The organism is Algoriella xinjiangensis, from assembly GCF_900115015.1.
Taxonomy (GTDB): Bacteria; Bacteroidota; Bacteroidia; order Flavobacteriales; family Weeksellaceae; genus Empedobacter; species Empedobacter xinjiangensis.
This window is the reverse complement of the sequence record NZ_FOUZ01000001.1, coordinates 1-57,671: the sequence shown is the minus strand read 5'-3', so window position 1 is coordinate 57,671 and position 57,671 is coordinate 1. Positions and strand designations below refer to the sequence as shown.

50 protein-coding genes are annotated in these 57,671 nt (G+C 30.6%); 36 read left to right on the top strand and 14 right to left on the bottom strand.

Annotation, left to right across the window (positions count from 1 at the left end):
* Nucleotides 1-49: 49 nt before the first annotated feature.
* From BM072_RS00240 to BM072_RS00230, 3 genes are read right to left on the bottom strand one after another with little or no spacing between them, the layout of a single operon-like run.
* Nucleotides 50-595: a DUF1697 domain-containing protein gene (locus tag BM072_RS00240; RefSeq protein WP_092905372.1), complete on the bottom strand. Its 546-nt coding sequence runs from the start codon at nucleotides 593-595 to the stop codon at nucleotides 50-52.
* 11 nt (nucleotides 596-606) lie between these two features.
* On the bottom strand, nucleotides 607-1,251 hold the full coding sequence (locus BM072_RS00235) for an NAD-dependent epimerase/dehydratase family protein (RefSeq protein ID WP_092905370.1): 645 nt from the start codon (nucleotides 1,249-1,251) through the stop codon (nucleotides 607-609).
* 26 nt (nucleotides 1,252-1,277) lie between these two features.
* Nucleotides 1,278-2,249 (bottom strand): ion channel, encoded by a 972-nt coding sequence (locus BM072_RS00230; RefSeq protein ID WP_092905368.1) that lies wholly within the window; start codon nucleotides 2,247-2,249, stop codon nucleotides 1,278-1,280.
* A 196-nt stretch (nucleotides 2,250-2,445) separates the two neighbouring features.
* On the opposite strand from BM072_RS00230, the gene BM072_RS00225 reads away from it, so the two are divergent.
* A complete protein-coding gene (locus BM072_RS00225) occupies nucleotides 2,446-3,018 on the top strand; it encodes a TMEM175 family protein (RefSeq protein ID WP_092905366.1) in 573 nt (190 codons plus the stop codon).
* A 58-nt stretch (nucleotides 3,019-3,076) separates the two neighbouring features.
* Here the strand turns inward: BM072_RS00225 and BM072_RS00220 are convergent, their stop codons facing one another.
* On the bottom strand, nucleotides 3,077-3,373 hold the full coding sequence (locus BM072_RS00220) for a DUF3861 domain-containing protein (RefSeq protein ID WP_092905364.1): 297 nt from the start codon (nucleotides 3,371-3,373) through the stop codon (nucleotides 3,077-3,079).
* A 222-nt stretch (nucleotides 3,374-3,595) separates the two neighbouring features.
* Here BM072_RS00220 and BM072_RS00215 point away from each other — a divergent pair, with 222 nt between their 5' ends.
* On the top strand, nucleotides 3,596-4,045 hold the full coding sequence (locus BM072_RS00215; protein WP_092905363.1) for an SPFH domain-containing protein: 450 nt from the start codon (nucleotides 3,596-3,598) through the stop codon (nucleotides 4,043-4,045).
* A gap of 3 nt (nucleotides 4,046-4,048) precedes the next feature.
* Here BM072_RS00215 and BM072_RS00210 read toward each other — a convergent pair whose 3' ends face one another.
* The 3 genes from BM072_RS00210 to BM072_RS00200 form a co-directional block, all read right to left on the bottom strand.
* Nucleotides 4,049-4,516: a hypothetical protein gene (locus tag BM072_RS00210; RefSeq protein WP_092905361.1), complete on the bottom strand. Its 468-nt coding sequence runs from the start codon at nucleotides 4,514-4,516 to the stop codon at nucleotides 4,049-4,051.
* On the bottom strand, nucleotides 4,517-5,077 hold the full coding sequence (locus tag BM072_RS00205) for a hypothetical protein (RefSeq protein ID WP_125113042.1): 561 nt from the start codon (nucleotides 5,075-5,077) through the stop codon (nucleotides 4,517-4,519). It lies immediately after the preceding gene.
* A gap of 99 nt (nucleotides 5,078-5,176) precedes the next feature.
* Nucleotides 5,177-5,737 (bottom strand): TlpA family protein disulfide reductase, encoded by a 561-nt coding sequence (locus BM072_RS00200; RefSeq protein ID WP_092905357.1) that lies wholly within the window; start codon nucleotides 5,735-5,737, stop codon nucleotides 5,177-5,179.
* Between the two features lie 144 nt (nucleotides 5,738-5,881).
* On the opposite strand from BM072_RS00200, the gene BM072_RS00195 reads away from it, so the two are divergent.
* From BM072_RS00195 to bioA, 16 genes are all read left to right on the top strand, one after another.
* The gene (locus BM072_RS00195; RefSeq protein ID WP_092905355.1) at nucleotides 5,882-6,313 is read left to right on the top strand and encodes a MarR family winged helix-turn-helix transcriptional regulator; all 432 of its coding nucleotides are present in this window, start codon (nucleotides 5,882-5,884) and stop codon (nucleotides 6,311-6,313) included.
* 6 nt (nucleotides 6,314-6,319) lie between these two features.
* Entirely contained in the window at nucleotides 6,320-6,739 is a 420-nt protein-coding gene (locus BM072_RS00190; RefSeq protein ID WP_092905353.1) for an organic hydroperoxide resistance protein, read from the top strand.
* A 22-nt stretch (nucleotides 6,740-6,761) separates the two neighbouring features.
* Entirely contained in the window at nucleotides 6,762-7,130 is a 369-nt protein-coding gene (locus BM072_RS00185) for a DUF1304 domain-containing protein (protein ID WP_092905858.1), read from the top strand.
* A 6-nt stretch (nucleotides 7,131-7,136) separates the two neighbouring features.
* Nucleotides 7,137-7,772 carry a nitroreductase family protein gene (locus BM072_RS00180; RefSeq protein WP_092905351.1) on the top strand — a complete coding sequence of 212 codons (636 nt, stop codon included), beginning with the start codon at nucleotides 7,137-7,139 and terminating at the stop codon, nucleotides 7,770-7,772.
* Nucleotides 7,773-7,924: 152 nt separating this feature from the next.
* Nucleotides 7,925-13,627, top strand: a complete 5,703-nt coding sequence (locus BM072_RS00175) for a DUF3320 domain-containing protein (protein WP_092905349.1) — start codon at nucleotides 7,925-7,927, stop codon at nucleotides 13,625-13,627.
* Between the two features lie 64 nt (nucleotides 13,628-13,691).
* The gene (locus tag BM072_RS15395) at nucleotides 13,692-13,850 is read left to right on the top strand and encodes a lmo0937 family membrane protein (RefSeq protein WP_125113041.1); all 159 of its coding nucleotides are present in this window, start codon (nucleotides 13,692-13,694) and stop codon (nucleotides 13,848-13,850) included.
* A 152-nt stretch (nucleotides 13,851-14,002) separates the two neighbouring features.
* Nucleotides 14,003-15,598: a histidine kinase gene (locus BM072_RS00170; protein WP_092905347.1), complete on the top strand. Its 1,596-nt coding sequence runs from the start codon at nucleotides 14,003-14,005 to the stop codon at nucleotides 15,596-15,598.
* Between the two features lie 119 nt (nucleotides 15,599-15,717).
* Nucleotides 15,718-18,288, top strand: a complete 2,571-nt coding sequence (locus BM072_RS00165; protein WP_476723707.1) for a zinc-dependent metalloprotease — start codon at nucleotides 15,718-15,720, stop codon at nucleotides 18,286-18,288.
* Nucleotides 18,289-18,297: 9 nt separating this feature from the next.
* A complete protein-coding gene (locus tag BM072_RS00160) occupies nucleotides 18,298-21,639 on the top strand; it encodes a SusC/RagA family TonB-linked outer membrane protein (protein WP_092905343.1) in 3,342 nt (1,113 codons plus the stop codon).
* 13 nt (nucleotides 21,640-21,652) lie between these two features.
* Nucleotides 21,653-22,882 (top strand): RagB/SusD family nutrient uptake outer membrane protein, encoded by a 1,230-nt coding sequence (locus BM072_RS00155; RefSeq protein WP_245752009.1) that lies wholly within the window; start codon nucleotides 21,653-21,655, stop codon nucleotides 22,880-22,882.
* Between the two features lie 151 nt (nucleotides 22,883-23,033).
* Nucleotides 23,034-23,801, top strand: coding sequence for a LytR/AlgR family response regulator transcription factor (locus tag BM072_RS00150; protein ID WP_092905341.1), 768 nt, complete (start codon nucleotides 23,034-23,036; stop codon nucleotides 23,799-23,801).
* Nucleotides 23,802-23,990: 189 nt separating this feature from the next.
* Complete coding sequence (locus tag BM072_RS00145; protein WP_092905339.1) at nucleotides 23,991-24,611, top strand: hypothetical protein; 621 nt, start codon at nucleotides 23,991-23,993, stop codon at nucleotides 24,609-24,611.
* Nucleotides 24,595-25,713 (top strand): aminotransferase class I/II-fold pyridoxal phosphate-dependent enzyme, encoded by a 1,119-nt coding sequence (locus tag BM072_RS00140; protein WP_092905337.1) that lies wholly within the window; start codon nucleotides 24,595-24,597, stop codon nucleotides 25,711-25,713. Before BM072_RS00145 ends, BM072_RS00140 begins: the two co-directional genes overlap by 17 nt.
* Nucleotides 25,703-26,317, top strand: a complete 615-nt coding sequence (gene bioD, locus BM072_RS00135) for a dethiobiotin synthase (RefSeq protein WP_092905335.1) — start codon at nucleotides 25,703-25,705, stop codon at nucleotides 26,315-26,317. The genes BM072_RS00140 and bioD overlap by 11 nt, the downstream gene beginning before the upstream one ends.
* 3 nt (nucleotides 26,318-26,320) lie before the next feature.
* Nucleotides 26,321-27,319 carry a biotin synthase BioB gene (bioB, locus tag BM072_RS00130; RefSeq protein ID WP_092905333.1) on the top strand — a complete coding sequence of 333 codons (999 nt, stop codon included), beginning with the start codon at nucleotides 26,321-26,323 and terminating at the stop codon, nucleotides 27,317-27,319.
* Complete coding sequence (bioA, locus tag BM072_RS00125; RefSeq protein WP_092905331.1) at nucleotides 27,304-28,578, top strand: adenosylmethionine--8-amino-7-oxononanoate transaminase; 1,275 nt, start codon at nucleotides 27,304-27,306, stop codon at nucleotides 28,576-28,578. Before bioB ends, bioA begins: the two co-directional genes overlap by 16 nt.
* Nucleotides 28,579-28,651: 73 nt before the next feature.
* Here bioA and BM072_RS00120 read toward each other — a convergent pair whose 3' ends face one another.
* Nucleotides 28,652-29,188, bottom strand: a complete 537-nt coding sequence (locus BM072_RS00120) for a hypothetical protein (protein WP_125113038.1) — start codon at nucleotides 29,186-29,188, stop codon at nucleotides 28,652-28,654.
* 191 nt (nucleotides 29,189-29,379) lie between these two features.
* On the opposite strand from BM072_RS00120, the gene BM072_RS00115 reads away from it, so the two are divergent.
* Nucleotides 29,380-30,105: an AAA family ATPase gene (locus BM072_RS00115; protein WP_092905327.1), complete on the top strand. Its 726-nt coding sequence runs from the start codon at nucleotides 29,380-29,382 to the stop codon at nucleotides 30,103-30,105.
* A gap of 41 nt (nucleotides 30,106-30,146) precedes the next feature.
* Here the strand turns inward: BM072_RS00115 and BM072_RS00110 are convergent, their stop codons facing one another.
* Nucleotides 30,147-30,737, bottom strand: coding sequence for a thioredoxin family protein (locus tag BM072_RS00110; protein WP_092905325.1), 591 nt, complete (start codon nucleotides 30,735-30,737; stop codon nucleotides 30,147-30,149).
* A 110-nt stretch (nucleotides 30,738-30,847) separates the two neighbouring features.
* Between BM072_RS00110 and recG the strand changes: the two genes are divergently transcribed.
* The 4 genes from recG to BM072_RS00095 all read left to right on the top strand — a co-directional run bounded on the left by recG (nucleotide 30,848) and on the right by BM072_RS00095 (nucleotide 35,631).
* On the top strand, nucleotides 30,848-32,953 hold the full coding sequence (recG, locus tag BM072_RS00105) for an ATP-dependent DNA helicase RecG (protein ID WP_092905323.1): 2,106 nt from the start codon (nucleotides 30,848-30,850) through the stop codon (nucleotides 32,951-32,953).
* Nucleotides 32,954-33,132: 179 nt separating this feature from the next.
* On the top strand, nucleotides 33,133-33,291 hold the full coding sequence (locus BM072_RS15430; protein ID WP_177190223.1) for a hypothetical protein: 159 nt from the start codon (nucleotides 33,133-33,135) through the stop codon (nucleotides 33,289-33,291).
* Between the two features lie 247 nt (nucleotides 33,292-33,538).
* Nucleotides 33,539-35,062: a catalase gene (locus BM072_RS00100; protein WP_092905321.1), complete on the top strand. Its 1,524-nt coding sequence runs from the start codon at nucleotides 33,539-33,541 to the stop codon at nucleotides 35,060-35,062.
* A 59-nt stretch (nucleotides 35,063-35,121) separates the two neighbouring features.
* On the top strand, nucleotides 35,122-35,631 hold the full coding sequence (locus tag BM072_RS00095) for an ankyrin repeat domain-containing protein (RefSeq protein ID WP_092905319.1): 510 nt from the start codon (nucleotides 35,122-35,124) through the stop codon (nucleotides 35,629-35,631).
* A gap of 72 nt (nucleotides 35,632-35,703) precedes the next feature.
* On the opposite strand, the gene BM072_RS00090 is transcribed toward BM072_RS00095, so the two are convergent.
* Nucleotides 35,704-37,581: an Nramp family divalent metal transporter gene (locus tag BM072_RS00090; protein ID WP_092905317.1), complete on the bottom strand. Its 1,878-nt coding sequence runs from the start codon at nucleotides 37,579-37,581 to the stop codon at nucleotides 35,704-35,706.
* Nucleotides 37,582-37,774: 193 nt separating this feature from the next.
* Here BM072_RS00090 and BM072_RS00085 point away from each other — a divergent pair, with 193 nt between their 5' ends.
* The 7 genes from BM072_RS00085 (at nucleotide 37,775) to BM072_RS00055 (ending at nucleotide 47,914) form a co-directional block, all read left to right on the top strand.
* On the top strand, nucleotides 37,775-40,009 hold the full coding sequence (locus BM072_RS00085) for a RelA/SpoT family protein (RefSeq protein ID WP_092905315.1): 2,235 nt from the start codon (nucleotides 37,775-37,777) through the stop codon (nucleotides 40,007-40,009).
* A gap of 83 nt (nucleotides 40,010-40,092) precedes the next feature.
* Nucleotides 40,093-40,794, top strand: a complete 702-nt coding sequence (locus BM072_RS00080; protein ID WP_092905313.1) for a hypothetical protein — start codon at nucleotides 40,093-40,095, stop codon at nucleotides 40,792-40,794.
* A gap of 175 nt (nucleotides 40,795-40,969) precedes the next feature.
* Nucleotides 40,970-41,947 carry an amidohydrolase family protein gene (locus BM072_RS00075; protein ID WP_092905311.1) on the top strand — a complete coding sequence of 326 codons (978 nt, stop codon included), beginning with the start codon at nucleotides 40,970-40,972 and terminating at the stop codon, nucleotides 41,945-41,947.
* Nucleotides 41,948-42,024: 77 nt separating this feature from the next.
* Entirely contained in the window at nucleotides 42,025-42,939 is a 915-nt protein-coding gene (locus tag BM072_RS00070; RefSeq protein ID WP_092905309.1) for a dimethylarginine dimethylaminohydrolase family protein, read from the top strand.
* Between the two features lies 1 nt (nucleotide 42,940).
* On the top strand, nucleotides 42,941-43,879 hold the full coding sequence (gene ctlX, locus BM072_RS00065) for a citrulline utilization hydrolase CtlX (RefSeq protein WP_092905307.1): 939 nt from the start codon (nucleotides 42,941-42,943) through the stop codon (nucleotides 43,877-43,879).
* 148 nt (nucleotides 43,880-44,027) lie between these two features.
* The gene (locus tag BM072_RS00060) at nucleotides 44,028-46,844 is read left to right on the top strand and encodes a TonB-dependent receptor (RefSeq protein WP_092905305.1); all 2,817 of its coding nucleotides are present in this window, start codon (nucleotides 44,028-44,030) and stop codon (nucleotides 46,842-46,844) included.
* Between the two features lie 23 nt (nucleotides 46,845-46,867).
* Nucleotides 46,868-47,914 carry a phytase gene (locus BM072_RS00055; protein ID WP_092905302.1) on the top strand — a complete coding sequence of 349 codons (1,047 nt, stop codon included), beginning with the start codon at nucleotides 46,868-46,870 and terminating at the stop codon, nucleotides 47,912-47,914.
* Between the two features lie 112 nt (nucleotides 47,915-48,026).
* Here the strand turns inward: BM072_RS00055 and BM072_RS00050 are convergent, their stop codons facing one another.
* Nucleotides 48,027-48,458, bottom strand: coding sequence for a hypothetical protein (locus tag BM072_RS00050; RefSeq protein ID WP_092905299.1), 432 nt, complete (start codon nucleotides 48,456-48,458; stop codon nucleotides 48,027-48,029).
* Between the two features lie 96 nt (nucleotides 48,459-48,554).
* Entirely contained in the window at nucleotides 48,555-49,367 is an 813-nt protein-coding gene (locus BM072_RS00045) for a hypothetical protein (RefSeq protein ID WP_092905297.1), read from the bottom strand.
* A gap of 123 nt (nucleotides 49,368-49,490) precedes the next feature.
* Between BM072_RS00045 and BM072_RS00040 the strand changes: the two genes are divergently transcribed.
* The 3 genes from BM072_RS00040 (at nucleotide 49,491) to BM072_RS00030 (ending at nucleotide 51,468) form a co-directional block, all read left to right on the top strand.
* A complete protein-coding gene (locus BM072_RS00040; protein WP_092905294.1) occupies nucleotides 49,491-49,904 on the top strand; it encodes a DoxX family protein in 414 nt (137 codons plus the stop codon).
* Nucleotides 49,901-50,602 (top strand): peptide deformylase, encoded by a 702-nt coding sequence (def, locus tag BM072_RS00035; RefSeq protein ID WP_177190222.1) that lies wholly within the window; start codon nucleotides 49,901-49,903, stop codon nucleotides 50,600-50,602. The genes BM072_RS00040 and def overlap by 4 nt, the downstream gene beginning before the upstream one ends.
* Nucleotides 50,603-50,679: 77 nt before the next feature.
* A complete protein-coding gene (locus tag BM072_RS00030) occupies nucleotides 50,680-51,468 on the top strand; it encodes an alpha/beta fold hydrolase (RefSeq protein ID WP_092905292.1) in 789 nt (262 codons plus the stop codon).
* 37 nt (nucleotides 51,469-51,505) lie between these two features.
* On the opposite strand, the gene trmD is transcribed toward BM072_RS00030, so the two are convergent.
* Entirely contained in the window at nucleotides 51,506-52,192 is a 687-nt protein-coding gene (gene trmD / locus BM072_RS00025) for a tRNA (guanosine(37)-N1)-methyltransferase TrmD (RefSeq protein WP_092905289.1), read from the bottom strand.
* A gap of 217 nt (nucleotides 52,193-52,409) precedes the next feature.
* Here trmD and hemB point away from each other — a divergent pair, with 217 nt between their 5' ends.
* Nucleotides 52,410-53,402, top strand: a complete 993-nt coding sequence (hemB, locus tag BM072_RS00020; protein WP_092905287.1) for a porphobilinogen synthase — start codon at nucleotides 52,410-52,412, stop codon at nucleotides 53,400-53,402.
* Between the two features lie 63 nt (nucleotides 53,403-53,465).
* On the opposite strand, the gene BM072_RS00015 is transcribed toward hemB, so the two are convergent.
* Entirely contained in the window at nucleotides 53,466-53,828 is a 363-nt protein-coding gene (locus tag BM072_RS00015; RefSeq protein WP_092905285.1) for a hypothetical protein, read from the bottom strand.
* Nucleotides 53,829-53,944: 116 nt separating this feature from the next.
* On the opposite strand from BM072_RS00015, the gene ffh reads away from it, so the two are divergent.
* Both ffh and BM072_RS00005 read left to right on the top strand, forming a co-directional pair.
* Nucleotides 53,945-55,306 carry a signal recognition particle protein gene (ffh, locus tag BM072_RS00010; RefSeq protein WP_092905283.1) on the top strand — a complete coding sequence of 454 codons (1,362 nt, stop codon included), beginning with the start codon at nucleotides 53,945-53,947 and terminating at the stop codon, nucleotides 55,304-55,306.
* A 646-nt stretch (nucleotides 55,307-55,952) separates the two neighbouring features.
* Complete coding sequence (locus BM072_RS00005) at nucleotides 55,953-57,629, top strand: carboxypeptidase-like regulatory domain-containing protein (RefSeq protein ID WP_092905281.1); 1,677 nt, start codon at nucleotides 55,953-55,955, stop codon at nucleotides 57,627-57,629.
* Nucleotides 57,630-57,671 lie beyond the last annotated feature (42 nt).

Here is a 57,671-nt window from a genome sequence, read left to right as displayed (position 1 = left end):
CAATATAATTTTTTATCAAACTGGTTGAATATTTTGAATTTCCTCAAAACTATTTGATTAATGCAAGTTTTAACAATGCAGTAGTAGTATTATAATTTCTAGTTGTAGCTTCAACTTTTAATTGAGATTCTAAAAAATTAGTACTCAGTTTTGTGTTTCCATAACCAAGCGGACAATAAAGGTAAATCACCTTATTAGAAAACGCAATATCTTCACCTTCTTGTTTTTTACTTGCAATATCCTCTACATTTATGTTTTCGGGTTGAGCTGCAAGAAATGTAAAATGCAAAAATTCCTTGTCTTTGGTAGCATCTTTAGAAAAAGGATTATTGGCAACAATTTCTGTTAGTTCATGTTTTGTTAAAACAATTATCGGAACCTCAAAATCAAAAACTTCTTTTATTTTGGTCTTTATTAGTTGCTCTAATTCTTTAGAATCCTCAATTTCAGATGAAAAAATAACATTGCCGCTTTGCACATAAGTTATCGCATTCTGAAAACCTAACTGCTCATACATTGCTTTTAAAGCATCCATTTTTATAAGTTTTTTACCACTTACATTAATTCCTCTTAATATTGAAATATACGTTGCCATAAAATCATTTTTTATACGCTTAATGCTTTAATCTCTTTTATTTCGAGATTTGCTTTCACACCATTTTTATCAACCGCATTTATCATTGCTTTACCAACTTCGCTCAGCGTAAGAACCGACCAAGGCGTAAAAATTTTAAATACATTCGCAATAAATGTATAAAATTTATTGACATATTGTTGATTTGGAAATGGGAGCATAGCCGCTGGACGAAAATTAAACTCATTTTTGAAAGGCATTTTCATCAATTCATTTTCTGTTTTTCCTTTTACACGCGCCCACATTGTTTTTCCTTGCTCAGTACTATCCGTTCCGCGACCGCTCACATAACAAAAAGTAAGATTAGGATTATTTGCTAAAACGGTTTTTGCAAACGCAATTGTTGTATCGTAAGTAATTTGTGTAAATTGATCTTCTTTCATTCCAACAGAACTTATTCCTGCACAAAAAAAGCAAGCATCATATCCGCTAATTTCAGTTTTATAATCGTCTAATTTTGTGAAATCTTGAACAATTAATTGTTTTAATTTTGGGTGATTAACCGTAATTTCTTTTCTCGATATACTCAATATTTCGCTTACTTTGCTGTTTTGTAAACATTCAAATAAAACGCCTTCGCCAACCATTCCGGTTGTTCCTGTTATAATGACTTTCATATCTTGTGGTTTAAATTTGTTAAAAATTAAGATGTTGGAGTAGAATATTTTGGTAAATCAACCTTTTCATATTCATTAATTAAACTGAGATTTACAATCGTATATTCTCTATTTTCATCAGGAAAATGCATTGGTTTAAACTTTGCTCCAATTATAAATTCGTCTCTAAAATACGATGTTTTCTGAACAACATCATCTGCAAAAACTTCATCAAAAGCTCTAATTTGAACAATCAATTCGATATTTGTTGTTTTAAAATCATGCGACTGAATGTTATAAAAAGGTGAATTTTCGTCAATTTCATGTAAAACAGTCCAATCTATCATCAAATTTGTCAACTTTGGCGTTTCTACTTTTAAGTGATAAAAATAGTTTTTATGTTCGCCATTTTCATTAAAAGTGATTGCCGCCGTCAGCGTTGCTTCTACATTAGACAACGTGTTATTTTTGTAAGGTGAAACGCGAAATGCAATAGCAGTTTTGTCTTTAAAAGGCGTAACCAAAGCATTGTTGCTAAATTGTAGAAAAGCGCGTGGACGAGAGAATCTACCGTAAAATAAACCTGTTGCAATCGCAAAAATCATCAGTCCAAAAAAAGCTTCTACAGTTGCAGTTAAACTTGCTAAAGAACCAATTGGCGTAATGCGACCATAACCTACTGTTGTAAAAGTTTGCGCACTAAAAAAGAAAAGTTGCACATAGTCGTGTAATTTACTTCCTCTACTAATTCCAGAAATATATTCAATACCAATCCAATAATAAATCGAAGCAAAAATTATGTTACAAAACAGATAAAATAAAAGGAAAAAACCAATAAATTGAAACATATTTAGATTGAGCATCGTGTGATACCAACTGTATCGTTTCAGGAAATTTACACCTTTATGTTTTACATTTGGTGTACCATTTTTATTAATTCTTCTTCCGTATGTTTTGTTTACTAAACCAGAGTTATCATTGGTTTTTAGACCTTTATTTCGTTTAAATAAATCTTGCATATAAATAAAATTTATATCTACTAATTGATTTTTAGATCAGCTAAAATCTGAACTAAACTATTTCAAAATCAACTGTTGGGATTTCTACTAAATATATAAACTTTATTAAATAATTATCGAAATATTTTGATTGATTAAAAAGTGATAATATTTTTCTAATTTCGTAATTATAAAAAATAATTAAACCAAACAAATTATGACAACCAATCGTTTAGAAGCCTTTAGTGATGGCGTACTTGCCATTATTATTACAATTATGGTTCTGGATTTGAAAGTGCCAATTGGCGACGATTTGATGAGTCTTAAACCTTATTTACCAAAATTTATATACTATTTATTTAGTTTTATTTATGTCGGAATTTATTGGAATAATCATCATCATCTTTTTCAAGCAATAAAACGCGTAAATGGCGCAATATTATGGGGAAATTTACACCTATTATTTTGGCTGTCTTTATTACCAGTTTCAACCGCTTGGATGGGCGAAAATTTTCATTCGGCTTGGCCAGTAGCTTTTTATGGTTTTGTATTATTGATGAGTAGTATTGCGTTTATGATAATAGAAAAAGTTGCGGTAAAAACGGAAGGAAAAGAATCTATTATCGGAAAATCTGTAAGCAAAAATATAAAAGAAATGAGTTCATGTATCGGGTATATTTTAGGAATTGTTGTTTCCTTTTTTAAACCAGAAATCGGAATTGTTATATATTATCTTATTGCATTAATTTGGTTGATTCCTGATCGTAGAATAGAAAAAGTTATCGAATAATGATTAAATAATAGGAAAAGCTGAGGTTTTAAACAAAATCTCAGCTTTTTTAGTTTTCTTATTTTAAAGTAGATTTTAACTTCATCATAAAGTTTAGCATCGCTGGACTTAACTCCTCAAACAATGGATTGTTTTTATTTTTTAAGATAACTTCTGTAAAAAGTTTTAAACCTAACGCAAATTCTGTTGCTTGATTTTCTTCTTCAAACGGATTTTTAGCATTTATGATTTCTATGATTTTAAAAATCTCATCATGATTCATAAATTCAAAAGAAATCGGCTCTTTTAATGTCGCTTCTTTGTCTAGCAAATCAATTTGCTCTAATGTAATTTTGTATTTATTTCCCTTTTTCATTGGTGTATTGTTTCTTATTTCACAAAATTAAGCGGTATCAAAAAGATAAAATTTAATTATTGATTCTTTAAATTGATTGATTTTATAGACAATATCTATTTAATGTTAAACATGTTATTTGTAAAATTAATTACAAAGTTTAACAATTTGATAATGTTATGTTTAATAAATAATTTTTGAAAAATAGCGAAATTGTAATAGATTAAAAATCAATTTTACAGCATGAAACTACTAAAAGGAATTACAGGTTTTGATACCGAATCTACATTTGATTTAACACAATTAAACGCCGTTTTGAGTAATATAACACAACCTTATTTGAAGCAAGGAGAATTGAAAAAACCGAACGAATCGTCAAATTTCTATCAACAAAAAATAAAAGATGAACGCACAAAAAAAGAATTTTATTTGATAGCGAATTCTACTTATTTTATTTTTGCATGTGTAGAAAATAGCCGTTGTTTTGATTTAAGATTTATTGATTTTCCAATTGATTTAATTACGCAACTTAAAGCAACTGTAAATTCTGATTTGGTTGTTCTTAACCGAAAAGAAGCCTTAGAAAATGTTGAAACTTCTGATTTAAAAGATTTAGCAGAAAGTGAATTAAAACAGATTAACTATTGGAAAAGTAAAACAGTAGGAGAGATTATTTTTAACTGTTATGACTAAGTCTTAAACTTTTCTTTTTATAATTCTTTTTCGTTTTTGTTTTAAGAAAAACATTCTTAAAATACGATAGCCGTATGTTACTTTTTTATGTTTTGTAATAATAGGAAAAGCCATTGTACACATTAACGCAATGCAGGCTGTTGTACCCAATGCGCCACCAAAACCATTAAAAACTTTGCTGGTATAATGCAATAAAACAGAGAAAAGAATCGGTGAAAAAATCAACGAAAAATAGCTAATATTGATACTCGAAGAAACCATTCCGATAAAGGTTCCGCCAATAACATATAAAGGAATATTTTTAGTATAGATTTCGGGTAAAAGTGTTGGAAAAAAATAGAAAAATCCTCCGACAATTAGTGCAATTAGCGCAGATGAACGAACTGGTCCTTGCTTGAAACGAATATTTAACGCAAAGGTTAAAAATGTTGCCATTACTGATGCGCTTGCAAAAATCAAAAAATCAATCATTTAGCCAAAAATTAATTTAAACAATAACATACTCAACAATACACCAATAAAAGCTAAAGTTCCTAATTTACCACCAACGCCTACAAATAGCGATTTTGTTGCAAAAAATAACAATGCTGTAAAAATTCCGGCAGTAATAATCATCAAATAAACATACTCAAAATTAAGCGAAGTCATTCCAATAAAGGCGCCGCAATAAATTGGTCCGGCAAGTTGTTTTAGGTAATCTGATTTTGGATTGATAATGGTCAAAAAAGATCCAATTGTACCAACAATTCCAGCAGAAAAAACGCCACCTAATCCTAATTTATTATTCAGTAAATAGGTAATAATAGCTGCAATCGGAATCCAAAGAACCAAGCTTTTTCGATCAAATGAAAATTCATGATGATGAAGCGGAAATTTTCTGTAAACCACAATTAGCATCATGCAAATTAAAACCACAATATATGGCACAGCATAATGTTTTATTCGCTCGTTTAAAATGGCAAATAAAAACAAAAACTGAATGATAAATATGGTCAGAATTGTAAAAAACTTGATGATGCGTGTGCTCTTCAAAAACGTATAATTTTATAAAGTGCAAAGTTATAACGTCTATAAAATAAAAAGGGTAATATTTGTTTAAAATATTACCCTTTTTATATCATGTTTTTATCGTTATTCTGCAATCAATTTGTCCAATAAATCATTAATTTCTTTATCGTTCCAATCTCTTGTTTTTGTTTCTTTTAAAACAACTTCTCCTTTTTTATTTAGAATATAAGTTGTCGGAAAAACCTTTGGTAGCATGTTGTTAGACAACGGACTACTTGGTTCGTAAACTGGCATTGTGTAATTGTTTTTTTGTAAAAAAGCATTAAATACAGCTGGTTTATCTTGAATTGCAACCAATACAAATTTTACTTTTTTCCCTTTTGCTTCGTATAATTTCTGAATTGTAGGCATCTCCGCAACACAGGGCGGACACCAACTTCCCCAATAATTAAGAAAAACAACTTCTCCACTATTTTTTATATCCAATAAATTGGTTGTTGTTGCACCATTGTGTCCCGCTAAATCTACATCATAATCGCTGTCCAAAAGCTCAACATCATTTCCTGCTAAATGGCTATCATCTTCAATTTTACTTTTCAAAAACGTTCCAATCGGAGTAAACATAATGGCTAATAAACCAAGAACTACTAATATGGCTAAAATGATTTGCTTATTTTTCTTCATCAATCAATCTTTAAATTTTAATCGAACTATTTTAACAAAGATGCGAACAAAAAGCAACTTCTACAAATGATATTAGTAGGGTAGAATTAAAGTTTTGTTAAATTAAATTGCGTACAATATAATTTGACGTAGATTTGTAACGAAATGATTGAACAAGATTTAAATAGTTTAAAATTAGAGAATCAACTTTGTTTTCCAATTTATGTTTTGGTACGCGATATTGTAAACGAATATCGTCCGTTGCTAAATGAATTGGATCTTACTTATCCGCAATATTTGGTATTGCTTGTTTTATGGGAAACAGACGATATGACTGTAAATCAAATAGGAGAGAAGCTTTTTTTGGATAGTGGAACGTTAACACCATTATTAAAAAGATTGGAACAAAAAAAAATTGTAACAAGAGTTAGAAGCAAAAAAGATGAACGTGTTGTTAAAATAAAATTAACCAAACATGGGAAAGATTTGCAAGCAAAAGCATGTGAAGTTCCATCAAAATTAGCTGAAAAAATGAATGTTTCAATGGAAGATTTAATGGATTTGAGAAGAATAATTACAAAAATAAAATCAAAATAAACAAATATGAAAACATTGTATACAGCTTCTGTTACTGCAACAGGAGGAAGAAATGGAAAGGTTAAAAGCGAAAATGGGATTGTAGATTTTGACGTTCGTATGCCAAAAGCTTTAGGCGGAGCAAATGATGATTACTTAAATCCAGAATTGTTATTTGCAGCAGGATATTCTGCTTGTTTTGATAGCGCTTTGAATTTGGTTTTACAACAAAATAAAGTAAAAGCAGAAACAACTGTAAAAGCAGATGTTAGCATTGGTCAATTAGAAAACGGTGGTTTTGGATTAGCTGCAGTTTTGACAATTTCAGTTTTAGGTGTTTCTTTAGAAGATGCAAAATTATATGCAGAAAAAGCGCATCAAATTTGTCCTTATTCTAACGCTACACGCAATAATATTGATGTAGAACTAATTGTTTCAAATAATTAATAATAAATTAATCAACCATAAAATGCAAATAATAGCTAGTATTTTAACCGCGATTGTTCTCATCGAACATGTATACATTCTTTGGATGGAAATGTTTGCTTGGGAAACGGTTGGTAAAAAAGTTTTCGGAAAAAGTCTTTCTCCAGAACTCTTTAAACCAACAAAAGCATTGGCGGCAAATCAAGGTTTGTACAACGGTTTTTTAGCTGCCGGATTGGTTTGGTCTTTTTTAATAGACAACGCAGAATGGGCAATTAACGTTCGTTTATTTTTCTTAGGATGTGTTATTGTTGCAGGTTTATACGGCGCAATTACAGCTTCTAAAAAAATATTTTTTGTACAAGCATTACCAGCTATTTTGGCATTTATAATGGTTTTTATCACTAAATAATATAAAATGAGTTTAATAGAGAATTTAGAGTGGAGACATGCTACAAAAGCATACGATCCTACTAAAAAAGTAAGTGAAACAGATTTAAATAAAATCTTAGAAGCAATTCGTTTAGCACCAACTTCTTCAGGTTTACAACAATTTCGTGTTGTAGTTGTAGAAGATCAAGAAACTAAAAATAAATTGGTTAATGGAGCGCTTAATCCAGAATGTGTAACAGATTGTTCTCATATTCTTGTTTTTGCAGCTTGGGATAATTATACAGATGAAAAAATTGATAAAGTGTACGATTTAACGACTGATGAAAGAGATTTACCAAGAGGTCGTTTTGATAGTTATACAAGTCAGTTAAAAGAGAGTCTTTCTCAATTAACGAATGAACAACATTTTGAACACGCTGCAAAACAATCGTACATTGGTTTAGGTTTGGCTTTAGCACAAGCTGCCGAACTTAGAATTGATAGTACACCAGCAGAAGGTTTTAATAGTAAAGTTTTTGATGAAGTTTTAGATTTGCCTGCGAAAGGACTAAAAAGTACAGTAATTATGTATTTAGGTTATAGCGATACAAGCAAAGATTGGTTGTCTACGATGAAAAAAGTAAGAGTTCCGATGGATGAATTTGTTATCCGTGTAAAATAAAAATAGAGAAAGGTGCAAAGTAATTTGCACCTTTTTTTGAATTATATGATATCCTTTTATCCATTATTGAATAATTATATTTTTTATTTAAAAAGTAAATGTTTATTTCACTATTTTTAAATATCAATTTATAACGCTAAATCATTGATAAAATGATCAACCAACCATTGCCATTTCAGTTTACAATTCAACATCATAACTATATTAATTATACTTTTTGTCTTAACAATTATAATTTTTTGACAAGTATAAATTTTCAAGATATACAAAATGATTTAGAAGATATTCAGCTCATTATTACTTCAAATATTGGATTATTTGAACCTTTACAGTTTAATTTTGATCGTTTACAGAAAAATATAGATTTCAAACTTACACAGTTTGATTTTATTTATGATTTAAATTTTCTGAAAAGTTTATCAGAAAAAGATCTTGATCAAATACAGTTCAAAGTAATCAAAAATGGTGAAATTATTGCGCAAAAAACGATTACTTTAGAAGTACTTCCTATTGATTATTTTGGTGGTTTACAAACTTATCCAGAATTATTAGCATCGTATGTATTATCAAATAACGCATTTATTTATAAGATTAAAACTGATGCAATCAAAATTTTAGAAACCAATAATTTAAATCCATCTTTCGAAGGTTATCAAGCCAATAATAAAGAAAGAGTTTTGCAATTGATTTCCTCAATTTATAAAGCAATTCAGAACTACGAATTTATTTACAGTGCAATTCCACCAAGTTTTGAGAAAACTGGACAACGAATTCGTTTAATTGACCAAGTTATAGAAACTAAATTTGGAAACTGTATTGATATTTCTTTGATTTTTGCAGCATGTTTAGAAGCTATAAATCTCAATCCTTTATTGGTTGTAACTCGCGGACATGCATTTTTAGGTGTTTGGTTAGAGAATCAACGTTTTGATGGAATAATAAATTATGATCAAGCAGCTATTTCTAAACGAATTGCTTCGGGAATAAAAGAAATTGCTTTGATAGAAGCTACAAATTTGTGCAAAGGAAGTCAAATGTCGTTTACAGAAGCAATGAAAACGGCGGAAGTTGAAATTATGGATTTAAATAATTTTTTACTTTCTATTGATATTAAAAATGCGAGATCTAATGGAATTGGACCTTTGCCTTTGCTAAAAACGAAAGATGATGTAGAAAAAATTGTTTTAAACGCAGAAATAAATGAATCAAACTTTGATAAAGATTTTGAGATTGGAACATTGTACCAAGATTTAGAATTAACAGATTTATCAAATCTTACCAAACAAAAAATATGGGAGCGTAAACTTTTAGACCTTTCATTGCGTAATAATTTACTCAATTTGCGTTTCACAAAAAGTATGTTGCAATTGGTTGATCTTAAAGTTAATTTGTTAGAAGATCATTTGGCAGATGGCAAAACTTATACAATACATCCGAACAATAATCAAGCAGTTTTAAAAAAATATAGTCTTTATCACGATCCAATTCATTCGTCACAAGATTTATTTAAATTGGCAGATGATGAGTTTAAATACAACAAGCTTTTAACGTATTATCACCAAGATGATTTAGATACAATTTTAACACATTTATTTCGTACAGCCAAACTTGCTGAAGAAGAAAATGGTAAAAGTACATTGTATTTAGGTATTGGACTTTTAAAATGGTTTGACTCGCGCAATAAAGATACTCCACGATTTGCTCCAATATTATTGATTCCTGTCGAATTATCTCGAAAGTCCGTAAATTCTAAATTTATGTTACGAAGTAGAGAAGAAGAAACGATGATTAACATTACGCTTCTCGAATATCTTCGTCAAGAATATAAATTAAATTTGACTAATTTAGAAACTTTACCAACGGATGATTCTGGTGTAGATGTCGCAAAAGTTTTGGCAATTATTAGAAATGCAGTTTTAAATTTAGAAGGATGGGATGTTTTAGACCAAACAGTATTGGGAACTTTTTCATTCAATAAATTGATTTTATGGCAAGACATTTCAAAATACGCTGTAGAAATACAAAAAAGCGCAATTGTTAAAAGTTTAATTGATGGTAAATTAACCAAAGCTTTAGATAATGTAAATGAAGATACATCAAGTTTAGAATATATTTCGTCATCAGAATTAATTTTACCAATTCCTACCGATAATTCTCAATTAAATGCGGTTTTAAACGCCAATCAAAACAAGAGTTTTATCTTGCACGGACCTCCTGGTACAGGGAAATCTCAGACAATTACCAATATTATTGCAGATGCATTAGCTAATAATAAAAAAGTTTTATTTGTTGCAGCCAAAAAAGCTGCTTTAGATGTAGTTCATAGTCGATTAGAAGGTATTGGCTTAGGACCTTTTTGCCTTGAATTACATTCTAATAAATCAAAGAAGTCGGATGTTTTACAACAATTTGAGCGAACATTAGAAGTTCCAAAATATCAAATTAATGCAAATTTTGAGGCAGAAGCAATACGAATTGATGAGCGTAAAAAAGAGCTTAGTAAATATGTGATAGAATTACATCAAAAATTTAAAGTTGGATGGAGTTTATACGATTCTATTTCGCATTTAGAAGCTAATAATGTACAAATAAATGAACAGTTTATTGTTCCGATTGATTGTAATCAAATTGATAATACAACATGGAATAGTTGGAAAGATTGGCTAATTCCGTTTGCGTCTATTGTCAAAAAAATTGGAGAACCTTCATCGCATTCTTTGAAATTGATTAATATAGCTCAACATCAGTTTGAGAATAAAGGATTGATTGTTAGTGCGATAAATACTTACATTGATTATAAAAATTCGCTTTTAAAAATTGAAGAAGAGTTTGAATTAAACGATAGTGATGAAATTACTGTACTAAACTTGTTTGAATATTTAAAGAATAATCAACTAAAACTGCCTTTGATTGATGTAGTAAAAGATGAAGGAAAACTTAATTTATTGAAAAATTGGATTTTACAGCAAAATAAAGTGCAATTGATAGAAAATGAGTTAAATAGCGTATATAATTCATCTATTTTGAACTTAGATTATGAAAATTTAAGTCAAATTTGGAACAAATCAAAGCTAACTTGGTTCTTCCCTAAATGGCTGAAACAACGTAAGGTAAAAGCACAATTAAATGGTTATGTAAAATCAAAGATAGAATCAGCTGAACAAGTTGATCAATTATTCGATAAATTGAATGCTAGACAACAGTCAAATCAACAATTAAACAATCCACAATATGCTTTTGTAGCTTTATTTGCGCAGCCTTATTTCGAAGAAAATCATTATTCAATTTCTAAAATAGAGCACGATATTACTTCTGTAGAAAATGCACTAAAATTAGGTGAAGCAACAAAAATAAATGCGTTTCCCGATTGGTTAAAAAATCATTTAAATCAACCAAATCTCATTAAAAAATTGGCGGAAAGTATTGTTACGATAAAAGAAAGTTCTGCTTCGGAAATTAATTTATTGAATTATCTAAGTTCTATTCCAGAAACGAATGATGAATTGGAAAATATAGTTTCTAATATTTCAGATTTAGAAGATTGGGTAAATTATAATGTTTTAAAAGAAAAAGCAACCAGTTTAAATCTCAATTGGTTTATCACACTTTTAGAAAAAAAACTGATAAAAACGAATGCAGTTGATATTGAATTTGAGAATATTATCCATTTAAATTACTTTGTAAAAACAGTATATAATTCTGAGGTTTTGAATAGTTTTGATGCTACAATTTATGAATCATACATTCAACAATATAAAGATTTACATAAAGAATTTACGACACTTAGTAAAAATCAATTGGTAATGAAATTGAGTGATCGTATTCCAAATCTTACACAAGAAGCTGCGCAAAGTTCTGAAATCGGAATTTTACAAAAAGCAATTAGAAGTAAAGGAAGAGGTTTGTCGATTAGAAAATTATTTGATCAAATTCCAACTTTAATTCCAAGGTTAAAACCGTGTATGTTGATGAGTCCAATTTCGGTAGCGCAATATTTTGATGTCAATACAGAACATTTTGATTTAGTTATTTTTGATGAAGCTTCTCAATTGCCAACATCCGAGGCAATAAGTGCGTTAGCACGGGCTAAACAGGCGATTATTGTAGGCGATCCTAAGCAAATGCCGCCAACTAGTTTTTTTGCTTCTGCCAAAATTGATGAAGATAATATTGAGTTAGAAGATTTAGAAAGTATTTTGGACGATTGTTTAGCATTGTCAATTCCTTCCAATTATTTGTTGCGTCATTATCGTAGTAAACATGAAAGTTTGATTTCATTTAGCAATGTCAATTTTTACGATAATAAATTATTGACTTTTCCTTCTCCAGATGATTTAGACAGAAAAGTTACCTTTAAATTCATCGAAGGTTTTTATGATAAAGGAAAAACGAGAACCAATAAAAATGAGGCTGAAGCAATCATTAATTATATTTTTCAACATCTTAAAAAAGGAAATACAAAATCAATTGGTGTTGTTACTTTTAGCCAAACGCAACAAGTTTTGATTGAAGATTTATTGCAAAAATTATTTCAGACTTATCCACAATTAGAAGAATTTTCTATAAACAATAATGAATCTATTTTTATTAAAAATTTAGAAAATGTACAAGGAGACGAACGCGATATTATACTTTTTTCTATAGGTTATGGACCAGATGAAGATGGTAAAGTTTCGATGAATTTTGGACCATTAAATCGTGATGGCGGATGGCGAAGATTGAATGTCGCTGTTACGCGTGCACGTTATGAAATGAAGGTTTTTTCGTCATTAAAAGGAGATCAAATTGATTTGAATAGAACAAATTCTGAAGGTGTAAAAGGTTTAAAGAATTTCTTAAATTTTGCAGAAAAAGGCATTGTTTATCAAGCAAAAGATAAGTTAGAAAATGAGAAAACATTATTAATTAAAAGTATAGCTGATTATTTAATTTTAAATGGATTAAATGTAAAAACTAATATTGGTACTTCTGATTACAAAATAGATATAGGTGTAGTAGATGAAGCGAATGAAAACGATTATATACTTGCTATACTTGTAGATAGTGATAATTATTTTAAAATTAATACGACAAATGATCGTGAACTTTTAGCGCCAAATGTATTGAAAAATTTGGGGTGGAATATTTACAGAATTTGGACTTTGGATTGGCTTAAAAACAAAGATAAAATAGTAGAAGATATCAAAGAGTATCTTGTGCAAATTAAAAAGGAAATTGTTGTAGAAGTAGAACAGCCCGAGGTTTTGATAACTATAGAAAGTGACTTGAATACTGTTGAGGATTTAAATGTTAATACACTTTCACAACCATATGTTGCAGCAATTTTAAGGCCTGTAGAGTTTGCCAATTCAGAATCTATTTATTTTCCAGAAAATAGGGCAGAAATTCTAAATCAAATGAGATTAATTATTACAACAGAAGCTCCGATAAGTCAAAATAGTTTGTTTAAAAAAATCTTAAAAAACTGGAATACAGCTCGCGCTGGTTCAAAATTGAATGGCTATTTAAGTGAGATAATTAATTCAATTCCAGATTTAATTACGACAGAAAATCATCAAAAATTTTATTGGACAACAGAAATTCAACCCAATCATTTAGATTATTATAGAGATAATTTAATCGAAAAAAGAACGATTGATGAATTGTCTATTGAAGAAATTTCGGTTGCAATTCAAGAAATTATGGAAGATAATTTAAGTTTAGAAAAAATGGAGCTGATTAGATTTACTGCTCGAATTTTTAATTTTTCTAAAGTTGGTGCGCAAATAGATGTTGTTATTAATTTAGCAATAGATGATTTGCAAAACAAGGGTAATTTAATTGTAGATGGAAATCGAATAATATTAAATACTTAATGATTAAACCTTTTCGGAATAAGTTTTGCATTATAAATAATCTAACCACTAAAAATAAATTAGTATGAGCAATTTAATTTCAACAATCGCTATTGTCTTAGTTATTTTATGGGCAATTGGTTATTTCGGATTTGGCGAAGCCGTTGGTAACTTTATCCACATTTTATTGGTCTTGGCTGTTATCGCGATTTTATATCGTCTGATTACGGGAAATAAACAATAAATAAAAACCTCCTAAATGTAGAATTTAGGAGGTTTTTACTTGTATTTAGATACAAATTAGTCGAAGATAACCTCAAATGTTAATCTTTTTAGAAGATTTCGCTTTACTATCAGCAAATTAAAAACTTATCGTAATTTTGCCAAAAATTACTTTTGTCTATTCGCCTTCAATACACTTTATCCAAAAAATCCATCTATGTTATTGCATTATTCGTCAGTTTAATTGTAATTATTGCGTTGATTATTTTGAGCTATTTGATAAATAACGAAAGCCAAAAAACCAACGAAGATTTTGTGCGAAAAGGTTTTTTTAGAAAATATGAAGCAATTGAACACGAATTTAAAAACATAGAAGAATATCAAAGTGTTTTGCAAAATGTAATCAATAGAAGTGATAAAAATAATTATGCCGATCATTTTTCTATTCTGAATGATTTAAACCTTAATCGAAAATTAATTCGAGACAATTGGTATACTTTTTATCAATCTGACAAAGAAAAAATCACCGATAAAAATATACTTTCTAAAGTTCTTCATAAACCAACAATCAAAGATTTTAAAAACATTTATCTTGTTAAAAATCAGCAAATAAATAATTTTTTAATTAATTATAATGATACGTTGTATTGGGTAAATTATGATACGGTAAAAGTTTCTGAAACCGAAAATTTATTTTACGGCTCAACAATTAATTTATATGATTTGTATCGATTTTTTATTGATATTGATATAAATGCGACCAATTACGCCTATATTTTTAATAAAGATGGAATTTGTTTAACGCATCCGAATGAGAAATTTATAGGGAAAAATGTGTTCGATTTTACAGATATTAAAGCAAATGACACGATAACAAGTACAATTGTAACGCGTTTTCCACAAGACAAATACACGGAAAATGAAGCGTCGTCCGAGTTTATAGAAAATACAAATATCAAGCGTTTTATAAAACCACTAAAAACCAAGAATTTTGACGGTTACGTGGTTGTCAATCATCTTGATTTGATTATTAATGAAAATGTAGCCCGCATCAAATTTTACATTACGTTTATATTTTTAGCCACTTTTCTTTTAATCATTTTTATCTTTTTATTGTTCAATAAATTAACAACAAAAGCGTATAAAGAAAAAGAAGAAATTAACGATGAAAAAAATAGATTAATTGTAGAAAATGAGAAGATTAATAATGTAAATACTTTAAATCAATTACAACAATTAAAGAATCAAATTAATCCACATTTTTTGTTCAATTCGCTTAATTCATTGTACATGTTGATTGGTTTGAATAAAGAAAATGCACAAAAATTTACGATGAATTTGTCTAAGATTTATCGTTATTTAATTGTTCCGCCAAAGGAAAATACTGTAATTGTAGAAAAAGAATTGGCTTTTATTCAGCAATATATGGAATTGCAAGAAAGTCGATTTTCTGAAGAATTAATCTTTAAATTAATTATTGAAGATGAGCAAAGTTTAGCAAAGAAAATTCCTTATTTAGCTTTGCAAATTGTTGTAGAAAATGCCATAAAGCATAACATTGCAACGATTGATGAACCATTAACTATTCAGATTTTTGTTAAGACAAAAGCTATTGTTGTGAGAAACACATTACAGCTAAAAAATAATAGAACTGACAACGAAAATTTTGGGTTAAACTACATGCAACAAATGTATCAATATCATCAAAATAATGAGTTTAAGGCGTATATAAAAAATGATGAATTTATTTGCGTTTTACCACTTTTATAAAAAATAACAACCACTCACTCCCAAATAATAGCCATTCACTCCCAAATAATTTTGCATTCCCAAAACAGCCATTAAGTTTATAGCAGAATTAACGATAATTTAATATTTGAATGTATCAGATGACGGAAAGGAAGAATTATAAATTAGCGATTTATTTATGGTTAGCTATGTCTTCTACTGCGGTTTATGCACAAAAGAAAGAGAGCAAAAAGACCGAAAAAACAAAAACAGAAAAAACGGATTCTACAGCAACAAAAGTTAAAAACATTAACGAATTGTTGAAAAAAGGAATTTATAAAAAAGGATTATTTAATACGATTCAAGTAAAAACGGATATCTATTTTGAGATTCCGGATAGTTTATTTGGACGTCAGTTTTTAATCGTGAATAAACTTTCTCAAGTTCCAATGCAAGTAAACGATGCGGGATTGAACAAGGGAATGAATTACGAAAACAAAGTTATTACGTTTCACCGTGATTCTATTGCGAAAAAAGTTTGGGTAAAAACAATTGTACCACAAGTTTCTTCGCCAAAAAATGATGCGATTACAGCATCTGTAAAAGACAATTTTTCAGAATCAATTATCGAGGTTTTCGATATTGAAGCACAAAATAATGATTCTACTTCGGTAGTAATCAAAGTCAATAAAGTATTTGATGGAAATCAAAAAAGCTTTAATGATGTTTTAACGAATATAGGTTTAGGTGGTTCGGTTAAAGCAAATCTATCATATGTGGAAAATGTGAAATCGTTTCCAGAGAACATTGTTGTGAAATCACAACTAACAACAAGTGTAAATGAGGGAGGGGTAGATTTAGCTGTAACCTTGGGTGTGACTAGCAATATTGTGTTGCTAGCTCAGACACCCATGCAACCAAGACTTGCAGATCCTCGTGTAGGATTTTTTACAGAAAAACATTGGTTTTTTAATGATGGTCAACATAAAATGGACGAACAAAAGTTCATTACAAAATGGCGCTTAGAACCAAAAGAACAAGACAAAGAAAAGTATTTGAGAGGAGAATTAGTAGAGCCTCAAAAACCAATTGTTTATTATATAGATCCTGCGACGCCAAAACAATGGCGCCAGAAAATTATAGACGGTGTACACGATTGGCAAATTGCTTTTGAGCAAGCTGGTTTCAAAAATGCGGTTATTGCAAAAGAACCAACTGCGGATGATAAAGATTTTGATATTGATGACGTTCGTTATTCGGTAATCACTTATGCTGCTTCACCAAAAGCCAATGCAATGGGACCTTCTGTAGTTGATCCGCGTAGTGGAGAAATTTTAGAATCTGATATTATTTGGTGGCACAATGTAATGACTTCTTTACATGATTGGATGCGAATTCAGACAGGACCAATTGATCCAAAAGCTAGAGGAAACAAATTTAGCGACGAACATATGGGAGAAGCTATTCGTTTTGTATCATCTCATGAAGTTGGACATACTTTTGGACTGAAACACAATATGGGTGCATCTTTTGCTTATCCAGTAGAATCTTTACGATCTAAAGAATTTACAGATAAAATGGGCGGAACAGCTCCTTCTATTATGGATTATGCACGATACAATTATGTGGCACAACCAGAAGATGGTGTTACAGCAATTACGCCAAAAATCGGAACATACGATAAATATGCGATAGAATGGGGATATCGTTGGTATCCTACTTCTACAACAGAGCAAAAATCACTTCGAAAATTAATTGAAGATCATCAAGATGATGCCGCTTATTTTTATGGAGAACAACAAAGTTATTTAAGCACAATTGATCCACGTTCGCAGTCCGAAGATTTAGGTGATGATGCTGTATTGGCTAGTCAATATGGAATGAAAAATCTGAAACGTGTTATTGATAATTTAATGAAATGGACTTACGATGATGGTAAAGATCTTGTAAGTGCTGGTAAATTATATTACGGTACAATTGGGCAATGGGACATGTATTCTAACCATGTTTTGGCAAATGTTGGTGGTATTTATTTAAACAATACAGTTTTCGGAAACGATAAAAAAGCTTACGAACCAGTACCTGCAAAAATGCAACGTAAAGCGGTTTCTTATATCAATGATAATGTAATTAATCTTCCAAAATGGTTATTTTTTAATGATATTTTAGATAAAACGTACGCGATTAAAAATTCGCCGATGGGACCTTATGAGCAAACGCCTTATACAATGGCGAGAGAAATGCAATATGGTTTAATCTATTCATTATTTACAGATGATCGTTTACTAAGATTATTAGAAAATGAATTAAAACATCAAGAATTAAACTCGAAAGAGGAAATTTATACAGTTGAGAATTTATTTGATCAAGTACGTGAAGCAGTTTTTATTAAAAAATCTGAATTGACAATTCTTGATCGCATGACTCAAAAAAATTACATCGATGCATTAATTGTATCAACCAATAAATTGTTTGAAAAAACAACTGTTGTTGGATTAAAAATAGACCAAACCCTACAAATGCCTGTAATCTGTAACTTTTTAGAAGAAGATAAAATGGTTAGAAATATCAATTATTCTTCTATGAAAAGAGTTTCAGAAGTTACAACGTATAAAAGAGCTGAATTACAACGAGTTTTAGCTTTATTGAATAAGAAAAAGAATAACGGAGACGTGGCAACAAAAGCCCATTATGCAGATTTAATCATTCGTATTAAAGAAGCTTTAAAGTAATAAAAATTCATGAAAAAGACATTCATTCTTTTACCTCTTTTTGCAGCAAGCATTGCGTTTTCTCAAGAAAAGAGAGTGATTACAGGTTCGGTTCAGGACGAAGAAACATTAATGGGAATTGCTGGTGCTTCAGTTAAAATAGAAGCACAGTCAATTTCGACTACAACAGATCAAAAAGGAATTATAGAAAGCGTAACTGTTGGTACGGTTACAGATGAGCACGGTAATTTTACTTTAGAAGTTCCAGCCAATACACAATCAGTTTTGGTAAGTTATTTGGGATATGATTCTCGATTAATTCAGCTTTCTAATGGTAATAATACCTATACAATTGGTTTATTTCCTGCAGAAGATACAATTGCGCCAGAAGATAATCAACTAAATGAAGTTGTTGTTACGGGTTATCAAAAAATTGAGAAACGTAAATTAACTTCGGCTATTGCAACGGTTAAAATGGAAGATATACAACAAGCTGGTGTAGCAAGTGTAGATCAATTATTAAGCGGGCAAGTAGCAGGTGTTGCAGTAACTACAGAAACTGGATCGCCAGGAGGACCAAGTAAAATTAGAATTCGTGGTACAGCTTCACTTTCTGGACCACAAGATCCATTATGGGTAATTGATGGTTTGCCTTTAGAAGGAAATGATGTGCCTAATTTTAGTGATAAAGATAATATTGATCAATTACAAAATTTCTCGATAGCTGGTCTTAATCCAAATGATATCGAAGATATTACCATTTTAAAAGATGCCGCAGCAACCGCTATTTATGGTGCAAGAGCAGCAAATGGTGTAATTTCTATTACCACAAAAAGAGGTAAAAAAGGAAGTATGGTCGTTAATTTTTCGGCAAATACTTTTGTAACAGCTCGTCCAGATTTTGATCGATTAAATTTACTAAATGCTTCTCAAAAAGTTGATTTAGAATTGATGTTGGCAAGTCGCTCAGATCTTACTTATCGTACAGATAAAGGAGAAGTGATGCGTATTTTGGCAAGAAATGGACAATTAGATGCTTTACGAAACGGAGGTTTTGGTTCGTTAGATGCTGTTACTCAAAATCAAATTAACGGATTAAGAGGAAATACAACTGATTGGGGAAAATTACTTTACCGCAACGCAATTAATCAACAATATGGTCTAAGCCTTTCTGGAGGTAATGAGCGTTCTGATTATTATTTCTCTTTGGGATACTATGACGAGCAAGGAACAACGATTGGAACAGGCTTTGAGCGTTACAATCTTACCTTAAAAAACAATTACAAATTAAACGATAAACTGAATGTAGGAATTTCTATTTTCGCAACAGAAAGTGATAAAGAATCTTTTGTAACTGATGCAGATGCGTCAATCAATCCAATTAATTATTCGCGTAATGCAAATCCATATTTGTCGCCATATAATCCAGATGGTTCTTACAGATATGACCAAGATATTGATGGATATGAAGATCGTTTTGTCCCTTTTAATTTTATAGAAGAAAGAGAAAACACAAAGTATAATCTTAAAAATAGATCATTAAAAGCAATTTTAGATTTAGATTATCAAGTTGCAAAAGGTTTAAAAGTAACTTCTCAATTCGGAATTCAATACGATAATAATAAAACGGAAAAATACGCGGCAGAAGAAACGTATTTTACACGTAAAATGAGAGAAGGTACACGTTATTACAAATCAGGACAATACCTTTATTTTTTACCAGACGGTGCAATAAAACAAAACTGGGACAACGAATATTTTCAATACAACTGGAAATTGCAAGCCACGTATAGCACAACAATTAACGGACGTCACGAAATTGATTTGATGGCGGGTACAGAAATTCGTAGAACAGAAAACAATACAACGTTAACAAGAGCTTTTGGATATGATCCTATAACCAAAAGAGCAACACAAATTGTTTTTCCAACATCTAGTTTTGCCTCTCAAAAAATATACGAAACATACCGTGAAATGCCTGCTGAGGTTAATGCGTATGTTTCAACTTTTGCAACGGCTTCGTATACATTAGACAAAAAATATACTGTTTTTGGAAGTGTACGTTACGACGGTACAAACTTATTTGGTGTTAACAAAAAATATAAATACTTACCAATTTGGGCAGTTTCTGCATCTTGGTTAGTTTCGAGAGAATCTTTTATGGAAAATGTAGATTTTATATCTAATCTACGTTTAAGAGCTTCTTATGGTTTACAAGGAAATATAGACCGTAATACTTCGCCATTTTTTATTGGAGAATATAGTGATACAACTATTTTACCAGGTAATAACGAAGATATTATTAATGTATACAATCCACCAAACGACAAATTACGTTGGGAAAAAACAACCAATACAAATGTTGGAATGGATTTAGGATTATTCCGTAACCGTATTAGTTTCGCAATGGATGCTTATCATCGTAAAGGAACGGATATGATTAGTATGAGAGAAACGCCATTAGAAACTGGTTTCGAATATACAATGGTCAATTGGGGTGAATTAACAAACAAAGGTTTTGAAATTGCAGTTACAACACGAAATATTGACAAAGAGAATTTCAAATGGTCAACAACAATCAACTTTGCGCACAACAAAAGTAGAGTAGACAAAGAACAACCAAGAGAAAATAGCTTAACTCCATCTCGAGAAGGATTACCTGTAAATGCAGTTTTTGCATTAAAAACAGCTGGTATGGACGAAAATGGAAACCCAATGTTTTGGAAAGGAAAAGAAAAAATTAGTGCAAAAGAGTTTTTTGCTTTGTATGATTTATACGCTGATTTTATGCCAGGAGAATTTGTAGATTCAAATTTATCGAATGAGGATATGAGAAATCTATTTACTTATATTGGCGATCGCGATCCAAAATTTACGGGAGGAATTATCAATAACATCAAGATTCATAATTTTGATGTAACAGTTTCTGCCGCTTTCAATATAAAACAAACCGTAATGCGTTCGCCTTCGTACAGAGGAATGGAATTAGATCCAGGTCGTAATTATACACAAGATATTTTTGAAGCAGGTACTACTTTACCAGGAATTACAAGTCCTTCTATGGATAATAATGAAGGTTGGATGGCGAACAAATGGTTTGCAGGTAATCATGCAAATGCATACAATTTACTAGATATTTGGGCAAAAGAAGTTAGTTATATGCGAATTAGTAGTATTCGTGTTGGGTATACTTTTCCTAAAAAATATACAGATGTTATTGGGTTCAAAAGTGCTCGTATAAACATCGAAGGACGTAATTTATTTGTGTTTAGTAACGGATACAAAGGTTATTTTGATCCAGAAACGTATGGTAATATCTATGCGCAGCCAATCGCTAAATCGGTAACAATGGGAATTAATGTTTCTTTCTAAATTTTAAACTTAAATGAAAAAAATAATTATTTTATTAACTGTTTTTGCAGTTAGTTTTACTACAATTAGTTGCGATAGCTTGTTAGATATAGAACCAGATGGAAAAATTATTCCGAAAACGGTTGCAGATTATCGCTTGGTTTTAACTTCGGCTTATGCAAAATATCCAACGCATAAATCAATGACAGCTTTGCGTACAGACGAAATTACATTGAACGAAGATTCGGGTGATTTTATTTCGTACAGAGAAACTGCAATGTGGAAAGATGTAAATCCAGATCAAGTAACAATTCAGTTTCCTTGGGTTAGTTTTTACACGGTTATTTTTTATACCAATCAAATTATTACCGAAGGGCAAAAAACAATGGAAACTTCGCCCGAAAAAGATCAATTATTAGCAGAAGCTTATGCATTGCGCGCTTATGCCTATTTTGATTTGGTTAATTTATTTGGAAAACCATACAATTCTTCAACTTCAAGTCAAGATCGTGGTGTACCATTAAATTTAGAGATAGATTTAGAAAAAACATTAAAACCGTCAACTGTTCAAGAAGTTTACAATCAAATTAATACTGATTTAGCGCAAGCAAATACATTAATGATTCTGAATAAGCAGCCTGCAGGTGTTAATTACAGATTTTCTAAAGCTGCTTTACATGCGTTTGAAGCTAGAACTTCATTGTACCAAAACAATTGGAAAAAAGCGAAAGAATCTGTAGATAAAGCGTTAACAATTAATAATAAATTGGCTGATTTAAATACATCTCAACTTGCGCCAAACCATTTTACGTCACCAGAATCTATTTTAGCGTTAGATAATACGCTGAATAGTCCTATTCAGTACATGGCATTTGCGTCAAACGAATTGTTGTCAACTTACGACGCAAGTATTGATAAGCGTTTTCCTATCTATTTCGAAAAAAATGGTACTCACTATAAAGTGATAAAAGGCGGTAATTCTGAGTTTAAAACTTCTTTTAGAGTTGCAGAATTATACTTTATCAAAGCAGAATCTTTATTGAAATTAAATCAATTAGAAGAAGCGAAAACTGTTTTGTCAGTTGTTTTAAAAAACCGTTATTCGGCAGAAGGTTTAACTAAAATTCAAACAAATATTTCAAAAATGAATGCTTCAGTATTTATGAACTTTATTTTAGAAGAAAGAGTTAGAGAATTTGCCTTAGAAGGACAACGTTGGTACGATTTACGTCGAGCAAATCAGAAAAATTACGCATCAAATTAGTGGAAAAGAATATATTCTACAAGAAAATGATGTACGTTATACAATAGAAATCCCACAAAAAGCAAAGCTCAATAATCCTTATTTATAACATTTTTTAAACCGCCTGAATTAATCATTTAGGCGGTTATTTTTTTTGTATTTTTGTGCGATTATGAATGTTGCACTTGTTGAAGATGAATTATTAGCGGTTACTTATCTAAAAAATCTTTTAGAGAAACAAGATATTGTACCAATAGAAACGCTTACTATTTTACGTTCTAAAAAACAAGCAATAGAATTTTTAAAAGATAATCCCGTTGATCTCATTTTTATGGATATCCATTTGGGCGACGGAAAAAGCTTCGAAATTTTTGAACAAATCGAACTTTTTGCACCGATTATTTTTATTACTGCTTATGATGAATACGCCATCAAAGTATTCAAACTTTTTACTATAGATTATATCTTAAAACCTTTTGAAGAAAGCCAATTAGAGCTTGCTTTGCATAAATTTGTTTCGATTAGAAATAGTTTTGATGCTTCTTCAACTTTACAATCTATGGTTACTTTAGAAAAAGGTGAATCAACTACAATTAATCGTTTTTTGGTGATGAATGGTCATAAATTTAGATCGATAGAAGAAGATGAAGTAGCCTATTTTTTTGCTTCGGGAAAACATCTTTTTTTAACGACAAAAGACTATAAAACTTATATTTATGATGATACAATAAAAGATATTATTCATAAATTAAATCCTCGAAATTTTTTCAAAATTAACCGTAAATTTATTGTTCACATCAATTCAATTACGGAAATCATAAAACATACAAGTCAAAAAATTGAAGTAAAATTAGAGCCAATTCCAGAAATAAATTCACCCATTTTTGTGAGTAAAACACAAATTTCCGAATGGAAAAATTGGTTAAATTCTAGTTTATAATTTTTTTATAGACGTTTTATTTCATTCAAAAAACCTTTCTTTTCATTTTATAAAGTATAACTAACTTATAATTAGGAGATATTTCTGAAAAGGTAAATTTTAATTCAATTTTACTTATCCGGACTATCAATATAATTAAAACTGGTATATTTTATTCATCCGGTTAGCTTCTACTTTTGCTAAAAAAAGATGCAGAAGATACTTACTTCAATCGTTTCGGATAATAATTTACATTGTAAATGGATTAATACACTTTCGTATATGGAGAATTGTGGCGCACGTAAAATATCTGCCTGCGAGCAACCACAAACGGTTCAATTAATGCAATTAAAACATGCTGCAGAAGAGCATCGACATGCGTATTATCTGAAAAAACAACTCTTAAAATTTGATACAGAAAATTGTAAAACTTATGCTGCAAATGATATGTTGGCATCTCTTTATACACGTCAATATTTGCATCAATTGGATATAAAAAGTAGTCGATTTATAAAAGAAATTTATCAATTAGAAGGCGAAGAATTACGTTATGCTTCATATTTATTTGTGACGTATGCAATTGAAGTTCGCGCAGACGAATTATATCCAATTTACCAAAATATTTTGACAGAATTGAAGTCAAAAGTGATGGTAAAATCGATTATTTTGGAAGAAGAAGGACATTTAGAAGAAATGACAGCTCAATTAGAAGAATTTGATACGGATTGGAAAACTAAAGCAGAACTTATTTTAGCAATTGAAGATAAGTTGTTTACAGAATGGTTTGAAGCCATTTCGAAAGAAGTTTTAAGTCATGATATCATTTCCTAAACATTTAATTGATGCAATTGAGCAAAGAAAAAAATTTGGAAATTTAAGAACCTTAAAACCTCATTCAGATGGAATTGATTTCTATTCGAATGATTATTTAGGTTTAACTAAAAATCAAGCTTTTCAGGATGTTTTATTACAACTGGTGAATGATAATCCAACTTGTTTATTGGGTTCAACAGGATCTCGTCTAATAAGCGGAAATAAAAATGATTATCAGGAAGTTGAATCGTTTATAGCAACTCAACATCTAACAGAATCGGCTTTGTTGTTTCCTTCTGGTTACAAGGCAAATTTGGCTTTGTTCTCGTGCATTGCGACAAAACATGACACTATTTTGGTTGATGAATTAATTCATCGTTCTGTACACGATGGTTGTCGTTTATCAGCAGCAAAAAAATGGAAGTTTAAACACAATGATTTGTTTCATTTAGAGGCTTTGTTGCAAAAATCGGAAGGAACGGTTTTTATCGCAATAGAAAGTTTGTATTCTATGGATGGAGATTTTGCGCCTTTGCAAGAAATTACTGCTTTAGCAGCGCGTTATCATGCAAATCTAATTGTAGATGAAGCGCATGCAATAGGTGTTTTTGGTTACGGATTGGTTACTGAAAATCAATTACAAAACAATGTTTTTGCTACTGTTGTTACGTACGGTAAAGCTTTTGGTATACAAGGTGCAGCAATTTTAGGAACAAATTTATTGAAAACGTATTTAATCAATTTTGCATCTAGTTTTATTTATTCTACGGCAATGTCCGCTTATCAAATTTTGAGCATTCAAAAAGCATATCAATTTATTGCACAACATCCCGAACTTAAGAATGATTTACACCAAAAAATAAAACATTTTAGAGCATCAAATTTGACGACTTCTTCCCAAGATAAAAGTCCAATTCAGACGATTTATTTTTCTAACGTAGAAAAACTTCATCAAACGGTTAAGATTTTAGAAAAAGAGCAGCTAAAAACCTATGCTATTTTGGCGCCAACTGTAAAAGCAGGAAGCGAACGATTACGCATTTGTTTGCATCAATCAAATACAATTCAAGAAATTAATTTACTCACAGAAATTATTCAAAAATATCAAAATGAAAACTGATTTATTCATCACAGGAATAGGAACTGGTATAGGAAAAACAGTTACTTCGGCAGTTTTAACACAATATTTTAAGGCTGATTATTGGAAACCAATTCAATCGGGCGATTTAGATCAATCCGATAGTTTAACTATAAAATCGATGATTGATAATGATTTAATCATTCATCCCGAAAGATTTAAATTGAATTATCCTGCTTCACCGCATCAATCTGCAGCAATGGAAAATTTTGAAATTAATTTAGATGATTTTCAACTTCCAAACACAGAAAATTCTTTATTGGTTGAAGGCGCAGGTGGTTTATTTGTGCCTTTAAATAACTATGAGTTTATGATTGATTTGATAGCAAAATTCAATTTAAAAACGGTTTTGGTAGTTCGAGATTATTTAGGATGCATCAATCACACATTGCTTTCAATAGAAGCTTTGCAACAACGGAATTTAGAAATTGCTTATGTTGTTTTGAATGGAAATTTTGAACCTGCAACAAAAGATGTTTTGATTAAAAATATTCCTAAAACGACACAAATTATAGAGTTACCAGAACTTAATCTTCTTTCAAAAGAAAACATAAATAAAGTAAGTAAATCACTAAAAATAAAATAAAAAATGAACACAGAAAATACACTTCGCCACGATTGGTCAAAAGAAGAATTATTAGCCATTTACAATAAACCATTGTTAAATTTAATTTACGAAGCAGCAACAATTCATCGCAATTGGCACAAAGCAGATGAAATTCAGATTTCGACATTATTGTCTGTAAAAACGGGTGGTTGCCCCGAAGATTGTTCGTATTGTGGACAAGCGGCGCGTTATCATACCGATATAAAAGTACAAGCATTGTTACCCACAGAAACGGTTTTGGCGCATGCACAGAAGGCGAAAGACAATGGTTCTTCTCGTTTTTGCATGGCTGCTGCGTGGCGCGAAGTACGTGATAATAAGGATTTTGACCGAATTATAGACATGGTAAAAGGTGTAAATAATTTAGGTTTAGAGGTTTGTTGTACATTAGGAATGTTGACAGAAAGTCAAGCAATTCGTTTGCAAGAAGCTGGTTTATATGCATATAATCACAATTTAGATACGTCCGAAGATTATTACGATGAAATTATTTCGACACGCAAATTTGATAATCGTATCAATACAATTAATCATGTTCGTAAAGCTGGAATTACAGTTTGTTCGGGAGGAATTATTGGTTTAGGCGAAACAAATGAAGATAGAATTTCGATGCTAAGAACTTTAGCAAATATGGAAAAACATCCCGAATCTGTTCCAATTAATGCCTTGGCACGTGTAAAAGGAACACCTTTAGAAGATAATCCGAAAGTTGATATTTGGGAAATGGTTCGTATGATTGCTACGGCGCGTATTGCGATGCCAGCATCGATGGTAAGATTGAGTGCTGGAAGAATTGAAATGACAGAAGTAGAGCAAGCTTGGTGTTTTATGGCTGGTGCAAATTCTATTTTTACAGGAGAAAGAGAAACGTTATTGGTTACGCCAAATCCTGGTGTTTCTGAAGATATGCAAATGCTACAAAATTTAGGTTTAAAACCAATGGTTAATCATAAAGAAACAGCAACATGCAGCAGTCATTAATCGAAAGAGATTTAGCCGTAAACTGGCATCCTTACACGCAAATGAAAGGTGCAGAAGATTTAATACCAATTGTAAAAGGCGAAGGAGCGTATATTTTTGATGCCAATGGAAAACGATATATAGATGCTGTTTCGTCTTGGTGGGTTACTTTACATGGACATGCGCATCCCTATATTGCTCAGAAAGTTAGCGAACAATTAAATACTTTGGAGCAAGTTATTTTTGCAGGTTTTACACATCCAAATGCGATTGAATTATCTGAACGTTTGTTGAACTTATTACCTCAAAATCAGCAAAAGGTTTTTTATACTGATAATGGCTCAACAGCGATAGAAGTTGCGTTAAAAATGTGTATTCAATATCATTTTAATCAAGGTGTTCAGAAACCAAAAATATTAGCTTTTAATAACGGTTATCATGGTGATACATTTGGTGCGATGTCGGTTAGTGGACGAGGACTTTGGACGGATCCATTTGGCGAACAATTGTTTGATGTTCTATTTATTGATGTTCCAACACAAGCCAATTTAGAAGAAACTAAAGCGTTTATTTCTAAGTATTCGGACGAAATAGCATGTTTTGTTTACGAGCCTTTGGTGCAAGGAGCAGGAGGGATGTTGATGCATAATGCGGATGATTTGTCCGAATTATTAACGTTTTGTCATTCAAAAGAAATATTATTGATTCAAGATGAAATTTTTGTTGGATTTGGACGAACAGGAAAATTATTTGCAACAAATTATTTGACGCAATCGGCTGATATTATGTGTTTTTCGAAAGGTTTAACTGGAGGTACAATGCCTTTGGGACTTACAACTTGTACGCAAAATATTTATGATGCTTTTTATTCGAATGATAAGACAAAAGCTTTGTTTCATGGACATTCGTTTACGGCAAGCCCATTGGCTTGTGCAGCGGCTTTGGCAAGTTTAGATTTGTTAGAAAAAGAAGAAACGCAACAAGCTATATTACGTATTTGTAATCAACATGCAGATTTTATAGAAATTCTAAAAAAACATCCAAAAGTAAAAGATGCACGTCAACAAGGAACCATTTTCGCAATGGAATGGAAAACTCCAGAAGAAACTTCTTATTTTAGTGATATGCACGAGCAATTATATCCTTATTTTTTAGAAAGAGGTATTTTGATGCGTCCATTGGGAAACATTATTTATTTGGTTCCACCATATTGTGTTAGTCACGAAGATTTAGAATATATCTACCAAACAATTTTAGATGCTTTAGATTTAATTGGTTAGTATTTAAAATAGTAAACTACATTAAATCAATATTTTAATGTAGTTTATTTCTATAATTAATTTAATGACATTTTTACATCACACTAACTTTGTGTTCCATATAATCTCTCCAAGAAGTAATCATATTTTTTATATATTGTGTTGCTTCAACTTCAGAATCTGCTTCGTAATATAAGTTTGGAATAATCAAAGTTTCATTCGCGAAAATCATATAAGTTGCAGTAATTATAAATTTATTTTTCTTTTTGCTTAAAGTTTGTTCATAGCAAGAATCATATCCATCAATCAACACTTTTTCTTTCACTGTTGTTTTTTTGTCTTTCTTATTTTTAAGAAACATTTCGATAACTCCTTTCGATAGATTCGGATCAACTTTACTAAATCCGACCGTTAAAATAATTTGAGTTTCTGCTAAAATAGAATTTGCAGTATAATCGTTTTCTTTTGTAAAATGAAGCCTACTTTTTTTATTGTCAAAATATATTTTAGTGTCATTATATTCCAACAATTCATTCGGAATTTCGTCAATTAAAACATCATTGTAAACATTTAATTGAGCAAAGGAAAAATGACTAATCAATAAGGTAAATAGAAGAAGTATTTTTTTCATAGTTATGCGTTGTTTTATCGTTTAAAAGTACATAAATTATAATACATTGAATTGTTATTGTTTAGATGTTTATTTTGCTTATCAATCTATATAATCGTAATAGTCTATAGTATAAATAGGATAAGTAGAGTTTAAAATAAATCAGTTAATATTTATTAAATTTGAGCTCAGTATAACACAAAATCGAAAAAATGAATATTTACGATCTTATTATCAATGATGATGAACAAACTACATTAGATGAAGTTTTTTTGAATGATGAAAGCAGAAAATCGATCAATCAATTGATAAAAGAGCATAATTATATCGAAGAATTACGCAATTATGGTTTGCCAGTAAACAATAAATTATTATTGTATGGGAAATCTGGTTGTGGAAAAACAATGACTGCAAAAGCGATTGCAAATGCATTAGGAAAGCCAATTTTGATTCTTAATTTGAGTAATGTTGTGTGTTCTAGAGTAGGAGAAACTTCGCAAAATATTCGTCAAATTTTTGATAAAGCAGCGCGAGAAAAAGCTGTTTTATTTTTAGATGAATTTGACCAAATAGGAAAAGCGCGCGGAAATGATGATAAAGATGTTGGTGAAATGAGACGTTTGGTAAATACGCTTATTCAGTTAATTGATTATTTTCCAGAAAAATCATTGTTGATTTGTGCAACCAATCACAGCGAAATTATAGATGTAGCTTTGTTGCGTCGTTTTCAATTAAAAATTGGTTATGATTTACCTAATCAAGATGTTTTAGACAATTATTACGATAGTTTATTGGCTAAATTCCCAACTCATTTACAAGAAATTAATCGTCAATATAAAGTGTCTTTTGCAGAAACTAAAGATTATACTTATACCGTTGTAAAAGCAATGTTGATAGACGAATTAGAGAAAAAGAAGAATTTAGTTTCGACAAATTAGATATAAAAAAAGCCGAAGATTATCTTCGGCTTTCATTTATTTTATTGAACGTTTTCGTCAATTAAATCTAAAATTTCATTCACAATATCAACTCCTTTATTGTTGTTGTAATATTTTTGAAGATCTTCATGAAATTCTTCTTTCGAATAAATATCTGGATTATTTTTAAAACGATGTAACAAATCCATACCATATTGTGGACGCGGTCCAAAACGGAACAATTCTGATCCATCCTCAGCAACACCAATTATAATAGGAATAGAAATTGCACCATTCGTTTTATAATTTTCCATTAATTCTAAGTTTTCATCTCTAAAAATATAAGATGCCTCAACATTTAATGCAATCGCCAATTTTTCTACAACTGGTAAAATTTGCGAAGCATCGCCACACCAACCTTCAGTTATAATTAAAAACTTAAAATTATTCGCTGTATTTTTGATTCTAGCTTCTTGTACTGGCGTTAAATTAAATGTTTTAAACACTCTATTCATACGCTGTAAACCCAAAGCATAATATTGTACAATCTCTTTCGGATCGTCAATTTCTATTTCTGCTTCTAATTCATCCTCAACACGAACAATGTAATTTTCGTATGTTAAACCTTTATTTATGTAATTTAATAAATCCATTCGTTTTAATTTTATACAAATATAAGGCATTTTTACAAGCTTATTTTGTAACCGAAGTGACATTCTTTGTCGCTAAAATTTATTAAATTGCAGCCTTTCTGACGAATACAATGTACCAAAATCCATTAAAAAAAACAATCGAATATTTAAAAGGAGCTGGACCTGAACGCGCTAAAACATTACAAAGCGAGTTTAGAATATTTCGTTATGAAGATTTGATTCAACATTTTCCTTTTCGATATGTCGATAAATCAAAGTTTTATAAAACTTCCGAAATTTCTTCTACTGCAGCAGAAATTCAATTAAAAGGACGAATTGTTCAAATAGAAGAAATTAATCAAGGAAAAATAAAACGTGTTGTTGGTAAATTTCAGGACGGAAGCGGAACATTAGAATTGGTTTGGTTTAAAATTGCAGCTTGGCAAAAGGAAAAACTGCAAGCAGATTTGCATAAAGAAGTTGTAATTTATGGAAAACCAAATGAATTTAACGGAAAGTTTAGCATTACGCATCCCGAAGTTGAATTGGTAGAAGACGCTAAAAGTGTTCAATTGGGATTATTTCCCGTTTATCCAAGCACAGAAAAATTACAGAAAAAAGGAATTTCTAATCGTGTGATGCAAAAAATGATGTTAAATCTTTTTGCAGAAAATATTACAATTCCAGAAAATATTCCAGAAAACGTTTTACAACATTTTAAATTAATTGGACGAAATGAAGCCTTAAAAACTATTCATTTTCCAAAGAATTTAGTTGAATTAAATGCAGCTGTTCGTCGTTTAAAATTTGAAGAATTTTTCTTTCTTAATTTAATTAATCTTTCGCAAAAAGCAGTTAATAAACAAAAAAATAGAAGTAATCCTTTTCCTATTGTTGGCGAATATTTTAACCGTTTTTACAACGAATATTTACCTTTTGAATTGACTGGCGCGCAAAAACGTGTCATCAAAGAAATTAGAACAGATTTACGTCAACCTGCACAAATGAATCGTTTGTTGCAAGGAGATGTTGGTTCGGGAAAAACGATGGTTGCGTTGCTAACGATGTTAATTGCGATAGACAATGGTTATCAAGCCGCTTTAATTGCGCCAACAGAGATTTTAGCGATTCAACATTACGAAAGCATTACCGAATTATTAAACTGTTTAGATGTTTCGGTTGAGTTGTTAACGGGTTCTAAAACCAAGAAAAAACGTCAACCAATTTTAGAAAATTTAGAAAATGGTCAACTTAAAATTATTATTGGCACGCATGCTTTGTTAGAGGATCAAGTTGTGTTCAATAATTTAGGATTGGCAATTATAGATGAGCAACATCGTTTTGGTGTGGCGCAACGAGCAAAATTTTGGCGCAAAGCAAAATTACCACCACACGTTTTGGTAATGACTGCAACTCCAATTCCGCGTACACTTTCGATGACGATGTACGGCGATTTAGATGTTTCGGTGATTGATGAATTGCCACAAGGTCGAAAACCAATAAAAACGCTTCATAAAACTGATGCGCATCGTTTAAGTGTTTTCAAATTTATGAAAGACGAAATTGCAAAAGGTCGCCAAGTTTATGTGGTTTATCCGCTGATTGAAGAATCTGATAAGTTAGATTTAAAAGATTTGATGGACGGATACGAAAGTATTTCACGTGCTTTTCCGTTGCCAGAATATGGTGTGAGTATTGTACATGGACGACAAAAAGCTGCGGATAAAGAATTTGAAATGAATCGTTTTAAAAATAATGAAACACAAATTCTTGTTGCTACAACAGTTATAGAAGTTGGTGTAAATGTACCCAATGCATCGGTAATGGTAATCGAAAATTCTGAGCGTTTTGGCTTGTCTCAATTGCATCAATTGCGTGGTCGTGTTGGTCGTGGAGCCGAACAATCGTATTGTATTTTGATGACGGGCGGAAAATTGAATGAAGTTTCTAAAAGACGAATTCAAACCATGTGCGAAACCAATGACGGTTTTAAAGTTGCAGAAGTAGATTTAGAATTGCGTGGACCAGGTGATATGATGGGAACGCAGCAAAGTGGTGTATTAAATTTTAAGATTGCTGATTTGGCAAAGGACAAAGAAATTTTATATGCTGCGCGAAAATGTGTGGAAGCTATTTTAAATCAAGATCCGACATTGGCTAATCCTATTTACAACGGGACAAAGCAGTATTTCTTAGAGCATCACAAAGACAAAGTTGGCTGGAGTCAAATCTCGTAAATTTTACATTAATTTTATTTAAGTATTTATTTTTGGTATAATTTGTGATGAATTTAAAATAATCACACAAGTGTCATTAACAAAGGTTTTTATGAATTAAATTTTTAAAGTTAAATAGTTTTAACGCTATTATTTTATTTTAACACAAAATTAGTAATCATCCTCTAAAACAATTAATTATGAAGTACAAGAATGTAGAAATTGTTAGAACACAACAAGGAGTAGAAGTTGAAGGAAACTCATTATGGATGTTTAATCAACATGAAAACGTAATGATTTTGATTGCTAATGAAACGATAAAAATGAAACCTTCCATTTCTTTTGAGCGTGCGCGCTGAAAGAAATTATAACATAAAAGCCGCTATATGCGGCTTATTTTATTTAAAATTTGTATTTATTCCATCTAAATAATTTATTCTAAAATAAAAAAATACAATACGGCTAAAAATCCTTCTTTAACGCCTTTAAATTCAATTATCATAAAAATTAATTATAAGTCATAGATATTATAGATTTGATTTATAATTGTAGAGATTATAGTTTTGCTCTGTCTTAAAAAGATAAATAGTAAAGAAAATTATAATTATGATAAAAAGAAGTTTAATATTAAGTTTGGCATTCTTATCTACAATAGGTTTTGCACAACAAATGACAACTAATACGGGAGCACCGATTGGAGATAATTCACATTCTAAAACAGTTGGTAAAAACGGACCAGTTTTATTAGAAGATTTTACTTTATTAGAAAAATTAGCAGCTTTTGATCGTGAAAAAATTCCAGAACGCGTTGTTCATGCACGTGGTGCAGGTGCTTTTGGTGAATTTGTTGCTTCAGCTGATTTCTCAGATGTAACAAAAGCAGATTTCTTATCACAAGCAGGTAAAAAAACGCCTTTGGTTGTACGTTTTTCTACTGTAACTCATCAAGCTGGTTCTCCAGAAACTTACCGTGATCCACGCGGATTTGCCGTTAAATTTTATACACAAGAAGGTAATTACGATTTAGTTGGAAATAATTTACCCGTATTTTTTATTCGTGATGCCATCAATTTTCCAGATATGGTTCACGCATTTCATCCTTCTCCGGTAACCAATGGTGCTTCTGATCCGAATCGTGTTTTCGATTTTTTCTCTGAAATGCCAGAAGGTGCACACATGTTAACTTGGTTGTTTTCAGATTACGGAACGCCAGCTAACTACCGCCAAATGGAAGGAAATGGAGTACATGCTTACAAATGGATTAATGATGCAGGTGAAGTTACTTATGTTAAATACAAATGGGTACCTCAGCAAGAGGTTAAGAATTTGAATACGGATGAAGCAGCTAAAATCCAGTCAATGGCAATTGAACATGCGACATTAGATTTACGTAACGAGATAGATAAAGGTAATTTTCCGAAATGGGATTTATACGTGCAAATGATGAAGAAAGCAGATTTTGATAAATTTGATTTCAATCCAGTTGATGTAACTAAAATTTGGCCAGCAGATCAGGTTAAATCGGTTAAAGTTGGTACAATGACTTTAAATAAAAATCCAGAAAATTACTTTCAACAAGTAGAATCTGCGGCATATTCTCCGGCAACTTTGGTTCCTGGTATCGAGCCTTCTGAAGATAAATTATTACAAGGTCGTTTATTTTCTTACGGAGATACACAACGTCACCGTTTAACAGGTAATTTTCAGCAAATAGCTGTAAACGCACCAATTGTTAAAGTGACAAACAATAACAAAGATGGTTACATGTCTATGCGAGAGCAAAAAGGAAACGTAAACTATCAGCCAGCTACAAGTCGTCCAGATTATGTTGAAAACGCAAAATTTGAATATTCTGCAACCGAATTTGTTGCAGGAACTAAAACTGTTCAAGATGTTATTGATAAAGAAAACAACTTTCAACAAGCAGGTGAATTATATTTAGCATTTTCTAAAAAAGACCAAGATAATTTAATCAAAAATTTATCTGGCGCTTTAAATGCAGTTAATAATAAAGTAATTGTTTATAAAATGATTGCGCAATTTTACCAAGCAAATAGTGAATACGGAACACGTTTAATGAAGGCTACAAATACTTCTATTAACGATGTAAAGCAATATTTACCTAAATAAATATTTGGATGAGAACGGATTGATTTCCGTTCTCTGACTTTAAACAAAAATCAATAAACATGAAAAAGTATACCATAATATTCGCCTTTTTATTCGCCTTAAATATTGTAACTGCACAAGATTTATTTTCGGCATCTAGATCAAATAATATAGCAGAAATTGAGCAGTTAATCGCTGATGGAAATGATGTAAACGAAGCTAATGAGCGTGGTTTTACACCTTTAATTTTAGCTGTATATAACAATAATAAAGAAGCTGCAAAGGTTTTATTAGCAAAAGGAGCAAATCCACAAGACAAATCAGGAAATACAGCTTTAATGGGCGCTTCTTTTAGAGGATTCTCAGAAATAGCAACATTATTAATAGAGAATAAAACTGATATTAACCAAATTAATTTTAGTGGAGCTTCAGCTTTAATATTTGCAGCAACATTTGGTCAAAATGAGATTGCAAAACAATTAATTACAAATGGCGCTGATTTAACTTTATCAGATAGTAGAGGTAAAACGGCAAAAGATCATGCAATTATGCAAGATAATAAAGAGATGATTTCATTATTATCTCAATAATAAATATATTTAATTTTTAGTTAGATAACAAAATCCATTTAAAGCTTTACTTTAAATGGATTTGTTGTTTTTTTATTTTGCAATGAAAACGGGAATATTGACACGATGACGCAATTTATTAATGGTTTCTCCAAATATAAAATCCATAAAACCACGATGTCCGTGCGAGCCAACAATGATCAAATCTGCATGATGATCTTGACAAATTTTTGCAATTGTTTCCACACGATTATTGTAACCTAATTCTATTTTTGTTTCATGAAACAATGGACGCAGAATTTCTGCATATTGCTCCAAACGTTTCAAATCAGATTTTGCTTCAGCATCATTAGTTTTTTCTCCTGTATATTTTACCGAAGCGCTTTCTACAACATGGACTAAAATTAATTTGGACTGAGGAGTAGCTAATTGTGTTGCGTAATTAATTACTTTTTTATCAGTTTTAGAAAAATCTAACGCCACAACAATTCGTTCAAAATGCTGTTTTGAGATTTCTTCTAAAGTAAAACTTTCAAAAGGTTCGTGAATTTCTTTGTCTTGTTCTTTTTTCTTTTTCAGGAAAATTGGAATAAAAAATGTCAATAATAATAAAACTAATAAACCAATTTCTAAACCAACTAGCAAGATATTTAATGAATACGATTGTTTTAGAGCCATCCATTTTCCAAACTCTTCGTAAACCAATTGTGCATTCAGAAAAGAAATAATAAAAGCAATTGTCCAAGCAAAAAATTTGGTTGTTGTATTGATTGTGAAATTCCCCATTTTACCTTTATCACTCACAAAATGAATCAACGGAATAACCGCAAATGCAAGTTGCATACTTAAAATAACTTGACTAAAAATAAGGAGCGAACCAACTTCTTTTTCTCCAAAAACTAAAATGACAACTACTGCCGGAACAACAGCTAATAAACGAGTTAAAATACGACGAAGTATTGGATTAATTCTCAAATGTAAATAGCCTTCCATCACAATTTGACCTGCCAATGTTCCTGTAATCGTAGAACTTTGACCCGCTAAAATTAAGGCAACAGCAAATAATTTCGGAGCTAAATCTGTTCCTAGAGTTGTTCCTAATAAATGATACGCATCGCTTAATTCTGCAACTTCGTGATACCCATTTTTATGAAAAACGGATGCAGCTAATATAAGGATTGCAGCATTTACTAGAAAAGCTAAATTTAAAGCAATTGCACTGTCCCAAAAGTTATATTTAAGTGCTTTTTTTATCGAATTATCATCCCGTTTTATTTGCCGTGTTTGGACAAGTGCCGAATGTAAATAGAGATTATGAGGCATAACCGTTGCGCCAATTATTCCAATACTAATGTAAAGCGCTGCACTATTTGGAATAGACGGAATAAAACCTTTGGCAATTTCACCAAAATCGGGTTTTGCAAAAAACATTTCAGTTAAAAAACATAAACCAATCAAGGCAACTAAACTGACAATAAAAAGTTCCATTTTTCGCATGCCAAGTCGTTGTAAATACAACAAAAGAAATGTATCTAAAAAACTAATTAAAACACCATATATCAAATCAATCCCAAAAAGTAAATTTAGTCCAATTGCCATTCCAAGTATTTCGGCTAAATCGCAAGCTGCAATTGCTATTTCGGCTAAAATATAAAGCACATAATTCATTCCTTTTGGATACGTTTCGCGGTTACATTGTGCTAAATCTTTACCACGAACAATTCCTAAACGTGTGCATAAACTTTGTAACAACAATGCCATAATGTTGCTCATTAACAAAACCCAAATTAATGTATACCCAAATTGACTTCCGCCAGCCAAGTCGGTTGCCCAGTTTCCAGGATCCATGTAACCAACACTTATTAAATATGCTGGTCCAAAGAAGCTTAGTATTTTTTTGAATTTACCTTTCTTTATTTGGACACTTTCATGTACGTCTTCTAAAGATTTATTTTGAGAGTGATAAGACATTTGTTAGTTGTTTCTAACTCAAATTTAGTGTAAAAATCATCAAAAATAATAGACTTTATACTGATTATTTAAATTTTAAAAGCACAATTATATTTACATCTTTCATAAAAAGAAAAAACTCGTATATTTATTTTTTAATTGAGTTATATTTTTTAATTTAAAAATAACTTAACTATTACCAAAACTTAGAAAGATGGAAACTCCTTACGTTATTACAGAAGAGCAGTTAGAGCGCGAAAACATCGAGATAACAAGACGTTATAAAGAGATGCTTCAAAACACATACGTTACATTATCCGACGACGACAAAAAATTGATTCGTAAGGCATTTGATTTGGCTGTTGATGGACACAAAGATCAACGTAGAAAAACAGGCGAACCATATATTTATCATCCAATTGCGGTTGCAAAAATTGTGGCTGATGAAATTGGTTTGGGCGCAACATCAATTGCTGCGGCGTTAATGCACGATGTTGTAGAAGACACAGATTATACGGTAGAAGATATAGAAAAACTTTTCGGAAAAAAGATTGCGAAAATTATTGATGGTTTAACAAAGATTTCGGTCTTAAATCGTCAAGATTTATCCATTCAATCCGAAAATTATAAAAAACTGTTGTTAACGTTATCCGAAGATGTTCGTGTTATTTTGATTAAAATTGCCGATCGACTTCATAACATGCGTACGCTAGAAAGTATGCGCGAAGACAAACAACTAAAAATTGCTTCGGAAACGACTTTTATTTATGCTCCATTGGCGCATAGAATGGGACTTTATAATATAAAATCTGAATTAGAAGATTTAAGTTTAAAATACACACAGCCAGAAGCATACCGTGATATTGAACAAAAATTAACAGAAACGAAGTCTGATAGAGAAAAATACATTAACGATTTTTGTCAATTAATTAATGAAAAACTTGAAGCCGAAGGTTTAGAATTTGAGATAAAAGGACGCTCAAAATCTATAAACTCTATTTACAGAAAAACGGTAAGTCAAGGAATTCCTTTTGAAGAAGTTTTTGATTTATTTGCAATTCGTGTGATTTATCGTTCTGATCGTAAAAATGAAAAATTTGTCGCTTGGAAAATTTATTCGTTGATTACGGATCTTTTTATTCCAAATCCAAAACGTATGCGCGATTGGATTTCTCAGCCAAAAACAACTGGTTACGAATCGTTACACGTTACGGTTATGGGACCACAAGCGCGTTGGGTAGAAGTTCAAATTCGTTCCGAAAGAATGGACGAAGTTGCAGAAATGGGTATTGCGGCACATTATAAATACAAAGAAAATGTATCCGAAGATGATACAAAAGTTGACGATTGGATTCATCAAGTTCGCGAAATGTTAGAGCAAGAGGATACAAAAGATGCAGTTGAATTTATGGATAACTTTAAATTTAATCTGTATTCAAAAGAAATCTATGTTTTTACACCAAAAGGAGATTTACATTCGTTACCAAAAGGCGCTAGTTCACTAGATTTTGCGTACTCTATTCACAGTAATGTTGGCGATCATTGTTTGGGTGCAAAAGTAAATGGAAAATTGTATCCGTTGTCACATAAATTACAAAGTGGCGATCAAGTAGAAATTATAACTTCTACACAACAAAAACCAAAATTAGAATGGTTAGATTATGTTGTAACAAGTAAAGCGCGTAGTAAAGTAAAAGCGTCTTTAAATTCGGATAAACGTAAAGTTGCCGAAGATGGAAAAGAAATTTTACAGCGTAAATTAAGACACTTAAAGGTTGATTATAATGAAAATATAATTAATCAGTTACAGCAATACTTTAAGTTAAGTTCTAGCCAAGATATTTTTTATAATGTTGCAATGGGAATCATTGATAACAATGATTTAAGAAAATTTGCAGAGCGAAATACTGGTTTTACAGGATTGATTAATCGTTTCAGAAAATCAACTTTCAGTACAGCTAAAAAAGAAGAAATTCCGGCTGATAAATCAAAATTAGATAGCCTTGTTTTTGGTAATGATGAAGAACGTTTAGATTACGAATTAGCGAGTTGTTGTAACCCAATTGCAGGTGATAAAGTTTTTGGTTTTATAACAGTTTCTAAAGGTATAAAAGTACATAAAGTAGATTGTCCAAACTCGGTTTCGTTGCAAGCAAATTATGCGTATCGTATTATAAAAGCCAAATGGATAGACTCATCAGAACGCGAATTTAAAGCGTTGATAGAGTTACAAGGTTTAGATCGTTCGGGTATGGTAAGCGATATTACATTGGTCATTTCGAAGAATAATTCGTTGAATATGCACAGTATAAATTTGTCTGAAGACGCAGGTATTTTTGACGGAAAAATTACAGTTTCGGTTAAAAACAAAGCTGAATTAGAAAAAGTAATGGCCGAATTAAAAGCAGTAGAAGGGATACAGTCTGTAAAAAGAACCTATAAAAATTAGTTAATTAATTAAAAACGGATAATAAGTTTTTTAAAATATAGTTTTGTCAACATTATATAAAATCAACTAAACTATAATTAATTATGAAAAAAATTACGTTTTTATTTGCCTTAATTGGAGGTATTTCTTTTGGTCAAGAATTTTTACAACCTTCTGATGCTTTTTCTCATAAAGAGATCACGTATATAAATCTTGCAGATGGCACAGAATTGCAAGGAACAATTGATGATATTGATCGAAAAAAAGGATTAATTGAAGAAATTGTGATTAAAGATGGAAATGGTAAAAAAATTAAATTAAAGCCCGAAGATGTAAAATCAATGTATTTGATGCCTACAAAAATGAATAAATTAACTAAAATGATGGAATCATTTCATGAAGTTAACAATTATTCAGACAAAAGATTAAATAATAATTTAATGGGCCAAGGTTATGTTTATTTTGAAAATGTACCTGTTATGATGAAAAAGAAAAGAACAACAATGTTGATGCAACTTTTAAATCCTGATTTCAGTTCTACAATCAAAATTTATCATGATCCATATGCAAAAGAAACTACATCTCTTGGATTTGGAGGAATAAGTGTTGCAGGAGGAATAGATAAATCATATTATATTTCAAAAGATGCAGAAGTAGCTTATAAAATAGAAAAATCGGATTACAAAGATAAATTCATGCCTATTTTTCAATCTTGTACAGCTGTTGTAGATAAATATAAAAGTGATATTTCTTGGAGAGATTTAGAGAAACATGTTTACGAATATTCTACAACTTGTGCTAAATAATTAGAAAAATACAAACAATAATAAAACAAAAAAGTCCGACAAATTGTCGGACTTTTTCTGTTAAAATGGGATTAGTAACAAAGGTACAAAGTTAAAGAAATCTTTTCGATAATCGCGTTTCATTTCTGTTGAATAATCTTATTAATTTTACATCCCGAAAACAAACAATTTTACGATGAACAAGCAAAATTTCAATCCAATCGAGGAAGTTCTACACCGAATCAAAGAAAAAGGAGGTTGGGTTAATACACATTCACATTTAGACAGAGCCTATTCATTAACTTCGGACACATTCGCATTATCAAATTCATATCTTAAAGAAAAATGGCATTTAGTAGATGACATGAAACGTAATTCTACTGTAGATGACATTTATTTCCGCATGGAAAAAGCAATCAATTTTATGTTAGAGCAAGGTTGTCAAGCCATCGGATCTTTTATTGATGCAGATGAAGTTATCGAAGATCGTAGTATACAAGCCGCACAACGTTTAAAAGACAATTATGGAAAAGATATTGAAATGCGTTTTGCAAATCAAGTTCTTAAAGGTGTAATTGATCCTAAAGCGCGCGAATGGTTTGATATGTCTTCGGATTTTGTAGACATTATTGGAGGTTTGCCTGCAAAAGATTTTGGTAGAGAAGAAGAGCATTTAGATATTTTAATGTCTACTGCAAAAGCTAAAAATAAATTAGTTCACGTTCATGTCGATCAATTCAACACTGATGAAGAGATAGAAACAGAACAATTGGCTTTAAAAACGATAGAACATGGTATGCAAGGTAAAGTTTCTGCTGTACATTCAATTTCAGTAGCAGCACATCCGCGTAAATACCGTTTTGAATTGTATGATTTAATCAAAAAAGCAGATATGCACATTGTTTCTTGTCCAACTGCTTGGATTGATCATAACAGAACAGAGCGTTTAGCGCCATCTCATAATTCGGTAACACCGGTTGACGAAATGATTCCAAGAGGAATTAATGTTGCCTTTGGTACAGATAATATTAATGACATTTATAAACCTTTCTCTGACGGACATTTACTAACAGAATTGCGTGTAATGCTAGAGTCTTGCCACTTTTATGATGTGGAACAACTTTCTAATATTGCAACAGTAAATGGCTTGAAAGCTTTAGGAATTAAAAAATAAAATGTATATTTATACAAAATTAAATCTCGCTAAAGCGGGATTTTTTTTGGAACAAAAATTTAAAACCACGAAAAATTATGCGATTAAATGTACAAAACGAAACAGCTCAGCTACAAACTGTAGTTTTGGGTAGAGCAGAATCGAACGGAGCTGATCCAACAATTGATCAAACTTTTGATGCCAAATCTTATGATAGCGTAAAACATAACGATTATCCAAAAGAAGAAGATTTAATTGCAGAAATGTCCGAATTTGAACAAGTTCTTAAAAAATATAATGTTGAAGTTTTACGCCCAACTTTGATTGAGAATTGTAATCAAGTTTTTTCTCGTGATGTCGGTTTTGTTATTGAAGATCAGTTTTTTGTATCTAATATTATTCCAGATCGTTTAGAAGAATTACAAGCTTACAGAGAAATCAAAAAATTATTTAAAGGAAACAAAATAAATACTTTACCCGAAGAAGTTTATGTAGAAGGTGGTGACGTTATTTTGTACAACGATTATATTTTTGTTGGAACATATAAACAACCCGATTTTAAACATTTTAAAACTGGACGAACTAATGTTCAGTTTGTTGAGTATATAAAACAGAAATTTCCGAATAAAAAAGTATTAGATTTTGAACTTAAAAAAGACGATCAAAATCCATACGAAGGTATTTTACATTTAGATTGTACATTTAATCCTGTCGGAAACGATAAAGCAATTATTTACAAAGATGGTTTTTTGTTTGAAGAGGAATATCAGCAAATTGTTGCTATTTTTGGACAAGAAAATTTGTTTGAAGTAACCAAAGAAGAAATGTATTGGATGAATCCAAATGTATTTTCTATTTCGCCAGAAGTGGTCGTTTCTGAGAAAAATTTTACTCGATTAAATAATCATTTAGAAAATGTTTGGAACATAAAAGTTGAACCAATTAATTATAGAAATATCTCTAAAATGGGTGGTTTATTACGATGTTCTACAATGCCTTTAATAAGAAAATAAGATGAAAAATAAACAATATACGTCAACTATTTTGATGGTTGAGCCAACGGCTTTTTACTATAATCCAGAAACTGCAGTTAATAATTATTTTCAGACAGAAACAACTGCTTCTCAAGAAGAAATTCAGCAACAAGCTTTGCAAGAATTTACAACTATGGTTACTGCTTTACGCTCGAAAGGTGTAAATGTAATTACGATAAAAGATACACCGAAACCGCATACGCCAGATTCAATTTTCCCAAATAATTGGATTTCATTTCACGAAGATGGAACAGTGGTTTTATATCCAATGTTTGCAAAAAATAGGAGAGATGAGCGTCGCGAAGAAGATGTTTTAGCTTTATTAGAAGAAAAAGGTTTCTTTATTCAAGATATTATTGATTTTTCTTCAGCCGAAGAAGATGAAGTTTATTTAGAAGGAACTGGAAGTGTTATTTTAGACCGCGAATATGAATTGGCTTACGCATGTATTTCGCAAAGAACGGATGAAGAATTATTTATTGAATTTTGCGAAGAGTTAGAATATACGCCCGTTATTTTTCATGCAAACCAAACGGTGAATGGTGAAAGAAAACCAATATATCATACCAATGTGATGATGTGTATTGCAGATAAATATGCAATTATCTGTTTAGATTCTATTGATGATAAAAAAGAGAAGAAAGCAATTTGCGATTATATAAAAGAATCTAACAAAGAAATCATCGCAATTACTGAAGCGCAAATGCATCAATTTGCTGGTAATATGTTACAAGTTGGTGGTTTAGGACAATCTTATTTGGTGATGTCTCAAACAGCTTACGATTCGTTAACAGAAGATCAAATTAAGAAAATAGAAAATTATAATCCAATTTTACCTGTTAAGATTGATTTAATTGAGAAACTTGGTGGCGGAAGCGCTCGCTGTATGATGGCAGAAGTTTTTTTACCGAAAAAGTAATTTTATTTTAAAAGATATATTTATAAAAGTCTTTCTATTGAAGGGCTTTTTTGTTTATACTCTAAAAAAAAATGTTAACATCAATATAATAAACTGTTAACGTTTAGCTTAAACTACAACTATACTTTTGGTGAAATTTAGTTTTACCATGAAAAATTTACTTAAAATTTCTTTACTTGTTCTAGGGCCATTAGTTTTGGCCCAACGTGGAGTTATTTCTGGAAAAATTGTCGATGCCAATGATCAATTTTCTTTGCCAGGAGCAACTTTAAAAATAGAAAACACAAACAAATACACTGTTTCTGATCAAAATGGAAATTATCAATTCTTAAATCTACAACCTGGTATTTACACAGTTTATATAGAATATTTAGGATATGAGAAAACGTCTCATCAAATTGAAGTAAAAGAAAATCAAACTGCTGTAATTGATTTTTCTTTAAACTCTGGACTTAATGAATTAAGCGAAGTTGTTGTCGTTGGAGATTTTTTGAAAGGTCAAGCAAAAGCTTTAAATCAACAAAAAAATAATGGAAACATTTCCAATATAATTTCTTCTGATCAAGTTGGTCGTTTTCCTGATGCTAATATTGGTGATGCTTTAAAGCGTGTTGCAGGTGTAACGATGCAAAATGATCAAGGAGAAGCGCGTAATATTATTATTCGTGGATTATCTCCGGAATTGAATTCAGTAATGTTAAATGGCGATCGTATTCCGTCCGCAGAAGGTGATAACCGAAATGTGCAAATGGATTTGATTCCTTCTGATATGATTTCTACAATCGAAGTAAATAAAACCTTAACACCCGATATGGATGCTGATGCAATTGGTGGTTCTGTTAATTTAATTACACGTGCAACTCCAAATAAAGAACGTATTTCGTTTACGGCTTCTGGTGGTTATGCATCTATTCGAGAAAAAGGTTTGTACAATTCTGCTTTTATTTATGGAAATCGTTTTTTAAATAAAAAACTTGGCGTTGTTGCTTCAGGAAGTTATCAAGTACAAAATTTTGGATCTGATAATGTAGAAGCCACTTGGAATACTACAAATCTTAATGAAACTTATATTTCTGCACTAGATATTCGTAAATATGATATTCAACGCATTCGTCGTAGTGTTTCTATTTCATCTGATTATAAATTTAATGAAAATCATCGTATAGAATTATCTGCAATGTATAATTGGCGCGATGATAGAGAAAATCGTTACAGAGTTCGTTACACAGGAATTACGCCTGTTTTGGATGATAAAGGAAAATTAACGGATGAATATAAAGGAGAAATTAGACGCGAAACAAAAGGTGGAATTGATAATAATCGCAATAAAAATACACGTTTAGAAGATCAACGAGTTTATAATCTTTCATTACGCGGAGATCATTTATTGTCTTCTAAAATTGATATGGATTGGGCTGTTTCTTACTCAAAAGCAAGCGAAGACCGACCAAATGAACGTTACATTGATTTTAATCAAAAAAATGTAATGATGAACGAAGATTTAACTGATGCAAATTATCCTTTGGTTACAACTATAAAAGCTGAAAATACGGCAGATTTAAAGTTACGAAACATTACAGAAAATCATAATTACACGGATGAAAAAGAATTTGGTGCAAAACTTAATTTTCGAGTTCCATTAAGTATTATTGAAAATCAAAAAGGACGTTTACGTTTTGGTGGGCGTTTACGCTTAAAAAATAAAGAAAGAGAAAATATTTTTTATTCCTATAAAAGTATAAATGGAATTGAAAATTTAAATACAATTAATCCTATTTTTTGGAGTGGAGATGGATTTAATCCTGGTACAAAATATCAACCTGGTTATTTTGCACCAAAAAATTATTTAGGCGGTTTAGATTTATCTAATCCAAATCTGTTCAAAGAATCTTTAGAACCTGCAGAATATCTTGCATCTAATTATAAAGCAAAAGAAAATATAACGGCTGGTTACATTCGTTGGGATCAGGATTTATCAACACAAACATCATTTATTGTTGGTGTTAGAGTAGAGCATACGTCTATTGATTATCAAGGAAATTATGTGCAAGATGAAGAAGATTTAATTGGAGAAATTAAGCATAAAAATGATTATACCAACTTTTTACCAAGTGTTACTGTAAAACATAAATTTACAAACGATTTTATACTTCGTGGTGCATTTACTACAAGTTTAGCACGTCCAAATTATTATAGTTTAGCACCTTTTGTTAGTGCTGTAGTAGAAGACAGTCAAATAATTGCGGGTAATCCTAATTTAAAAGCCACTTATGCTCTAAATTTTGATTTGATGGCAGAAAATTACTTTGAAAATATAGGAATTGTTTCGGGAGGATTTTTTTATAAAAAATTAAACGATTTTATATATACGTATAATACGAATGCGTTTGGTCATGGTGAGTTTGATAAGCAATTTCCTACAATAGCTAATCCAATTCCTGCTGGAGAAGTATGGAATTTTACACAAGCACGAAATGGAGATTATGTAAATGTATTTGGCTTTGAAGTTGCTTTTCAGCGACAATTAGATTTTATTCCAGGTAATTTTTTCAAACATTTAGGTATTTACTTAAATTACACTTATACAGATTCTAAAGCCAAAGGAATTACGAATGAAGAGGGAACTATTCGCGAAGATTTAGATTTACCTAAAACTGCGCCTCACATGTTTAATGGTTCATTAGCATTTGAAAATAATAAATTTTCTGCACGCGTTTCTGTTAATTATACAGCGGCTTATTTAGACGAGATTGGAGGAACTGCTTTTGATGATAGTTATTATGATAAACAATTATTTTTAGACGCAAATGCTTCGTATAAATTTTCTAAAAATGTACGTGTTTTTGCAGAAGCGAATAATCTTACGAATCAACCTTTACGCTATTATTCGGGAGTTTCGAGCCGAATGAAGCAGCTTGAATATTATCAACCAAGATTTACAATGGGATTAAAATTTGATTTCTAACATAATTAAAACATTCACAACAAATGAAAAATATATTTTTATCACTATCGACAATACTATTATTAAGCGCATGTAGCTCTAAATTAGCATCAATTCCTAAAAATGCTTTAAAACCAACAATTGTAACACAAAAAACACCAAATGATACCGATGATCCTGCAATTTGGGTTAATCCAACAAATCCTGAAGGATCTTTAATCATTGGGACAGATAAACAAGAAGATACAGGTGGATTGTATGCTTATAATTTGAAAGGAGAAATTGTCAATAAAATTGTTCCTCTAAATCGACCAAATAATGTAGATGTAATTTATGGTTTTGATTACAATGGTAAAAAAATAGATATTGCAATTACAACAGAGCGTAAAACAAATAAAATAAGGATTGTTTCTTTACCAGATTTCAAATTAATTGATAATGGCGGAGTAGAAGTTTTTGTAGGAGAAGCACAGCGTGATCCAATGGGAATTGCACTTTATAAAGGTAATAATGAAGAGGTTTATGTAATTGTTGGACGAAAAGAAGGAACAACAGGAGAATATTTACATCAATATTTATTAGAAGAAAAAGAAGGGAAGATAGAAGCTAAATTAGTACGTAAATTTGGAAATTATTCAGGTAAAAAAGAAATAGAAGCAATTGTTGTAGATCAAGAATTGGGGTATATTTATTATTCTGATGAAACAATTGGTGTAAGAAAATACTTTGCTGATCCAGAAAAAGGAAATGAGGAAATTGCTTTTTTTGGACAAAAAGATTTTAAAAGAGATAACGAAGGAATTGCTATTTATAAAACAAATGCTACGGATGGTTATATCTTAATATCAGATCAACAAGCAAATTATTTTAACGTATATAAGAGAGAAGGTGAGAAAGATAATGTTAACGAGCATAAAATAATTGCAAAAATACCAACTTCTACAATAGAATGTGATGGTGCAGATGCGATTAATCTTAATTTTAACTCTACTTTTCCAAAAGGATTTTTAGTAGCAATGAGCAATGGAAATGTTTTTCATTTGTATGATTGGCAAATAATTCAGCAAGAAATTGATAGACAAAATAAATAATATTGAATCCGAGTTTTACAGCTCGGATTTTTTAATTAATTATTATAATAAAAACAAAACTCTTTTAAGATTATTCTCATTAATTAATATTACTTTTTTGAGTAGTAATTTTCTAATCATATTCCAAATTAATTAACAACTCTGTTTTTAGACGACTAATAAAATTACAATCTAATTCATTTAATAGAATATCAATTAGTTGCGATAAAAAATTACGGTGAATATAATTAAAAATAAATGTATCACCTTCGGTCATAAAGTAAAAATCGAATTGAGGAAAATAACCCGAAACATATTTAATATCAACCCATTTTAAGTCTTTCGAATCCGTAAAAAAATCTGCAAATTTAGAATTATAATCATTTATATTTCTATCAAATTTAGCTTCGTAATCGTAGTATTCAACATGTAAATCTTCAATCGTATCATTAAAAAATAGTTGAACAAATTCATTCTTAGGAAAATCGTGGATATATAAATTATAGCGGTCATCTTTTTGATACAGCTGAAATAATTGATTAAATTGGCATACATCCTTTATCATGACACGAAAAGATTTATGTAGATTCACTTAAAAGTAAGTAATAAATCTTTAATAATCAAAAAAAGGATTCAATATTTTGAATCCTTTTTTTGATTATTAATAACGAATAGTTCGTGTTGTATTCGAAATTGGTTGATCTATTTGCGACACATATTGCGTACGTTTCGTCCAATTTTTATTGTTGTCATATTGATACATTATTTTCGAGGTATTTTTTGTTTTTCCCGTTGCATCAATTGTTATTTCTTCGGTTAAATTATTTTTATCGTCATATTTTCTAACAAATTTATTCACCAATTTGTTGGCTTTGTCCAAATAATTTTCCTCAATTGGATTTCCATTTGCATCATTTTTATACTCTAATGTATAAGCGCCATTGTTGTAATTTACAGCTGTTTTTACTAGAAATCCATTTTTATATTCATTCGTTTTTTCTATAAAAACATTGTCTTCTAACAAATTTGTTTCCTTTTCGTAAGTTACATTTTGCTTATCATCTAACTTATATTCATTTCGTTGCACATTTACGTCACTTTCGCTTTTTACAACTACATAACCATCTTCGGTATATTCATAGTCGAAATTAAAAATTAAACTTTCGTCTTCGCTTTTCAATTCACTTGATAACATTTTTCCAGCATCATTGTAAGCAAAAGATTCAGAAAATGTTCTACTTCCATCTTCGTTAAAATATTCACGTTTTGTAGGATTTCCATCTTTATTATAAGTAGATTTTGTATAATATTCTAGCTCATATCCAGAAATTTGAGCCATTCTAATACGTGCTTTTTGCATAGATTCTTCTACAAAAGTAGGATTTCCTAAGAGTTTATTTTTTTGTGTTTCTGATTTTTGCGCAAAAGAAAATCCAGAAACCAATAATGTAATTAAGGCAATATTTTTTAACATATTGATTATTTTTTAGTCAAATTGATATGATGATTCAAAATTATAGTAAAATATTTTGATTTCTTATCCTATTTAAATGCGAACGTAAAAAGTAGCACTTATATTTGATAAAAATTAAAATAAATGAGTACAAAATTTAAATTATTAAGTAGTCAACCCGCTTTTGTTGATTTATCTTTATTATTAGTTCGTCTTGCTGCCGGTGGATTTATGTTTACACATGGTTTTGGTAAATTACAAAAATTAGTAAACGGAAGTTTTGAATTTGGAGATCCAATAGGTTTAGGACCAGAAATATCATTGGGATTAACAGTTTTTGCCGAAATACTTTGTGCATTTTTTATTTTAATTGGCTTGTTTACTCGTGTTGCAGCAATTCCGCTAATTATTACAATGTTAGTTGCCGTGTTTATTGTTCATGATGGTGATGCATTTGGTAAAAAAGAATTGGGATTATTCTATTTAGTTAATTATTTAGTTTTATTTTTATCAGGTTCAGGAAAATATTCTGTTGATAAATTAATACTAAAGAAATGATAAAATTTATAACTTACGGATTATTAATTTGTTCATCAACATTATTTGCTCAATCTAAATCAATGAAAAATAAAGTATACAAACCGTTAACAAAGCAAGAAATAAATTTAATCAACGATAAAAAATCGTACGAGCCATTTCGTGTTTTATTAACAACTTCTGATCAAGATTTAATGGTTTTAAAAGCACAATCTATTGATATTGATCCAAAAGATCCGCAAACAAAATTATTAGCCGATCGCATGTACGCCACTGTACAAGACGAGGCGAGCAAAGGTGTTGGTATTGCGGCACCACAAATTGGTATAAATCGTAATGCAGTTTGGGTACAACGTTATGACAAACCAACGCAGCCTTTTGAGTTTATTATCAATCCAAAAATAACGTGGTATTCGGATATTGTTCGTTTTGGTCGCGAAGGATGTTTGTCTATTCCAGATATTTTCGGAAAAGTATATAGAAGTCTGGCTTTGCGCTTAGAATATTATGATTTGGATGGAAAATTTCATGATGAAACGGTAGAAGGATTTTCTGCTGTCATTTTTCAGCACGAATATGATCATTTAATTGGTACACTTTTTACAGATCGTATAAAAGAGCAAGAAAATACGCGTTATGTAAAAGCAGAAGTTATGAATGAGGTATTTTACGTGTCGCCGCATAAACCAGAAACGGATGAAGACGACGATGAAGATTAAAAATTTCTTAAATCTTTAAAAAGTATTATGCTTGGCATAGTTTTTAGTTTATTTTTGCATAAAATTATTTTTATAAATTGTTAGCGCACACAACATATTTACATCCAACAAGTACCGAATGGGTAACTTTTGTTCATGGAGCAGGAGGAAGTTCTACAATTTGGTTTAAACAAATTAGAGAATTTAGAAAAGATTTTAATGTTTTACTTTTAGACCTTCGTGGACACGGACGATCTAAAACAAATATTAAATCACTTTTTGAGAAACGATATACTTTTCAATCTGTTGCAAATGACGTGATTGATGTTTTAGATTTTCTGAAAATCAAAAAAACTCATTTTATAGGCATGTCTTTGGGTACAATTGTTATTCGTCAATTGGCAGAAGATTATTCGGAGCGATTTAATTCGATGATTATGGGCGGCGCAATTATGAAAATGAATTACCAAAGTCGTTTTTTAATGACAGTTGGTAATATGTTTAAACACATGATTCCGTATTTGGTTTTATATAAAATTTTTGCATTTGCTATTATGCCACGTAGCGCACACAAAGAATCTCGCAATCTTTTTATTAACGAAGCAAAAAAATTGTATCAAAAGGAATTTTTGAAATGGTTTAAATTAACTGCAGATATCAATCCTTTGCTAAAATGGTTTAGAGAAGTTGAGCTTAACATACCAACTTTATACGTTATGGGTTCAGAAGATCACATGTTTTTACCATCGATAGAAAAATTGATAAAATCGCATACCAAAACTTCAGAATTAATTGTGATAGAAGATTGTGGACATGTTGTAAATGTAGATCAACCACAAGTTTTTAACGAAAAAGTAATTAATTACATCAAGAATTTAAAAAAATAAATCATACAAAAAAAGCACTTCAATTGAAGTGCTTTTTTTATTTCGTATGTTTTTCTAATAAATCTGGTCGACGTTCTTTTGTACGTTCAAGTGCTTGCTCGTGCAACCATTCTTCAATCTTGGGAAAATTCCCCGAAAGTAAAATATCTGGAACTTTATGTCCTTTATATTCTGCTGGTCGCGTGTAAATTGGTGGCGCTAATAAATCATCTTGAAAAGAATCTGAAAGTGCAGAAGTTTCATTTCCAATTACACCTGGTAATAAACGAATTATAGCATCTGCCAAAATAATTGCACCAAATTCTCCACCCGAAAGTACATAATCACCAATCGAAATTTCGCGCGTAACATGCATATCACGAATGCGTTGATCGATTCCTTTGTAATGACCACAAATCATCATCAGATTTCCTTTTAAAGATAAATCATTCGCCATATTTTGATTAAGCGTTTCTCCGTCTGGCGTTAAATAAATAATCTCGTCATAAACTCTTTCTTCTTTCAATTTCGAAATCATTTTATCCAACGGCTCACACATAATTACCATACCAGACGTTCCGCCATAAGGAGAATCATCTATGTGGCGATAACGGCCTTTTCCAAACTCTCGTAAATCATGTACCTTAATTTCAACCAAACCTTTGTCTTGCGCTCTTTTCATGATTGAGGCAGAAAATGGACTAACTAATAATTCGGGTAAAACAGTGATAATATCTATTCGCATGTTGCAAAGATATTTTGAAATATAGTGATGAGCAAGTTTAAAATGGAGGTTATCGCGTATTTTTTGAAATTTATTTAGATTTTAAAATAAATCATAGCAATAATAAATAGGATTAGTAGAAGTATAAATTGCATCTAAAGTTGAATAAATAATATTGATATTATTCATTGACTTAATTCAAACCAAAACGAGTAAATTTGTATAAAATTTTAGACAAATGTTTATTTATAACAGACATAGAAGACTTCGTAAAAATGAATCTATCCGTAGTATGATTCGTGAAAATCATTTATCACCAAACGATTTTATTTTACCAATTTTTGTGGCTGAAGGTGAAGGCTTGAAAGAAGAAATTGCTGCAATGCCCGGAATCTACCGACATTCAATTGATAATACTGTAAAAGAAGTAAAAGAAATTTGGGATTTAGGAATTAAATCGGTTAATATATATTGTAAAGTTAGCGATAACTTAAAAGATAATACTGGAAAAGAAGCATGGAATCCGAATGGATTAATGCAAAATACAATCAAAGCAATTAAAGATGCAGTTCCAGAAATGATTGTAATGCCTGATGTAGCCTTAGATCCTTATTCGATTTTTGGACATGATGGAATTATTGAAAATGGACAAATTGCAAACGATCCAACGGTAGAAGCATTGGTTAAAATGACTTTATCACTTGCCGAAGCTGGAGCAGATTTTGTTGCGCCATCGGATATGATGGATGGTCGAATAGGAGCGATGCGCATGGCTTTAGAAGAAAATGGCTTTGATAATGTAGGAATTATGACGTATGCAGCGAAATATGCATCATCTTTTTATGGTCCATTTCGTACAGCTTTAGATAGCGCGCCAGTGGATTCTGTAGATATTCCGAAAGATAAAAAAACATACCAAATGGATTATCATAATTCTGAGGAAGCTTTGCGCGAAGCAATGGCTGATGTAGAGGAAGGTGCAGACATTTTGATGGTAAAACCAGGTATGGCTTATTTGGATATTGTAAAATTGTTAAAAGATAATTTGCAAGTACCAATTTCTGTGTATCAAGTTTCGGGAGAGTATGCAATGATAAAAGCAGCTGTAGAAAGAGGTTGGTTAGATAATGATAAAGTTATTTTAGAATCTTTAACATGTTTTAAACGTGCAGGAGCAGACCTTATTTCAACTTATTTTGCAAAAGAAGCTGCAAGATTATTAAACGAGTAAAAAATAGTTCATTTAGAAATTACACATAAAAAAACCACTCAAATTGAGTGGTTTTTTGTTTTATTACATTGTATATTCAACCATTGTAGGTTTAAATTGTTGCTTTTCTAAAGTAAAAATCAACGTTTTTTGTTCTGCTAATGCTTGTTCTTTTTTGTAATAATTTTTTTCGTATCCAGTTTGTATATCTTTCAAAGATGAAACATTTCCTTTTTGAACTAAATAATTCTGAAACTTAGAATATCTTTCAGCTAATTTGCTGTAGATATCTTTATTGTCGATATTAATCTCATAAATATCCGACACATAAACTTCATTATTCTGACCATATGCTATGGAAAAGAAATAATGCGTTTTATCATTCTTTGTCTGCGCAAATACCAACCCCGCAACAAAAAATAAAAAAAATACCAACCCTTTTTTCATTCCAACCTAAATTTGCCGCAAATTAATTAAAAATATTTATTAAATAGCTATGTTGTATAATATATCCTCATTTCTATTTAATTTATTTATCTTTGTAGTTATAAATAAGACTTAAAATGTTTCAAAATCTTCAGGATAAATTAGATAAAGCATTACATACTTTAAAAGGAAAAGGACAAATTACTGAAATTAACGTTGCAGAGACCGTAAAAGAGGTGAGAAGAGCCTTGGTTGATGCCGATGTTAGTTATAAAGTTGCAAAAGATTTCACATCAATTGTAAAAGAAAAAGCCTTAGGTGAAAATGTAATTACTTCGTTAAATCCAGGACAATTAATGGTTAAGATTGTTCATGACGAATTAGCGAAATTAATGGGAGGTGAGGTTGCCGAACTAAAAATTGATGACAATCCAACTATTATTTTAATTGCAGGTTTACAAGGTTCTGGTAAAACTACTTTTTCTGGTAAATTAGCTAATTTTCTTAAAACTAAGAAAAACAAAAAAGTATTATTAGTTGCAGGTGACGTTTATCGTCCGGCAGCCATTAATCAGTTACAGGTTTTAGGAGAACAAATTGGTGTAGATGTTTATGCTGATTTAGCGAGTAAAAATCCTGTAGAAATTGCACAAGCAGCGATTGCACAAGCAAAACAAAATGGTAATAACGTAATTATTATAGATACAGCTGGTCGTTTAGCGATTGATGCAGAAATGATGGATGAAATTCGTCGTGTGCATCAAACTGTTAATCCGACTGAAACTTTATTTGTTGTAGATTCTATGACAGGTCAAGATGCTGTAAATACGGCAAAATCATTTAACGATGTATTAAACTATAATGGTGTTGTTTTAACAAAATTAGATGGTGATACGCGTGGTGGTGCAGCTTTAACAATTCGTACGGTTGTAGATAAACCAATTAAGTTTATTTCGACTGGAGAAAAAATGGAAGCTTTAGACGTTTTCTATCCAGAACGTATGGCCGATCGTATTTTGGGAATGGGTGACGTTGTTTCGTTAGTAGAGCGCGCGCAAGAACAATTTGACGAAGAAGAAGCAAAACGTTTGCAAAAGAAAATTGCAAAAAATAGCTTTGATTTTGATGATTTCTTAAAACAGATTCAACAAATTAAACGCATGGGTAACATGAAAGATTTAGTTGGTATGATTCCTGGTGCTGGTAAAGCAATGAAAGATGTAGAAATTGACGATAACGCTTTTAAAGGTGTTGAAGCAATTATCCACTCAATGACAAAAAAAGAACGTCAAAATCCAAACATAATTGATAACTCTCGTAAGAAAAGAATTGCAGCTGGTTCTGGAACAACTTTACAAGAAGTAAATCAGTTATTGAAACAATTCTCTGAAATGGGAAAAATGATGAAGTTTATGAATTCTTCTAATGGTAAAAAGATGATGGAAACAATGTCTAAAAATATGCCAGCTGGTGGTTTCCCAGGAATGCCTAAAATGTAATTTATTTTATAGCAATATATTTTCTAAGGACTCAACACTTTGTTGAGTCTTTTTTGTTTTTATAAGTTTAGGAACTATGTTTAATAAATGTTATTATTTGAAAGAATACTTAGTATAAGTATAGTTTAAAAACATCTATTTAACATAATAAAGATTATTAATAATAAAAATATCAAAGATATTTTATTATTATAATATATATTATGTTAAATAAGAGAATTTATATCCCTTATATCTATATAAAAAGCTTATTATATTAAGATTCTAGAATTATCTTTCACATAAAACAATCCATTAATCAGAATCAGAATAATTAAATTTTACATAAAACAAACAATATTTTGAATGTTATCAAATTCAAAACGACCAAAACAATTTCATCAAAATAAATATTTATAATTGCTTTTAGTTTATCTAACATAATTATTAATAATCCAATCAGTACAATAAATCATATGATGTAAAACCATTCGCTTTATTATTTTTTTTCAGCAGAAATAAACTTAATTGATTTATCTAAATGCTGTTCTACTTATAAAATATACTATACTATCTGCTAAATTGAATAAAAGTCATGTAAAATTATCCTTCATACTATTGTTATTTGGAATAATTTAAAATAACTTTGCCGCAGATTAAAAATAGAATGAAGAAAGGTTTATTGACATTGGGTTTATTAATTGGTTGTTTAACATCATTACAAGCTCAGAAAATTATCTCTGGAAAAATTGTTGATGAAAATAACAAACCATTATCTAATGTGATGGTACAAGATTCGCAAACCAAAAAATGGACACAAACCAACAATGATGGTTCATATAGTATTGAAATTTCTGGCGAAAACTCATTAATAATTGTTTCTCAATTAGGTCGTGAAACGCAAGAAATAAATATCGATCCTAATGATACTACACTGTCTATTACTTTATACAAACATTCTTTACGTTTAGATGAAGTGATTGTAACCTCTAAAAAGAAAAAAGACTTTTCTGAAATTACGCTAGGTAAAGAAGCTATAGAAAATGTTCAGGCTTTTTCTTTAAACGAAGTTTTACAACAGTTACCAGGTCAATTTACACAAAGCTTTAATAATAACGAATTCAAAAATATTGTTTTTAGAACTGCAAATAACAATACTGCCGTAGCAAAACTTACAAATGCGAATGGAGATCGTAAAGATTATTTTGCAAACAGAGCTTTTGGAACTTCTATTGTTTTAAATGATATTCCATTATCGAACAACGAAAACATGCAAAGTTTTTCGCCCAATACATCAGATCCTTTTAATTCTAGTTCAGCTGGAAATACGTTTGGCGATGCAGGTTCTACTTTTTCTAATGCCAATTATGGTTTCGATTTAAGAGGTGTTTCTACAAATGATATTGATGAAATAAAAGTAATACAAGGAATTGCTCCTGCAAAATACGGAGACATGGTTTCGGGATTAATTTTGGTTACATCTAAAGTTGGTGAAACGCCTTTACGTGCTTATGTATCTATGCAAGATGCTACAACGGAATATAATATTTCGAAGGGTTTTAAAGTAGGAAAACAAAATTTCATTAATTCAAGTATTAATTTTTTACAATCAAATGCTGATCCAAGAAATAGTTTAACTGGTTATAATCGTATCAATGGTAATTTGGCGTGGAAAACAAACAACCTCGCTTCTACTCTAACCAATACGTTAACTTTAAACGTTTCGCAAACATTGGATAAAGTAAAAGAAAATCCAGATGATTTTTCTGAAGCAAAAGTTAAAAATGAAAATACTGCTTTTCGTCTTTCAAATAATTTGAAATGGAATTTAAATAAAAGTTGGATTGATAATTTAAATGTTGATGCAAATTTTAATTATACAAAATCAAATTCGTATAAAGAAGAATGGCGAAATCTAGGTATTGCAGCGGTAACAGATGCAACAGAATCTGGTATTCATCAAGCAATTATAATTCCTGCTCAATATTTTTATAATATGAATGTAGAAGGGATTCCTATTTCTACGTATTTAAATATTGAAGGTGTAAAATCATTCAAAACAAAAAATGATTGGATGCACACACTTTCTGCAGGTATTTCTGCCCGTACCAGTTCTAATATTGGTCGTGGACGATATTCTAGTGATAATTCTGTACCAAATTATTACGCTTTAAGTGGTGCTTCGGGTAAATTAGGTTACCGCGATTATGATTTTAGAAACTCTAAAACAGTTTTTCAAGGATCTATTTATGCGGAAGATCAAATTACTAAATATTTTAAAAATGAAGCGGTGGATATGCAAACAAAAATAGGAGTATTAGTTAAGCTACATTTTTATAACTAATTTTTTGTTGATTAAATTCTTCAATCGTTTTATAATTTAAGG

Excerpts from the sequence above, each read along its gene's own strand:
- BM072_RS00045 (WP_092905297.1), bottom strand. The coding sequence starts at position 49,367 with ATGTTAAAAAATATTGCCTTAATTACATTATTGGTTTCTGGATTTTCT.
- BM072_RS00040 (WP_092905294.1), top strand. The coding sequence starts at position 49,491 with ATGAGTACAAAATTTAAATTATTAAGTAGTCAACCCGCTTTTGTTGAT.
- BM072_RS00060 (WP_092905305.1), top strand. The coding sequence starts at position 44,028 with ATGAAAAATTTACTTAAAATTTCTTTACTTGTTCTAGGGCCATTAGTT.
- BM072_RS00215 (WP_092905363.1), top strand. The coding sequence starts at position 3,596 with ATGAAACTACTAAAAGGAATTACAGGTTTTGATACCGAATCTACATTT.
- BM072_RS00080 (WP_092905313.1), top strand. The coding sequence starts at position 40,093 with ATGAAAAAAATTACGTTTTTATTTGCCTTAATTGGAGGTATTTCTTTT.
- ffh (WP_092905283.1), top strand. The coding sequence starts at position 53,945 with ATGTTTCAAAATCTTCAGGATAAATTAGATAAAGCATTACATACTTTA.
- BM072_RS00120 (WP_125113038.1), bottom strand. The coding sequence starts at position 29,188 with ATGAAAAAAATACTTCTTCTATTTACCTTATTGATTAGTCATTTTTCC.
- BM072_RS00235 (WP_092905370.1), bottom strand. The coding sequence starts at position 1,251 with ATGAAAGTCATTATAACAGGAACAACCGGAATGGTTGGCGAAGGCGTT.
- recG (WP_092905323.1), top strand. The coding sequence starts at position 30,848 with ATGTACCAAAATCCATTAAAAAAAACAATCGAATATTTAAAAGGAGCT.
- BM072_RS00145 (WP_092905339.1), top strand. The coding sequence starts at position 23,991 with ATGCAGAAGATACTTACTTCAATCGTTTCGGATAATAATTTACATTGT.
- BM072_RS00055 (WP_092905302.1), top strand. The coding sequence starts at position 46,868 with ATGAAAAATATATTTTTATCACTATCGACAATACTATTATTAAGCGCA.
- BM072_RS00095 (WP_092905319.1), top strand. The coding sequence starts at position 35,122 with ATGAAAAAGTATACCATAATATTCGCCTTTTTATTCGCCTTAAATATT.
- BM072_RS00150 (WP_092905341.1), top strand. The coding sequence starts at position 23,034 with ATGAATGTTGCACTTGTTGAAGATGAATTATTAGCGGTTACTTATCTA.
- trmD (WP_092905289.1), bottom strand. The coding sequence starts at position 52,192 with ATGCGAATAGATATTATCACTGTTTTACCCGAATTATTAGTTAGTCCA.
- BM072_RS00110 (WP_092905325.1), bottom strand. The coding sequence starts at position 30,737 with ATGGATTTATTAAATTACATAAATAAAGGTTTAACATACGAAAATTAC.
- BM072_RS00140 (WP_092905337.1), top strand. The coding sequence starts at position 24,595 with ATGATATCATTTCCTAAACATTTAATTGATGCAATTGAGCAAAGAAAA.
- BM072_RS00085 (WP_092905315.1), top strand. The coding sequence starts at position 37,775 with ATGGAAACTCCTTACGTTATTACAGAAGAGCAGTTAGAGCGCGAAAAC.
- bioA (WP_092905331.1), top strand. The coding sequence starts at position 27,304 with ATGCAGCAGTCATTAATCGAAAGAGATTTAGCCGTAAACTGGCATCCT.
- BM072_RS00100 (WP_092905321.1), top strand. The coding sequence starts at position 33,539 with ATGATAAAAAGAAGTTTAATATTAAGTTTGGCATTCTTATCTACAATA.
- ctlX (WP_092905307.1), top strand. The coding sequence starts at position 42,941 with ATGAAAAATAAACAATATACGTCAACTATTTTGATGGTTGAGCCAACG.
- BM072_RS00220 (WP_092905364.1), bottom strand. The coding sequence starts at position 3,373 with ATGAAAAAGGGAAATAAATACAAAATTACATTAGAGCAAATTGATTTG.
- BM072_RS00050 (WP_092905299.1), bottom strand. The coding sequence starts at position 48,458 with ATGATAAAGGATGTATGCCAATTTAATCAATTATTTCAGCTGTATCAA.
- BM072_RS00180 (WP_092905351.1), top strand. The coding sequence starts at position 7,137 with ATGAGTTTAATAGAGAATTTAGAGTGGAGACATGCTACAAAAGCATAC.
- def (WP_177190222.1), top strand. The coding sequence starts at position 49,901 with ATGATAAAATTTATAACTTACGGATTATTAATTTGTTCATCAACATTA.
- BM072_RS00165 (WP_476723707.1), top strand. The coding sequence starts at position 15,718 with ATGACGGAAAGGAAGAATTATAAATTAGCGATTTATTTATGGTTAGCT.
- BM072_RS00190 (WP_092905353.1), top strand. The coding sequence starts at position 6,320 with ATGAAAACATTGTATACAGCTTCTGTTACTGCAACAGGAGGAAGAAAT.
- BM072_RS00075 (WP_092905311.1), top strand. The coding sequence starts at position 40,970 with ATGAACAAGCAAAATTTCAATCCAATCGAGGAAGTTCTACACCGAATC.
- hemB (WP_092905287.1), top strand. The coding sequence starts at position 52,410 with ATGTTTATTTATAACAGACATAGAAGACTTCGTAAAAATGAATCTATC.
- BM072_RS00160 (WP_092905343.1), top strand. The coding sequence starts at position 18,298 with ATGAAAAAGACATTCATTCTTTTACCTCTTTTTGCAGCAAGCATTGCG.
- BM072_RS00070 (WP_092905309.1), top strand. The coding sequence starts at position 42,025 with ATGCGATTAAATGTACAAAACGAAACAGCTCAGCTACAAACTGTAGTT.
- BM072_RS00175 (WP_092905349.1), top strand. The coding sequence starts at position 7,925 with ATGATCAACCAACCATTGCCATTTCAGTTTACAATTCAACATCATAAC.
- bioD (WP_092905335.1), top strand. The coding sequence starts at position 25,703 with ATGAAAACTGATTTATTCATCACAGGAATAGGAACTGGTATAGGAAAA.
- BM072_RS00115 (WP_092905327.1), top strand. The coding sequence starts at position 29,380 with ATGAATATTTACGATCTTATTATCAATGATGATGAACAAACTACATTA.
- BM072_RS00155 (WP_245752009.1), top strand. The coding sequence starts at position 21,653 with ATGAAAAAAATAATTATTTTATTAACTGTTTTTGCAGTTAGTTTTACT.
- BM072_RS00185 (WP_092905858.1), top strand. The coding sequence starts at position 6,762 with ATGCAAATAATAGCTAGTATTTTAACCGCGATTGTTCTCATCGAACAT.
- BM072_RS15395 (WP_125113041.1), top strand. The coding sequence starts at position 13,692 with ATGAGCAATTTAATTTCAACAATCGCTATTGTCTTAGTTATTTTATGG.
- BM072_RS00225 (WP_092905366.1), top strand. The coding sequence starts at position 2,446 with ATGACAACCAATCGTTTAGAAGCCTTTAGTGATGGCGTACTTGCCATT.
- BM072_RS00200 (WP_092905357.1), bottom strand. The coding sequence starts at position 5,737 with ATGAAGAAAAATAAGCAAATCATTTTAGCCATATTAGTAGTTCTTGGT.
- BM072_RS00005 (WP_092905281.1), top strand. The coding sequence starts at position 55,953 with ATGAAGAAAGGTTTATTGACATTGGGTTTATTAATTGGTTGTTTAACA.
- BM072_RS00090 (WP_092905317.1), bottom strand. The coding sequence starts at position 37,581 with ATGTCTTATCACTCTCAAAATAAATCTTTAGAAGACGTACATGAAAGT.
- BM072_RS00240 (WP_092905372.1), bottom strand. The coding sequence starts at position 595 with ATGGCAACGTATATTTCAATATTAAGAGGAATTAATGTAAGTGGTAAA.
- BM072_RS00015 (WP_092905285.1), bottom strand. The coding sequence starts at position 53,828 with ATGAAAAAAGGGTTGGTATTTTTTTTATTTTTTGTTGCGGGGTTGGTA.
- BM072_RS15430 (WP_177190223.1), top strand. The coding sequence starts at position 33,133 with ATGAAGTACAAGAATGTAGAAATTGTTAGAACACAACAAGGAGTAGAA.
- BM072_RS00195 (WP_092905355.1), top strand. The coding sequence starts at position 5,882 with ATGATTGAACAAGATTTAAATAGTTTAAAATTAGAGAATCAACTTTGT.
- bioB (WP_092905333.1), top strand. The coding sequence starts at position 26,321 with ATGAACACAGAAAATACACTTCGCCACGATTGGTCAAAAGAAGAATTA.
- BM072_RS00230 (WP_092905368.1), bottom strand. The coding sequence starts at position 2,249 with ATGCAAGATTTATTTAAACGAAATAAAGGTCTAAAAACCAATGATAAC.
- BM072_RS00210 (WP_092905361.1), bottom strand. The coding sequence starts at position 4,516 with ATGATTGATTTTTTGATTTTTGCAAGCGCATCAGTAATGGCAACATTT.